This is a genomic window from Phyllobacterium myrsinacearum, assembly GCF_002980555.1.
GTDB lineage: Bacteria > Pseudomonadota > Alphaproteobacteria > Rhizobiales > Rhizobiaceae > Phyllobacterium > Phyllobacterium myrsinacearum.
This window is the reverse complement of the sequence record NZ_PVBT01000001.1, coordinates 229,321-284,519: the sequence shown is the minus strand read 5'-3', so window position 1 is coordinate 284,519 and position 55,199 is coordinate 229,321. Positions and strand designations below refer to the sequence as shown.

The following is a 55,199-nucleotide window of genomic DNA, read 5'->3' as shown; positions in this document are numbered from 1 at the left end:
ACCGGCCTTATCTCAAACGCCCTTATTCGGCAGCCTGGCGCACCGGTTCCTGTGCCGCCAGCCAGCGTTCGGCCTCAAGGGCCGCCATGCAGCCCATTCCGGCCGCAGTCACCGCCTGACGATAGATATCGTCGGTGACATCGCCAGCTGCGAAAACACCGGGAACATCGGTCGCCGTCGAATCCGCTGCGGTCCACAGATAGCCATTCGGCTTATGCTTGAGTTTCCCCTTGAACAGTTCAACTGCCGGTGCATGGCCGATCGCCACAAAGACACCGTCCGTCGCAACATCCGTCGTCTCGCCCGTCTTGACATTCTTCAGGCGCACGCCGGAAACCGATGCGGCCATAGGCGGCTTTGCCTCTGTGCCCGTGATTTCGTCGATGACGTTGTCCCAGACGACTTTGACATTTTCGCGGGCAAACAGGCGGTCCTGCAGAATTTTTTCGGCACGGAAATGATCGCGGCGGTGCACAACCGTGACGGACTTGGCCAGGTTCGCAAGATAAAGCGCTTCCTCGACGGCCGTATTGCCGCCACCGACAACGACGACATCCTTGTTGCGGTAGAAGAAACCGTCGCAGGTGGCACAGGCGGAAACGCCGAAGCCCATGAAGGCCTGTTCGGTCGGAATTCCAAGCCATTTCGCCTGTGCGCCTGTCGCAATGATCAGCGCATCGCAGGTGTACTGCGTGCCGCCGTCGCCGACGAGACGGAACGGCCGGCTGGAAATGTCCACTTGCGTGATGATGTCGTGGATGATCTCGGCGCCGACATGTTCGGCCTGGATACGCATCTGGTCCATCATCCAGGGCCCCTGCACCGGATCGGCATAGCCTGGATAGTTCTCCACATCCGTGGTGATCATCAGCTGGCCGCCCTGCTGCAATCCGGCGACAATCACTGGTTTCAGGTTGGCGCGGGCCGCATAGATGGCTGCGGTATAACCGGCAGGACCGGAACCGATAATGAGGACGGGCACGTGGCGCTGTGACATATCAAGACCTATAAGAACAGATGTTCAGCCAGAACGGGTTGGGAGCAGACTTGTGATCATTTCCAATGCCATAAGGTAGTGGGTCAGCCCCCTCCGTTGCAAGGTCTGCGCGTGATATAGCCCGGTTAGCCACAGCTTGTACGCGGTGTTTTGCCGTTTGGCGTGCATTGTGGCGCGGGGTGGAACCGGTTATGAAACATTCTCATGTCCCTGCTGCCAGTCTGAGGTCCGCTCATTTTTCGCACCATCATCAATATTTGCGCGCGATTTGGTCTGATCATGGCGGCGGCCATGCTGATTCCCGCCGCTGTTGATCTGCACATCGGCAACCGGGACTGGATCACTTTCGTGGAATCGGCGATTTTCACCGGTGTTCTCTGCGGGCTTGTTGCCCTGGCCACCCACAATCCCGACATCCGGTTCACCCCGCGCCTCGGCTTTCTCCTGATCGTTTCCGTCTGGCTCACGGCGGCGCTGCTCGGTTCCCTTCCCCTCTATTTCTCGACGCTGCCGATCAGTTTTGCCAAGGCGCTGTTCGAATCCATGTCCGGCATCACGTCGACGGGCGCCACCGTGCTGACCGGGCTCGATGCCATGCCGCGCGGCATCCTGCTCTGGCGCTCGCTCCTGTGCTGGTTCGGCGGTTTCGGCTTCGTCGGCCTCGGCCTGTTGCTGCTGCCGTCGCTGCGGGTGGGCGGCATCCAGCTCCTGCACATGGAATCCTCCGACAAGTCGGAAAAGATCCTGCCGCGCATCCACCAGATCGCCACCGGCATCATCATCGCCTATGTCAGCCTGACGGTGCTGTGCACCCTGTCTTATTTCGCCGCCGGCATGGGCATGTTCGATGCGGTCAATCACGGCATGACGACCGTCGCCACCGCCGGCTTTTCCACCCACGATTCATCCCTGGGCTTTTATGCCCACAACCGGGCCATTCTCGTCATCGCCACCATCTTCATGATGCTCGGCGCCCTGCCCTTCGTGCTCTACATCAAGGCGGTCATGCCGCAGCGCCTGACCTCGCTCGCCGACCCGCAGGTGACTTTGTTCTTCGTCATCGTCATCGGCCTCAGCTTTTTCCTGGCGGTGGGGCTCACGCTGGAAACCGGCATCGGCTTCGGCGATGCCCTGATTGCCGCCGCATTCAACCTCGTATCGATTATCTCAACCACAGGTTTTGCAACCGAAGATTATACGCGCTGGGGGCCGGAAGCCCTTGGCATTTTCTTCATCGTGACATTCATCGGCGGCTGTGCCGGGTCGACCTCCGGCGGTATCAAGCTCAATCGCCTGATCATCCTCTGGCAATTGGCATCCGCCAGCCTGACCCGGCTGATCATGCCGAATGCCGTTATCAAAATGCGCTATGGCCGCGCCGAAATCAGCCCGCAGGTCGCGCAATCCGCCCTGCTCTTCATCTTTCTCTACATGTCGTCCCTGGTCGTCGGGGCCACGGCGCTGACGATCCTCGGCAACGATCTCGGCACGTCCATCACCGGCGCCCTCACGGCGCTTTCCAATGTCGGGCCGGGCTTTGGCGATACGATCGGGCCGGTCGGCAACTTTTCAACGCTCAGCGACCCATCGCTTCTGCTCCTGAGCTATCTCATGCTGGCGGGCCGGCTGGAAATCATCACGGTCGTCATTCTGTTTACGCGCAGCTTCTGGAGCCGTTAGGTCCATGCTATGAACCTGTTTGCAACCGGATGCGAATGCATTACACAGCGGCAGGAATCGCCTATGGTGCTCGCCGTAAGCGCCTTTTTGACAGGGATATAATCAGACCATGCCTTTGAAGGCGGACTTGGACGAGATCGACTGGAAAATCCTGAAACAGCTTCAGGATAATGGCCGCATCACCAATGTGGAGCTTGCCGAGCGCGTCGGCATATCGGCGCCGCCCTGCCTGCGCCGGGTGCGCAAGCTGGAGGAAAGCGGCATCATCCAGGGCTACAGGGCCATCCTGAACGGCTCGATCCTCGGCCAGGATATCGTTGCCTTCTGCATGATCAGGCTGCACCGGCAATCGGACGCCGACCTGAAGAGCTTTGCCGAAAAGACCAACAGCTGGACCATCGTGCGCCGGGCATGGATGGTGTCGGGCGAATCCGACTTCCTCCTGCATTGCGTGGCCAGCGACATCAGCATTTTCCAGAATTTCGTCATTGAAGACCTGACATCGACGCCGAATGTCGATTCCGTCCGCACCTCGCTGACCATTCGTTCGGTCAAGAACGAACCGTTGATGGTGCTCTAACCGCGTATTTTCGAATAGAAAAACAGGAGAAACCGGTAAGCTGGCCGCAGCACTTCGCGCTTCAGCTTGTCCGAAAGCGTTTTCTTGCCCTGAACCACCGTGCCGCCCAGGTTGAAATCGATCTCGCGGATGGTGATCGGCCGAGCTGACAGCATGCGCACGGGATGCAGCCAGCGCATCTGCAGCGTGGTGTCCACCGGCCGGTCGAACCGCGTCGTTGCTGCAAGCAGCGCAATGGCGGCATCACGGCCGATGAGCTGCATCTGCATGCCCAGACCGGGCAATGCGGGCTGCATGATGGCGTTGCCATCCTGGCGGGCGACATCACCGCCTTTTTCGCCCCGCGTCCAGCGCGGGAAGCGGATGTAGTCGCCGGGCTTCACCGTCTCCATCGCCAGTTTCAGCTGATCGGCAAAGCCCGGATCGATATCGACATCGTCCTCAATGACCAGCCCCGCATCGAGATTGCCATCGACAATCGCCTGCCATGCTTTTCGATGCGAGAGAAAGCAGGCGATTTCCGTGGTGCGCAACAGGAAGGGATAGGGCGGGAAATGCCGGGATGTCCGGCTATAGACCGCTGCGATTTCGCTCTCAACGAGCTGCTGCGCGTCGATGGCATCGATAATCTGCGCTGCAACAGGCAGCCGCTGCATCAAAGCCCTGACATGCGCGCCGCGTTTTTCAGCGCGTTTGAGGTGAATGATGAACGCGGAAACCTTCATGTTCCGGCCCGGATGCTGCTCGCGAACAGGCGCTCATAGACGGTGAGGATTTTCGCTGCTTCATTCTGCAGCGGGAAATGTTCCCGCACATGCTCGAGCCCGGCCTTTCCGGCTTCCTCGCATTTTGCCGGATCGGCGAGATAGCGCTCGATGGCCTCTTCCAGCGCCGGCCGGTCACCCGCCGGAACGACGGTGCCCGTGGCGCGTTCGACCATCTCCGCATAGGCGCCGGCATCGCTGGTCACAACGGCAGTCTGCGACGCCATGGCTTCCAGCGGCGTCAGGCCGAAACCTTCATTGCGCGACGGCGCGACATAAAGGGTCATGCGGCGGTACCAGAGTTTTACGTCGGGCACTTCGCCCAGGAAGACCAGGCGGTCCTGCAATCCGGCCCTGGCAATCCTGTCGCGCAGCGCCTGCTCGAACCCCTTGTGCTCGGCGGTTGTCCGGCCGGTCATGACGGCCGTCCATTCGGGATAGCGCGGCAGGAGATTGATCATGGCATCGACGAAAAGATCCGTGCCCTTCGAATGGCGAATACGCCCGGAACAGCCGACGAGATATTTTCCCGGTAGGCCGGAGGCGGTAAAGGCATCCTCGGGTGTTGCCGGCGGATGGAACGTCTCCGTGTCCACCCCGTGCATGATGACGGTGTGCGGCACCTGCAGATAGCTGCCGGATTTGGCGCTGGTGGCAATCACGGCGTTCATCCGCCGGATCAGCCATTTGGTGAAGGGCTTGTGGTCGCGCTGCGCCGCCGAGGTGAAAAGCAGCGACAGCTTCATGCGCAGGACATGGCGCATCAGAATGCCCGCAAGCATTTCATTGTTGCGGCGGGCATGCCAGATGCGGAAGGGCCTGGTCTTGGGCCTGAACCAGAAACCGGGCAGCGAACGCCACCCGATTTTCGGCAGGTTGCCGGGAAGACCCGGCCCCATGGCCACGATTTTGAGGCCGTTGGCCCGCTGCAGCGGAATAAGCTGCACGATAGTCGAGGTGACCCCGGAAAGCTTGCGCTTGAAATTCGGAGCGATCACCTCGACGTTGCTTACCGGTTCCGGCACGGTATCAGGCGAACTTGAACCCGACGATTTCATACGAACGGGCGCCGCCCGGTGCATTGACCTCGATCGTGTCGCCCTCGCTCTTGCCGATGAGGGCACGCGCGATGGGTGAGGAAATGGAAATGCGGCCGGCCTTCGGATCAGCTTCCTGATCGCCGACGATCTGGTAGATCTTCTTGTCTTCCGTATCTTCGTCGATCAGCTGGACGGTGGCGCCAAACTTGATCTTGTCGCCGGACAATTTCGAGATATCGATGATCTCGGCATGCCCGATATAGCCTTCCAGCTCGCTGACGCGGCCTTCATTGTGGCTCTGGGCTTCCTTGGCGGCATGATACTCGGCATTTTCCGAGAGGTCGCCATGGGCGCGCGCTTCCGAAATTGCCTGGATGATGCGGGGCCGCTCTTCCTGCTGGCGCCAGCGCAATTCTTCCTTGAGCTTGTCAAATCCGCCTTGAGTCATCGGGACCTTTTCCATGCCCTCTCCTTTCGCAGTCAAGTGTCAAATGCGCCCCGCCAGGGCCGCGCGACACAAAAAGAAAACGGTCACCGAAGCTCAAGACTTCGGAACCGTTCAGTCATTCGTCGTTTAATATAGCACTCTTTCCGGCGATTTCACGAAGAAAGTAGAAAATGTCGCGGATCAGCCGGTTTTGCCTGTGCCGCCGGGGAGCAATGCTGCCTTCGGGGCTCTTGCAGTCCATCGCGGCAACCGATAGAGCGGGTTGCGGCCAAGGGACGACCGCGGATATTCTGTGGATCCACCATGACGCAAGGCCGTGCCAATCTGTTGCTGCTTGTCGCAGGCGCCATCTGGGGCCTCGGTTTTGTTGCGCAGGCGAGCGCCGTCGGCAATGTCGGCGCCTTTCTGTTCATCGGACTGCGCTTCGCCCTGGCAAGCCTCACCGTTGCGCCGCTGGCATGGCGCGAAGCACGGCTGGCCAGGCATCGGCTCACCCGCCGGGATTACGGCAGCTTCATCTTCATCGGCCTGTTCCTGTCGGTCGGCTCGGTTCTCCAGCAAATGGGCCTTGCCACGACAACGGTCACCAATTCCGGCTTTCTCACCGGCCTCTATGTGGTCATGGTGCCGATCCTCGGCGTCCTCATGTTCTGGAGCTGGCCGAGCCCCATTGTCTGGCCCTGTGCCCTGACGGCGCTGGGCGGCATCTATCTCCTGTCGGGCGGACAGCTCAACAATCTGACGACCGGCGACTGGCTGACCATCCTGTGCGCCGTCTTCTGGGCGCTGCAGATCATCTTCATCAACCGTCTCGCCCATGAAAACGGCCGGCCCTTCATGCTTTCCTTCGTGCAGTTCCTGACCTGCGCCATCTTCGGCTTTACCCTCGCCGCCTTCATGGAACCGTTCAACTGGCCGTCGGTCATGCTGTCCTGGCCGGCCATTCTCTTCGGCGGGGTGTTCTCCTGCGGCATTGCCTTTACCCTGCAGGCAGTCGGCCAGCGCTATACCAGCGCGCCGCAGGCGGCGATCATGCTGTCCTCCGAAGCCCTGTTCGCGGCGCTCTTCGGCGCCATCCTTCTCGGCGAGCGCATGACGGTCCACGGCATGATCGGCTGTGCGCTGATCTTCACCGCCATGATTACCGTTGAAATCGTCCCGGCCCTGCGCAACCGGGCGGACGCATAGGGCGCCGCCGCTGCCTTGTTGCCGACATAGGCATTACCGCCGCCGCTGACCTTTCCTTTACACTTTAGTCTTATTTTATCGCCTGTCTGCGCTTGGTTTCAGGCGAAAAGGATGTGGTGACATGAGTTTTGCGTTGTCGTCCGCCGTGCCCTTGAGGCGCCTTACGACCGTCTTTATCCTATGCACGGCGACCGCGCTCAGCGCTTGCGGCATGGGTGATGTGCGCCGCCCGCAGGCCAATGTCGGCCACAGCTCGAGTCCTGCGGAGTCCGGCGACTATATCGCGGTTGCACCCGCCGCTGACATGACGCCCGTCACGCCCCCCGCTCCCGACAATTCCCTTGCTGACAACTCTTTGGCCGGTGAAGAAAACCGCATTGCCAACAACGAGGCCGACCAGCCGGTGGCGCAGGCGCAGAACCTAGCCGCCGCGCAGCCCGTCATGACCGAAGAAAACCACGCGCTGGCGAGCCGCGAACAGAATTACGGCTATGCCGGCGGCGGTCTGCGCGATCCCATGGCGCGTAGCGAAAGCCGCTACACCATGCCCGCCGGTGAAATCGCCTGCCGGACCCAGCTCAAGCAGCTTGGTGTCGTCTTTCAGGAACGCGCGCCCATCAATGATGGCGGCGTGTGCCGTATCGACAATCCGCTGACGGTCAGCGGTTTCGCCAGCGGCCAGATCCGCCTGAAACCCAGTGCGACGCTGAACTGCCAGATGACACTGGCCTTTGCCCGCTGGGTCAAGGGCGACCTGCAGCCATCGACGCGGCTGCGCTATCTCTCCGGCGTCAACACCATTCATCAGGCATCGAGCTATTCCTGCCGCACCATGAGCAACCGGCCGGGCGCCAATATGTCCGAACATTCCAAGGGCAATGCGCTGGATATCGCCAAGATCACCCTGAACAACGGCACCGACATCAAGGTGCAGAAGCCGGGATTCTTCGCCTTCCGGCAGCGCGGCCTGCTCAACAATGTCCGCTCCGATGCCTGCGACTACTTCACCACGGTGCTCGGCCCCGGCTACGATATTTTCCACCGCGACCATTTCCACTTCGATCTGATGCAGCGGCGCAACGGCCATCGCGCCTGCCGTTAGGGTCAGAACCCCAGCGCTTTCAGTGGTGGCTGGGTTCCCTGATCCGCCCGGCATATTCCCAGACCGTCACCACGATCAGGATCAGGCTGGTTGCCGCCCCGAGCACCAGCGGCGACAGCGCGCCGCCCGCGAAGGCCAGAACGGCGCACAGGACCAGTCCCACCATGTGCGACAGCGGCGGCCTGCCCTCCACATAGCCCTTGAACAGCAGGTTGCCGATGAGATAGAGCGCCGTTCCGCCGATCGAGGTCCAGAGAACCGAGGGCGCGGAATGACCGAGCGGATGCGCCAGCACCAGCTCATCGGAAACGGCCACCACGATGATGCCGGCCACCAGCAGCACATGGATATAGGTGTAGGCGACGCGGGCGATGCGGCCGGGATCGTCGGTCGAGGCGATCTTGTGATGCGCGCGCAGCTGCCCGACGTTGAAATAGATCAGCCACATGGCGACCGAAGCCACGAAGGTCGTCAGGAAGGCCGAGAATGAAATGAAGGTCCATTCCTGCTCGGCGAATGTCGCCCCGGACACGAGAATGGATTCACCGAGCGCAATGATGATGAACAGCGCGGCGCGCTCGGCCATGTGGTCGCCGTTCACATCCCAGTCCGCCGTGCTGGACGCACCGAGGCCAGGGGTGCGAAAGCCCAGCGCCGGACCCGCCAGTTCGATCAGCAGCGCAACCAGCCAGAAAAACACGCGGTTTTCCGGATCGGCCAGCCCACCGCTGATCCAGAACACGGCGGAGACGCCAAGCCAGCTCGAGATGCGCACGAAGTTGAGATAGTTGGAGCGGTTGTGGTGGCGCATCGCCCACACGACGAAGAGCGAGCGGCCCAGCTGCATGGTGGAGAATGCTAGGGCAAAAACCAGCCCGCGGCCGGCAAAGGCCGTGGGTATGGAGGTCGACAGCACCAGCCCCGCCAGCATAAGCACGAACAGCATCATCCGGACCGGCGGCGTCGTCGGATCAAGCCAGTTGGTCGCCCACGCGGTATAGACCCATACCCACCAGACCGCCGCGAGCAGCAGCGCGCTTTCGCCAAGCCCCTTGAGGCTGAGGTCATGCAGCAGGAAATGCGAAATCTGGGTGACGGCAAAGACGAAGACGAGATCGAAGAACAGCTCGACGAAATCGACTTTCGCGCTGTCGCTCCCGCCCCGTATGCGTGCGTAGTTCCGGATTGCGCCCGACAGTGCCATGCATCCCCCTCCAACATCTTGCCCTTGAAAAAGGCTGCCCGATTAATGCTGCCAATCCAAGCCTTTTACGATGTTAATCACAGGATGGTGCGCAAATCCCCCGCTTATGACGGATATGCCTCCAAGCGGGCGCCAAAAGACTACTGACAAACCCCCCTTGTCATCGCCGTGCCAGCTGCCTCTAATGCCGCAAATCACCATAGAGAAAGGCTCACCATGCGCTTTACGGATCGCTATCCGATCATTGTCACCGAGAAAAAAGAGGCTTGCCGCGATTTCTGGATACGGCATCTCGGTTTCACCAGCGGTTTTGACAGCACATGGTTCTGCTGGCTTTCGGGCGAGGATCACACGGCCTCCATCGCCTTCATGACGCCGGATCATCCGTCGGCGCCGCCCGGCCCGGACAGTTTCGGCGGCAAGGGCATGTGCTTTGAGCTGCAGGTCGAGGACGCGGCGGCGGCTTTCGAGAAGGTCACCGCAAGCGGACTTCAGGTGGAATATCCGCTGACGGACGAGCCTTTCGGCCAGCGCCGTTTCGGTTTCCACGATCCGTCGGGCCTGTGGATCGACATTGTCGAACAGAGCGAACCGCAGGCCGGTTTCTGGGACAAATATATGATCGGCGGCTAGGCTTTCGTTTCCGGCGGCACCGGCGTCGGCTTGCCTGACGTGTCGAGTGCCACCATGACGAAATCCGCATGGGTGACCCGCTCCATCAGGTCCGAGAGATAGCGCTGCGCCCAGGCTTCCACCTTCAGCGTGATGGAGGTGCGCCCGACATGCTCGATATGGGTGTAGACGCACAGCGTATCGCCGATCTTGACCGGCTTGGCGAAGGCCATTTCCTTCACCGCCGCCGTCACCACCCGGCCGCGCGCCCGTTCCGCCGCGCGGATACCGCAGGACAAGTCCATCTGTGCCATGACCCAGCCGCCAAAAATATCGCCGGCGGCATTGGCATCCGCAGGCATGGCCAGCGTGCGCAGGGTCAATTCGCCGATCGGCTTGGTTTCTTCAGTCACGTCCGGTCTCCATGGGTATTTGCGTGTGGGCTTATGATGCAGTGCAATAGAGGCAATGGAAAGACCTTCGCCGCAAGAACTGTCAGAAAGCCGACATGGCGGGTCGTTGCACGGTTTTTGACATATGCGCCCTCTCCCTTAGGGTCTGCCTGAGACTGAACCAGCGGAGCAGGCCATGAAAATCACCGATGTAAAAACCTTTGTCGTCGGCAACCCGCCGCCCTCCTTCGGCGGCACGTGGTTCATCTTCGTCAAGCTCACCACCGATTCGGGCGTCACCGGCTATGGCGAGGCCTATAATTCGACGGTCAGCCCGCAGGTGATGCGCCGGGTGATCGAGGATGTCGCCGAGCGCTGGCTTGTCGGCGAAGATCCGCACCACATCGAGCGGTTCTTCCGCCGCGCCTATTCCGGCGGCTTTACCCAGCGCCCCGATGTGACCATCATGGGCGCGGTGTCTGCGCTGGAGATGGCCTGCTGGGATATTATCGGCAAGGAAGCGGACAAGCCCGTCTATGAACTTCTCGGCGGCCGGGTGCATGAGCGGCTGCGCAGCTACACCTATCTCTATCCCAAACCCGAACTGGGCGAGACCTCGGCGATTTACTGGAATGCCGAGGCCTCGGCGGAGCGAGCCGCCGAATATGTCGCGCAGGGCTATACCGCCGTGAAATTCGATCCAGTTGCGCCCTACACCGCCTTCGACCCGCGCCAGCTCTCGCTCGAACAGCTCGATCTCGGCGAAAAATTCGTCCGCCTTGTGCGCGAAGCGGTTGGCTCGAAGGCCGACCTGCTCTTCGGCACCCATGGCCAGATGACGCCGACCGGCGCCGTGCGGCTGGCCAGACGGCTCGAACCCTACGACCCCCTGTGGTTCGAAGAGCCGGTTCCGCCTGACATGCCCGAGAATATGGCCTATGTGCAGCAGCACACGACGATCCCGGTGGCGACGGGCGAGCGTCTTGCCACGAAATACGAGTTTCAGCGGGTGCTGGTGAACCGCGCCGCCAATATCCTGCAAATGAATCTGGGGCGTGTCGGCGGCATTCTGGAAGCCAAGAAGATCGCCGGCATGGCTGAAACGTTTCACGCGCAGATCGCCCCGCATCTCTATTGCGGTCCGATCGTCGGCGCAGCCAATATCCAGCTTTCCACCTGCAGCCCGAATTTTCTCATCCTTGAATGCATCCAGGCTTTTGGCGGGTTCCATGCCGAACTGCTCAAGACACCGCTTCAATGGGAGAACGGCTACATCATCCCGCCGACGGCGCCGGGCCTCGGCGTCGAACTCGACGAAGCGGTGGCCGAAGCGCATGCCTATGACGGCCACGACCTGCATCTGAACATGGGCCGTGACCCGCTCATCGTCTGACCGGCTACGGCATCCGGTTGTTGGAAAATTGTCACGCTGGCGGGTGTTCAGCGTGCCTGCCTTCAGCCGATTCGTGGTTTTAAGTTGCAGTGCGGCCGAAATACTGGTTCTAACTTCCGCAGTGCTGTCCGGAGTGTGTTCATGACCGTTTCCCGTCTGTCGGCCTTTCTGCTTGTCATATTTGTGCTGACAGGGTGCGGCGGCCGTGCCGTCCTGGGGCTCACGTCCCAGCACGTCGTCAAGGCCAATGCAGCGGTGCCGGCCCCGGTGCTGAACGACAAGACCGGACCCAAAGCCGTCATTCCGATTTTCGTCGCCACCAGCCGCGAGCGGTCGGACAATCTCTCCCTGCCCTATTCGGCCAAGCGCTCCCCGACCCTCAATTTTGCCCGCGTCGACGTCGGCATTCCGCCCAGCCACAAGCGCGGCGAAGTGGAAAAGAGCAGCAACAAACCCAACCCTGCCCGGGATTTTGCCGCAACGGCGTTCCAGCCCTATGGCAACAAGCAGGTGTTCATCGACAAGATCAACGCGGAACTGGCGAAACGTCCCGCCAACCAGCGCGAGCTGTTTGTCTTCGTCCACGGCTATAACAACAATTTTGCCGACAGCGTCTTCCGGCAGGCGCAGTTCGCCTATGATTACGGCCTGCCTGCCGTCTCCGTCCACTATTCCTGGCCCTCGGCGGGCTCGCTCGGCCTTTACGTCTATGACCGCGACAGCGCCACCTATGGCCGCGACGGTCTTGCCGAACTTCTGCAACTGGCTGCAGCGACCAAGGCGACGAAAATCCTGCTGGTCGGCCATTCCATGGGCTCGTTCGTCGTCATGGAGGCCCTGAGCCAATTGGCGCAGACCGGCCACCGCGATGTTTTCCGCCGCCTGTCGGGTATCATGCTGGCGGCGCCTGATATCGATATCGACGTGTTCCAGGGACAGGTCAGGGATATCGGCGAACTGCCAAAACCCTTTACGGTGCTGGTTTCCCGCGCCGACAGTGCCCTGAGCGTGTCGGGACGCATTACCGGCGGCCACCCGCGCGTCGGTGATGGCACCAGCATCGCCGTGCTGCAGAAACTCGGCATCGTCGTTCTCGATGCGTCCGACCTCGACGGCGGGTCGCACGGGGTGTTCGCAAGCTCGCCGACCCTGATGAACATGGTGCGCAGCGGGCAATTGTCGCAGAAAGTGCTGTCCGGTGACGAAACGCCCGCCGGGCAGTCCGTTCTTGCCGATGGCACCTCCGTCATCACAGGCGCGGCGTCGCTTGTGATTTATCTTCCCGCCCGGCTTCTCGGCGCCGTTCAGTAGGGTCTTTTCGCAACACACGGCACCGTCAGTCCGCGACATAAATTTTTATCGCGGATTGACGGTTAAGTCATGATTCCGCTGTATTTTTTTGAAAAATTCGCTCATATATCAATTCTCTCGTTTTTTCTGAAAGATCAGTCCGTGCCTCTCCATATCGAGCTCGTTGGCAGTCTTGCTGCCTTGATCACCACCCTGTGCTGGGTTCCGCAGATCATCAAGATCGTCCGGCACCGCGAGACCGCCAGCATTTCGCTGATCACCAACGTCTCGCTGGCACTGGGTGTCCTGCTCTGGCTGTTCTATGGCATCATGATCAGCTCCTGGCCGGTCATCGCCGCCAACGGCATGACGCTTCTGCTGATCCTGACCATTCTCGGCCTCAAGCTGCGCTACGGCTGAGAGCCACCCTGACATTCCTCCTGACAACCTTATGTCAGGAGCCTGCTGCTTCCGGCGACTTTTGCAGACTTGGCTCTTTCCATTTTGCCGGACTCCCACCATATTCAACCCATGGTTAAATCTCCTGACAAATATAACGCGGATGGTTTCGGCGAGGCGCCGCAATCGGAACTGGAAGGCACACCGCTCTCCGGCTCGATCAGCGATTGGGCCAAGCAGATTTCCGAGGAAACCGCCAAAGCCAAGCCCAAGGCAGCCAAGCCGGGGAAGGCTGCGGCCAGGCAAACCAGCAGTTCGAGGACCTCGCGCGGCACATCCATCGGCGGATCGAGCGATCCGAAGACGCGGGCCGCTGCCGGGTTGAACCCCGTTGCCGGCCTGGATATCGCGCTTGAGGACACCGCCAATCTGCCGGCAGGCGGCGCCACCGCCACCGTTGCCGCGCTCTCCGCCCTGATCGAAAGCGGCAATCCGCTGTTCAAGAACGGCACGGCCTGGCAGCCGCACCGCCCTGCCCGTCCGTCGAAATCCGAAGGCGGCATCGCCATCCGGATGGAAACGGATTTCCAGCCCTCCGGCGATCAGCCGACGGCCATTCGCGATCTGGTCTCGGGCATTGCCGATGACGACAAGACGCAGGTGCTTCTGGGTGTCACGGGCTCGGGCAAGACCTTCACCATGGCCAAGGTCATCGAAGAGACCCAGCGCCCGGCCCTGATCCTCGCCCCCAACAAGACGCTGGCCGCGCAGCTCTACGGCGAGTTCAAATCCTTCTTCCCCAACAATGCGGTCGAATATTTCGTTTCCTATTACGATTACTACCAGCCGGAAGCCTATGTGCCGCGCTCGGACACCTTCATCGAGAAGGAATCGTCGATCAATGAGCAGATCGACCGGATGCGCCATTCCGCCACCCGCTCGCTGCTCGAGCGCGATGATGTGATCATCGTCGCTTCCGTCTCCTGCATCTACGGTATCGGGTCGGTCGAAACCTACACGGCCATGACGTTCGAGATGAAGATCGGCGACCGGCTCGACCAGCGGGCGCTGCTCGCCGATCTGGTGGCGCAGCAGTACAAGCGGCGCGAGATGGATTTCACCCGCGGCTCGTTCCGGGTGCGCGGCGACACGATCGAACTGTTCCCCGCCCACCTTGAAGACCGGGCCTGGCGCATTTCCATGTTCGGCGACGAGATCGAGTCGATCACCGAATTCGACCCGCTGACGGGCCAGAAAACCGGCGACCTCAGCCAGGTGAAGATTTACGCGAACTCGCACTATGTGACGCCGCGCCCGACACTCAATCAGGCGATCAAATCGATCAAGGAAGAACTGAAACACCGGCTGGTGGAACTCAACCAGGCGGGCCGCCTGCTGGAAGCGCAGCGGCTGGAGCAGCGCTGCACCTTCGATCTCGAAATGCTCGAGGCGACCGGCTCCTGCGCCGGTATCGAGAACTATTCGCGTTATCTCACTGGCCGCAAACCGGGCGAGCCGCCGCCCACGCTGTTCGAATATATCCCCGACAACGCGCTCGTCTTCATCGATGAAAGCCATGTGACCGTTCCGCAGATCGGCGCCATGTACAAGGGCGACTTCAGGCGCAAGGCAACGCTGGCCGAATACGGATTCCGCCTGCCCTCGTGCATGGACAACCGTCCGCTGCGCTTCGAGGAATGGGACGCGATGCGCCCGCAGACCGTCGCGGTTTCGGCAACCCCGAGCAATTGGGAAATGGAAGAAGCCGGCGGCGTGTTCGCCGAACAGGTCATCCGGCCGACCGGCCTGATCGATCCGCCGGTCGAGGTGCGTCCGGCCAAATCGCAGGTTGACGATGTCCTCGGCGAAATCCGCGAGACATCGGCAAAGGGCTATCGCACGCTGGTCACGGTGCTGACCAAGCGCATGGCCGAAGACCTGACGGAATATCTGCACGAGCAGGGCATCCGCGTGCGCTACATGCACTCGGACATCGATACGCTGGAGCGCATCGAAATCCTGCGTGATCTGCGGCTCGGCGCTTTCGACGTGCTCGTCGGCATCAACCTGCTGCGCGAGGGCCTCGACATTCCCGAATGCGGTTTCGTTGCCATTCTCGATGCCGACAAGGAAGGATTCCTGCGCTCGGAAACATCGCTGATCCAGACCATCGGCCGCGCCGCGCGCAACGTCGACGGCAAGGTCATCCTCTATGCGGACCATGTGACCGGATCGATGGAACGGGCCATGGCGGAAACCAGCCGCCGCCGCGAAAAACAGGAAGCCTACAACACGGCCAACGGCATTACGCCCGCCAGCATCAAGAAGAACATCGGCGATATTCTCAACAGCGTTTACGAACGCGATCACGTTCGTGCCGATATTTCCGGCTTTGCCGAGTCCGGCGCGATGATGGGCAACAACCTCAAATCGCATCTCGAACATCTGGAAAAGCAGATGCGCGAAGCCGCCGACGATCTCGACTTCGAAGTCGCGGCACGGCTGCGCGACGAAATCAAGCGGCTGCGCGAGACGGAACTGGCCATATCGGACGATCCGATGGCACGCGAAGTGGAACTGGAAAGCCCGGTCAGCGGCCGCACCAAGGGCCGGCACAATGCCGGACGCGCCATGCACCGTGTGGTGACCGACGAGAACAGCGATCCGAATTCGCCGCTGTTCCGCAAGCCGCATCTCGATGAGATGGGCGGTGATACCACCCGGCCGCTTGGCGGCGGCCAATTCCGCAAGAACACGCTGGACGAGATGACCGTCGGCCGGACGGAGAAGCCTGTGCGTGGCGCAGTGCCGGAAAAACCCGCGCTTCCCGGCGGCACCAACCGGAACGACGACACCATCATCCGCCGCGAGCGCAGCGGCATTGGTTCCTATGAAGATACCAATGATGCGCGCAAGAAGCGCCGGCCGGGAAAGACGGGACGTCCGGGGCGGTAGAGCGGAATGCTCACCGCCCTACTCCGCGTCCCGCCCAAATGCGGCCTCGCCCACCCGCTTGATCTCCCTGGCAAAATCGGGATCGTCAACCGCGCGCGCCAGCACCACGGTGCCCACCAGCCCCGCCATGATGGCGATGGCCTTTTCGCGTTGCCGGGCTTTGCTGCGGCCGGTCACGGCATTGATGAGGATATCAAGAAGCGCCTTGGTGCCCTCGGTGAAGCGCGAACGGACAGGACCGCCGCGCCGGGCGATATCCGGCGCCAGCGCCGCCATCATGCAGCCGCTCATCTGCCCCTCGCCATGGGCATCGCCCGCCAGATAGGATTGGGTGATGGCGCCGAGCGCATCGCCGGGTGACGCCTCGGACAGGCTGGTCCACCGCCGCACCGACAGGGCCATGGCTGCAGCGCAGGCCTCGGCGATCAGATCGTCCTTCGAATTGAAATGCCCATAGAAGCCGCCATGGGTCAGACCCGCGCTTTTCATCACATCGGCAACGCCGATGCCGTCAAAACCCTTTTCGCGGAACTGCTGTCCGGCGATCTCGATGATGCGGGCGCGGTTCTGTGCTGCCTGGTCCCTGCTGACGCGCATGAAACATTCCTTCAAAAAAACTGCATTGACAATTTATATGATGACCGTCATCAATAGTCAAATATGATGATCGTCATTTAAAATCCAAAAGCCGATGGCCCTCCAGGGAACACGAACATGATTTCATCGCCTCTCGCAGCCGCGCTCGCCCGGCGCAATGTCCACTATGGCTGGGTCGTCGTCTCCGTCACCTTCCTCACCATGCTTGTCACGGCGGCGGCCGTCGGCGCTCCCGGCGTGCTCATCGTGCCGCTGGAAAAGGAATTCGGCTGGACGACGGAACAGATCGCCACCGCCTTCTCCATCCGGCTGCTGCTGTTCGGGCTGATGGGCCCGTTCGCCGCGGCCTTCATGAACTATTTCGGCGTGCGGAAAGTCGTGTGCGTGGCGCTGGCGCTCATTGCCGGCGGTTCCTTCCTCTCCCTCGGCATGACGCAGATCTGGCAGCTCATCCTGCTGTGGGGCGTGGTGATCGGCTTCGGCACCGGCCTGACCGCCATGGTGCTCGGCGCGACCGTCGCCACCCGCTGGTTCACCGACCGGCGCGGGCTGGTGCTGGGCATGCTCACGGCAAGCTCGGCCACCGGACAGCTGGCCTTCATGCCGCTCATGGCTTCGATCAGCGAGAATTACGGCTGGCGCGCGGCGACCATGATGGTCTGCGCCCTGCTCGCCGTCGCAGCGGCCGCCGTCTTCCTCCTGATGCGGGACCGCCCGTCCGATGTCGGCCTACCCGCCTATGGCGAGAAGGACGTGGCCAAGACCGCACCGATTACCGGCGGCCTGCTGTCGCTCATCATCCTGCCGCTGGCCACCCTCAAGGAAATATCGCGCAGCAGCACGTTCTGGGTGCTGTTCGCCACCTTCTACATCTGCGGCGCCAGCACCAACGGCCTCATCCAGACCCACTTCGTGGCCCTCTGCGGTGACTACGGGCTTGCGGCCGTCACCGCCGCCAGCGTGCTGGCCATGATGGGCTTTTTCGATTTCTTCGGCACGATCGGCTCCGGCTGGCTGTCCGACCGGGTCGACAACCGCTGGCTGCTGTTCTGGTATTACGGCCTGCGCGGCGCCTCGCTGCTGTTCCTGCCCTACAGCAATTTCTCGATCTACGGCCTGTCGCTGTTTGCCATGTTCTATGGTCTTGACTGGATCGCCACCGTACCGCCGACGGTCAAGCTGGCAACGGACCGGTTTGGCCGGGAAAAGGCCGGCATGGTGTTCGGCTGGGTCTTTGCCGGTCACCAGCTCGGCGCTGCATCGGCCGCCTATGGCGGCGGTTTTGCCCGCACGGAATATGCAAGCTACCTCCCGGCCTTCTTCACCGCCGGTATCCTGTGCCTGATCGCCGCGCTGCTGGCGCTGACTATCCGCAAGAGCAGCAAGGACGACCGCGTCGGCGAACCTGCCATCGCACACTGACCCGAAGATGTAACCATATAAATATGTCTTTATGTGTTGTTGACAGTCTTCGGCGACGCGCCTACCATGCCCCGCATCGTGGTTCTCTGCGCCTATGGGCGCAGAGCTAAGAGGGAATACGGTGCGATCGCTGCCAGCGGTTCAATCCGGAGCTGCCCCCGCAACTGTAAGCGGCGAGTTCTCGTCAATTTCGTGTCACTGATCCCAGGACGGATCGGGAAGGCCTGACGAGAGCGCCGACCCGCAAGCCAGGAGACCTGCCGCGATAGATAACGTCCACGGGCGGGGTGTCCGGTGTCGCTTGCAAGCGGGCGTCATGAGCGCCCGTATGTCCTGCACGCGTGCGCCTGGCCTTTGCCCTCAACCATCGGGGTAAGGAACTATGACTATCACCACAAGCAATCTGGGTTTTCCGCGGATCGGCAAGCGGCGCGAGCTGAAATTCGCGCTGGAAAAATTCTGGTCGGGCCAATCGCATATCGTCACCCTGCAGGATATCGCGGCAGAACTGCGCCGGGAGAACTGGACCCTGCAGCAGGCGCATGGGCTTAGCCACATGCCGAGCAATGATTTTTCGCTCTATGACCACGTGCTGGACACCAGCGTCATGCTTGGCGCGGTGCCGCAGAGCTATGCATGGAAGGGCGGGCCGGTTTCGCCCGAGACCTATTTCGCCATGGCGCGCGGCAGCCAGGGCGGCCATGATCATGGCGCCTGCGCCCACCATGGGGTGGCCGCTCAGGAGATGACGAAGTGGTTCGATACCAACTATCATTTCATGGTGCCGGAACTGACAAAGGGGCAGGAATTCACCCTCGGTTCCAACAAGCCGGTCGACGAATACCGCGAAGCGAAGGAGCAGGGCTTTGACACGCGTCCCGTGATTCTCGGGCCGGTCACTTTCCTCAAGCTGGCCAAGAGCAAGGATGCGCAGACCGATCCGCTGTCGCTGCTGCCGGGCCTTCTGCCGGTCTATACGGAAATCCTCCGCCGCCTCTCCGCCAACGGCGCCGAATGGGTGCAGATCGACGAGCCCGCACTGGTGCTCGATCTCGACGAAACCACAAAAACCGCGTTCAAGATGGCCTATGCGTTTTTCGCCCGTGCCCTTCCCCGCCTGAAATTGTTGCTGACGCCCTATTTCGGCGCGCTTGGCGACAATCTCGACCTGGCGCTCGGGCTGCCCGTTGCCGGCCTGCATCTCGATCTTTGCCGTGCACCCGAACAACTCGATACTGTCGTGGCTGAGGCACCCGCCGGCCTCGTCCTGTCGCTCGGCGTCATCGACGGCCGCAATGTCTGGCGCGCCGATCTCGAGGCAATCCTGCGGCGTATCGAACCGGTGATCAGCCAGCGGGGGACCGATCACCTCATTCTTGCGCCGTCCTGCTCGCTGCTGCACACGCCTGTCGATCTCGAACTTGAAACGGACATCGACCCTGACTTCAAGAGCTGGCTGGCCTTTGCCACGCAGAAGCTGGAGGAACTGTCGATCCTTGGCAGGGCGATCAACACCGGCCGCGATAGCGTCCGCAACGAACTGGCAGCCGCCAGTGCGGCCGTGGAAACCCGCAGGACATCGGCCAAAATTCACGATGCGGCGGTCAGGCAGCGCCTGCAGGCCGTGACCGCGGAGCAGTCGCAGCGGCAAAGCCCCTATCCCGTTCGCCGTAAAAAGCAGAAATCCTTGGGGCTGCCGGATTTTCCGACCACCACCATCGGTTCCTTTCCGCAGACGGAAGGGGTGCGCAAGGCGCGGGCGGAGCATGGCAAGGGGGCGCTGACCGCCAATGCCTATGCGGCGCTGCTGCGCAAGGAAACGGAAAACTCCATCCGCTGGCAGGAAGAAATCGGCATCGACGTGCTGGTGCACGGCGAATTCGAGCGCAATGACATGGTGCAGTATTTCGGCGAGCAATTATCCGGCTTTGCCTTCACCCGGCATGGCTGGGTGCAGAGCTACGGTTCGCGCTGCGTCCGCCCGCCGGTCATTTTCGGCGATGTCAGCCGCCCGCAGGCCATGACGGTCGACTGGGCTGCCTATGCGCAGTCGCTGACCGACAGGCCGATGAAGGGCATGCTGTCGGGGCCGGTGACCATGATGCAATGGTCGTTCGTGCGCGACGACCTTCCGCGCGATCAGGTCTGCCGCCAGATCGGGCTGGCACTGCGCGACGAGGTGAGCGACCTCGAAAAGGTTGGAATCCGCATCATCCAGATCGACGAACCCGCCATCCGCGAGGGCCTGCCGGTCCGCCGGGCCGATTGGGCCGCCTATCTCGGCTGGGCCACCGAATGTTTCCGCCTGTCCGCCTCGGGCGTTCAGGACGAAACGCAGATCCATACGCATATGTGCTATTCGGAGTTCAACGACATCATCGACTCCATCGCGGCCATGGATGCGGATGTGATCTCCATCGAAACATCGCGGTCGAAAATGGAACTGCTCGACGCGTTCGTGACCTACCACTACCCCAACGAGATCGGACCGGGTGTCTATGACATCCACTCCCCGCGCATCCCGCCGGTGGACGAAATGGCCGGCCTCTTGCGCAAGGCGAAAACCCATCTCGCCCCGGACCAGATCTGGGTCAATCCCGATTGCGGCCTGAAAACGCGCAAATGGGAAGAGGTCAAGCCGGCCCTCGTCAACATGGTCGAGGCGGCAAAACGCCTGCGGCTGGAACAGCAGACCTAGCGGGCAATGCGCGCGCGGCGGCCGGCCGCTTTGGCCCGGTTGCCGCATGTCTCCATGCTGCACCAGCGCCGCGTGTGATTCTTGCTGGTATCGTAGAAGACGATGCAGCAGCGCTCATTGCTGCAGTGGCGGACATTCGTCGCTTCGTCGGTGACAAACCGGGCAAAGTCAGAGGCGATTTCAGCCAATACGCTTTGCGGCCCGCTGGTGACGGGCTTTGCGCTGGTCACCCACCCGTTCCCTGATGTCTCCAGAACCGTTGCAACCGGATGTTCCGCCATCCGCCGGTTGATATCGGTGATAAAGGCAGGATTGAGCGCCGTCCCGGCCGCCAGACCATCCGCCGCCGCGCGCAACTGTGCACGGAACGCCTGCGCTTCCGTCAAGGCGGCGTTGAAGGTGGCCGCATCAGCCGCATCATCCTGAAGATCGGCCGTCTTCGCCCATTGCAGAAACGCACCGTCCTTGCCGATGAGATCGATGAACTCGCCATCGATGATCTGCGTGTTGACGAAATCCAGCCAGAGGGCATTGCCCAGAAAAATGAACGGCATCGCTTTTCCTTTCGTCTCCAGAAGTAACCATCAAAATTCAATTTGACAAGTTACTCCACTTGAGTAACCATCAAAATGTAATTTAGACGGTGCAACCACCCATCCAACAGGAGCAGGAACGATGTCACAATCGAACGAACACGCACGCCCGCTGATCAGCTACCGGACCGAAGAGGTCGATGGCCTGAATATCTTTTACCGGGAAGCCGGGCCGAAGGACGCGCCGACGCTGCTCCTGCTGCACGGCTTTCCCACCTCGTCGCATATGTTCCGCGACCTCATCCCGCTGCTGGCCGACCGTTACCATGTTGTCGCGCCGGATTATCCCGGCTCCGGTTACAGCGATGCCCCGTCCCACACGGCGTTCCGCTATACATTCGATCATCTCGCCGACATCATCGACGCATTCACCCGGAAGCTCGGCCTCAAGCGCTATGCGCTTTACGCGCAGGATTTCGGCGGTCCCGTCGGCTTCCGCCTCGCTTCCCGCCACCCGGAACGGGTGACGGCGATTTTCGTGCAGAACGCCGTGGCGCATGAAGAAGGCCTGTCGGACGGTTTCGATACGGCCCGGCGCCTGTGGGCGGATCGCAATGCACAGACGGAGGCCGCCATGCGCCGCCACCTCTCGATCGAGGACACAAGGGGCCAATACCTGTTCGGTGCGAAAGATCCGGCCCGCATCAGCCCCGATGCCTGGACCCATGCGCAGAACGGCCTCGACCGTCCCGGCATTGCCGAGGCCCAGATCGACCTGCTGCATGATTATCAGTCAAACCTCAAGCAGTACCCGCATTTCCAGGCCTATTTCCGCGAGCACCAGCCGCCGATGCTGATCACCTGGGGCCAGCATGATCCCTTCTTCACCCTTGCCGGCGCCAGGGCCTATGCCGGACAGCTACCCAAGGCAGAGCTGCACATTTTCGATGGCGGGCATTTTCTTCTGGAAGACCATGCCGAAGAAGTCGCTGCACTGATGCGGGAGTTTCTTGGGCGGACAATAAACATCTAAAGCAAAAACTGTAGTGCGTGGTTCAACAAGTTCACCATGATGCAAATCCGGTATCAGTTGGCCACCCACTGCAGGATCAGCGATCCCAGGGTGGCCGCTGCGGTGGCTTCATCCACGCAGCCGCAGGTCATTTCCCGCGAAATGGCCTCGGCTGCGCCGATGATACCGGCGCAGCGCAGGCGCAGCTCATCGGCAGAAAGCGCCGAATAGGGTGCCAGCGCGGTGCAGTAGAGATCGACATAGCCGTCGATCAACGCCTTCTGAAATGTCTCCATTTCCTCATCGCCCTTGAGCGCGGCCGAGATGGCATGCCACTCCGGGCCTATGGAGCGGTAGCAGGCCATGTAGGCCTCGCTCATCAGCCGGGCGACGCTGCCCAGTTGTTTCGGCGCCTGCTCCAGAGCTGCCAGCAAATCATCGACCTGCTGCTGGTCCAGCTGCTGATACAACGCAATCAGCAGGCCAGCGCGCGTGCCGAAATGTTCATAGGCAATCGGCTTGCTCACCCCCGCACGCTCCGCCAGATAGCCAAGCGTCAGCGCATCGGTTCCCTGCGTGCGGATGATCCCCAGCGCCGTCTCCATGAGCTGCTCCCGCCGCTGGGCTTTCGGCATTTTCTTGGCGGCTGCGGTCTTGCTCATGCGGATATCCTTTTTTCCAGAATAGCAACGTCACCCCTTGACTTGCAATCGCGCACCTACATATTACTAAAAGTAACTTACCTATAGTAATATAAAGGAACATCCCATGTCCACGACCACTGCAGCCCCTGTCCTCATCATTGGCGGATCCGGCATCGTCGGCGCACAAGCGGCACAAACCCTGCGCAAGCTCCACCCGGATCTGCCGATTGCCATCGGCGGGCGCGATCTGGCCAAGGCGGAACTCGTTGCCAGATCTCTCGGCAGCGCCGAGGCGGTGGCCATCGACCTTGACCGGGCCGATCTTGGTCAGCCCGGCGGCAAGGCATTCAGCGCCATCGTGCTGTTCGTCAAGGACGAGACGCTCAACAGCCTGAAATATGCGCAGGCGCACCGTCTGCCCTATCTGAGCGTCTCCAGCGGCGTGTTCGAAGTCGGACCGGAAATGGCGCATTACATCCATAAACCGAACAGTTCGGCGATCCTCATGGCCAGTACCTGGCTGGCAGGGTCGGCCACCTTCCCCGCGCTCCAGGCGGCCAGGGACTTCAGCCGGATTGACGACATTACCATTGCGGCCGTGCTGGACGAGCAGGACATGGGCGGACCGGCCGCCTTTGCCGATTTTGAGCGGCTGACCCAGTCCGCGCCCAATCCGCTAGCGCTCAAAAGCGGCAAATGGCGCTGGGTCACGGGCGAGAACGCCACCCGCCAGTTCACGGATATCGACGGTATGAAGGTCGAGGCAAGCGCCTACGCGCCCCTCGATGTTCTCAGCCTCGGTGTTACCACCGGCGCGCACTCCATCCGGTTTGACATGGCATACGGCCAATCGGCGAGCCGCCGCCGCGGCGAAGCCTTCTCCACCGAGATCGTCATCGAGATCAGCGGCCAGCTCAAAACCGGCGAGGAAACCACCGCGCGCCTCGATATTGTCCATCCGCAGGGCCAGGCACCCCTGACCGCTCTGCATGTCGCCCTGGCCGTGGAGCGCCTGCTCGGTCTTGCCGGCGGGGAAAAGGTGGCGCCAGGCCTGTATTTCCCGGACGGGCTGATGGAGCCGGACTACGTGGTTGCGCGGATGCAGGAGTTCGGTGCGGTGCTGCGCCGCACCGATGCGGAAAACCATCTGTGGGTTTCCGGTGAGAAGCGGCATATCGCTCGCGCATGAGCGGAAAAGGGATGCTAAGGAGGTCCGCGCACGTTTGACCGTGCGCGGAATCACCACCGGTCTGGAGAAGCAATGAAGGTCGACATCGACATGGGAGCGGCGCCCGCAGGCGCAAAAGCCATGCTCGACCTGGAAGAGCTTCTGGCAACGCGCCTGCTGGTCCAGGGCAATTCCGGTTCGGGCAAATCCCATCTCCTGCGCCGCCTGCTCGAACAGAGCGCCCAATGGGTGCAGCAATGCGTCATCGATCCGGAAGGCGACTTCGTCACCCTTGCCGACAAATACGGCCATGTGGTCGTCGATGGTGCACGCACCGAGAATGAACTGACCCGCATTGCCGCGCGCATCCGCCAGCACCGGGTATCCGTGGTGCTCGATCTTGAAGGCCTCGATGTCGAACAGCAGATGCGCTGCGCCGCGGCGTTTCTCGGCGGCCTGTTCGATGCGGAGCGCGACTACTGGTATCCGATGCTTGTCGTGGTCGACGAGGCGCAGCTGTTTGCCCCGGCAGTTGCCGGTGAAGTCTCCGACGAAGCGCGCAAACTGTCGCTCGGGGCCATGACCAATCTGATGTGCCGCGGCCGCAAACGCGGTCTTGCCGGGGTCATCGCCACGCAGCGCCTGGCCAAGCTGGCCAAGAACGTCGCCGCCGAAGCCTCCAACTTCCTGATGGGCCGCACCTTCCTCGATATCGACATGGCCCGCGCATCCGATCTGCTCGGCATGGAACGCCGGCAGGCGGAACAGTTCCGCGATCTGGCACGCGGACACTTCGTCGCCCTGGGGCCCGCGCTTTCGCGCCGCCCGCTGCCGGTCACCATCGGCCCGGTCGAAACCTCCGCCCGCTCGTCCAGCCCGAAGCTGACCCCGCTGCCGCAGCAGGCCGATGACGCGCATGAGCTGATCTTCACACCGGCGCCCGAAGAGCGGCGCCCGGTGGTGCGGCGCACGCCCGCGCCGCCGCCGCCCACCCCGACCGCCGACATTCTGGCGCAGTTGACCCAAGCCAAGGCAATGGCCGAAGCGGAAGCGCCCGCCATGACACTGTTCCCGGAAATCGACGAAGCCGAACGCAGTGCGCTGATTGATGCGGTCATGCAGGAAATGCTGGGCGACCCGGATGCCGGTTTCCGCACCGATGCGGTGCTCTATCAGGATTTTCTGGTACGCTGCCGCATCCGCCGCGTCCCCGGCGACGCGCTGTCCCTGCCCGCCTTCCGCCGCAAGCTGGCGGTTGCGCGCGCCGGTATCGATGGCGAAACCGCGCAGAGCGAGCCATGGCAGCAGGCGCTGGAACTGTCCAAGAGCCTGCCCGATGACGTGCAGGGTGTGTTCTTCATTGTCGCGCAGGCGGCGGTCACCGGCAATCCCTGTCCGTCCGACGCAACGCTCGCCCGCGCCTATGGCACCCATTCCGCCCGGCGCGCCCGGCGGCTCCTGACCTATTTCGAGGAACAGGGACTGGTGGTGGTCCGCACCGATTTTGCCGGAAACCGCGTCGTCGCCTTCCCCGATCTCGGCTGCGAGACAATGGCAGGCGATCCCAACGGCCCCGATGACGGCGCGCAGGACCAGCACGCCGCCGAATAAGAGGCCTGCTCCGTCTCCGCTCAATCGCCGGCGGGTGCCAGCAGAACTTTCCGCTGCAGATCCTGGCGCACCTTGCCCACAGCCTCCGCCATCTGTTCCACATCTTTCGGCGTGCAATACCCCCGGTCGATGGGCATGACGTAGTGACGTCTTGCGTGGATTTTCTGTCCCTCCGCCGCATAGGCCGCGTCGTACCGGATGGGCCCTTCGGCCAGCGACACGGATTTTGGCAGGGACCGGACGCCAACGCCTTCCGGAATGGTTCCGTCATAGGTGTCGTCAAGCTCAACGGCCGCACAGGCTGTTGCATAGAGCGGTTCGGGGCGCTCCATGGCAAAGCTGGTCATGTCCGGTATGGAATAGCCCAACGCCAAGGGGGGCGTGATGGCGAACGCCTCGGGACCGGACAGATCAAGGCCGGTCTGATTGATGGTGAAATCGATATCGATCCTGTAGTCCCGCTCATCGCTTTTCGGATCGTCCGCCGTGTAGCTGCCCCTGCCCTTCAAGCCGTTACGGGCAAGAAGCTGCTGCACGAGACCGGCGCGCTGCAGCGGATCGATGCCCGCGACGGCGCGGCGCCGGTCAATCGATATGCCACCCCGCGAAATTTCCACGATCCTGCCGTGCAGCGACCCATCCATGTCGAGTGACCAGGTCGTGCTGGTGGACAATGAATTCTCTTGCGCCGTCATGGCGGGCGTCGTGCGGATGCCCGTCAGGCCATCCACATGCAAGACAGCTTTCGACGACAGCCAATAGCCTTTCAAACCGAATGGCAGATATTCGGCCGTGGAATCGAGATAAAGATCAAATTCCGGCACATAGCTGATGATGTGATCGAAATAGCCCGGCAGCGCTTCAGAGGGCAGACTGAACAGATCGCCCGAAGCAATGAGGGCGCCATGGCTTTCAATCCCCCTGGCACGCAGAAGCGCTTCGAGCAGGACAACGTGGTCCTTGCAGTCGCCATAGCGGTTTCGCAGGATGTCCCCGGCCGAATGCGGCACATAGCCCCCTTGTGCCAGATACAGGGCGACATACCTGATATTGCCGCGCACCCAGTTGTAGATCCGCTGCACTTGTTCGCGCCGGCCGGGAACATCTTTCGTCAGCTCGTCGGCAAGCGCCTGAATCTCCGGCGTTACCGCAAGCTTGTCGTCGGCGCGCGCCCGGTAGGCCTGGGCAATGGCATTCCAATCGGCAAAACTCGTAACGATGATGTGCGGACTGTTCATGAAGACATCCGCCTTGCCGTGGTCAAGCGGCCTGGTGTCGGGCTGGGCAAAGCTCCAGCTCCAAACGTCGTCACCCTTTTCATCCGTCGCCCGCACCTCGTTCATCGCCAAGGCTTCACTGCGCAGACCGAGGGATTTCGGAGCCTTCAACACCAGCGTATAGGCAAGCACCCGTTCGTCCGGAGCAAATGAATCGGCATAGGCAAAATGTCCGGGAAAATCCGGTTCCCTCTGGATTTTCCGCGCCCGGTAGCGAACGCTGTCGCCAACCTCGATGTCGGGGAAAATAATGGTCTTCTGCTTGCTCGTGCTGAACACCGGCAGCCCCGTCGCCGCCGGGTCCTCCTGCAGCCGGATCTGATCCGGCTGCACCTGGATGCGCCGCCCGTCCGCCTTGATGGTTTCCGCCTCGATGATGTCAAGGCTTGCCAGCTGGTCATTGAAGCTGAACGTCTTCGTTGCAAAGCTGTCACGGCCGCTGGCATCAAGCAGCCGGCGCGTTGTCTGCCACTCCACGCTGTAGCTGCCGTCCTTCTCAACCGTGATAACATCCGACGCGGAGATGTATTCTTCCTTCACCACAGGCACTGCATCCTGGGGGTGGGCCTGCTGCTGCAATGCAAACAGCCATAAAATGAGGAGGCCCAACCGTAAAGTTTCAAAGGGAGACTTCATAAAAATAAACGACATTATGACTCCTGAAAATTAATGTTATTACGTAACCAATATTGAATATTCTCAAAAAATATATGGATGTCCGCGCGGGACGCCCCTCAAGGCAAATTCCAAGGGGAAACACACCATACCCCAAGCCTGATAAGCTTGGAAAGACGCCGCTTGGATTAGCCCAGTTCAGCCAGCAGCGGTGCGAGATCGCCGAGATGCTCGATCTGGCGGAAGCGCGGCTCCGCCACCGGCGCGTCCACATGTTCGAGCACCCAGGTCAGCGCATGCGGGACATAAATGCCCCAGCCGCCAGCCTGAATGGCCGGAACCACGTCCGATTTCAGCGAATTGCCGATCATCATGCTGCGCTCCGGGCCATCGCCATGGCGGCTGAAAATCCGCTGATAGGTAGCCCGGTCCTTGCTGCTGACGATCTCAACCGCATCGAAGAAATCGCCAAGGCCCGATTGCGCCAGCTTGCGCTCCTGATCGAAAAGGTCGCCCTTGGTGATCAGGACCAGCCGGTAGCGCCCGGCCAATTGCTCCAGCGTGTCCTGCACATGCGGCAGGGTTTCGATGGGATGGCGCAGCATGTCCCGCCCCGCCGCCAGGATTTCGCCGAGAACGGATGACGGTATCCTGCCATCCGTCACCTCCAGCGCCGTCTCGATCAGCGACAGGGTGAACCCCTTGATGCCGAAACCATAGAGATCGAGATTGCGCCGCTCCACCTCCAGAAGCCGGTCAGACAGGTCAGGGACATCCGTATGCGGGGCAAGCAGTGCCTCGAAGTGCTTTTCCGACAGGCGGAAGAACTGCTCGTTCTCCCAGAGCGTATCGTCTGCGTCAAAACCGATGGTGGTGAGGGAGGACATTCTCGAACTCTCATGCATTGCCGAAAGGATGATCCCAACTGTGTAGCGCTTGCCACCGGCAAAATCCACCGGGCTGCGGCATGGCATTGCCTTGTTTCGCCACAAATCAAACCCCACCTGCGGCGGACTGCAAACCGGAGCACCAGCCTGTTGACCCCAGCCAAACCGCCACGACGCGCCCTGTTCATCGTCAATCCCAATGCGCGCAGCGGCCGCAAGCCGATTGATCCCATCCGCAAGGCATTGGAAACCGGCGGGCTGACACTGGTCGATGCGGCGCCGGATAAGGACGAATCCATTTCCGATGTCATCAGGCGCATGCGGGATGCATGCGATCTGGTGATCATCGGCGGCGGTGACGGCACGCTGAACGCGGCCGCTGCCGGTCTTGTCGAGACCGGCCTGCCGCTGGGTGTCCTGCCATTGGGCACGGCCAATGATTTCGCCCGGACAATCGGCCTGCCGCCCGTCCCGCTCAAGGCGGCGGAACTGATCCTTTCCAGCGAACCGCGCCCTATTGATCTGGGCGAAGTCAACGGCAACCTGTTCTTCAATGTCGCCAGCATCGGCTTCAGTGCTGAACTCGCCGCAGAATTGACGGAAAAGGCCAAGAAGCGCTGGGGCAAACTCGGCTATGCCATTGTTGCCGCCCGCCTCCTCGCCCGCTCCCGGCTGTTCACCGCCTATGTCGAGCATGACGGCTCGGTCGAGACGATCCGGACAATGCAGGTTTCCGTCGGCAATGGCCGCCATTATGGCGGCGGCATGACCGTGGAGGAAACCGCGACCGCCGATGACGGACGGCTGGATTTCTACAGCCTGGAGGTGGATCACTGGTGGCGGCTGCTCGGCCTCCTGCCCAGCCTGCGCAAGGGAACCCATGGCCGCTGGAACGATGTGCGGGCCTTCCAGACCACGCAAGTCACCATCAAAACCAGCAAGCCGCGCGCCGTGAACACCGACGGCGACCTCACCACCTGGACACCGGCGCATTTCCGCATCCGGGAGAAGGCCATCCGGGTCTTTGCCCCGGCAACACCGGCCAGGGCAGCTTCCGTCTAAACCGGCGGCCTGTCCGGACTTTCCTCTGCAATGTCTCTGTGCTTTATGCTTGAACAGCAGGATGAATGGGAAATGAGGGCTGGGTGAACTGGTTATACAACATAGCTCTGGTCGCATCGTTCACGATCCTCGGCGCATCGATTGTGCTTGCGGCCGATAACCCGTCCGCACCGGCGCCCGTGCAGCCGCCCGCCCCCACCGTCAGCCAGATATGCGCTGCCATCGCCACCCAGGCCGATGGCCACGGCGTGCCGCGCGACTTCTTTGCCCGGCTGATCTGGAAGGAAAGCCGTTTCGACGATCAGGCGCAAAGCCCGGTCGGCGCGCAGGGCATCGCCCAGTTCATGCCAGGCACAGCGAGGGAGCGGCAGCTGGCCAACCCCTTTGATTTCGCCCAGGCACTCCCGGCTTCGGCGGCGCTGCTCAAGGATTTGCGCGCCACCTTCGGCAATTGGGGACTGGCGGCCGCTGCCTACAATGCCGGACCGACACGCGTGTCGAAATGGCTGTCGAGCGGCGGCTTTCTGCCGCTCGAAACCGAAGACTATGTCCTTGATATTACAGGGCGCCCGGCGGATGATTTCGCCGCCGGCGCCGAGATCGGCGCTGCACCGCTCAACGCCAGGCTGGATTTCGATGCCGCCTGCCGCCAATTGCCGGTTGTCCGCTCGGCGACGATCTCCATGGCCCAGATCAAGCCGAAACCCTGGGGCATCCAGATTGCCGGTAACTTCCGCCGGTCAGCCGCCGTGAACCAGATGGAACGGCTGCGCCGCGCCTTTCCGGCCATCTTGAACCAGCACGAGCCGGTCATCAGCCGCTACCGCACGCCGATGGGCCGCCGCGGCATCTATGCCGTGCGCATCGGCGCCGACACGCGCGGCGAAGCCAATGCGATCTGCGCCAAGCTCCATGGCGCGGGCGGCGCATGTATTGTTCTGCGCAACCGCTAGGGCAACACGTCAATATTTGACCATTTGGACAGTTTTATGCGGGGTCGCGACCGCGTACAACCTCGAATTGCGGCTCTCGGCGCGCTTAATACATGGGTTGCAGGCAACGATTTTGCGCGGCCAAGTATGTCAGCTGCACAGCTGTTCGATATAGTCGCCTAAATGACGGAAAAACTTTTGCTTGCCAAAAAACACTTATTCTAGCAGTCTCAAAGCGTTCGGGCATCTGCGAACACTGGAAGACTGGAAGAACGGCGCGCCGGAACCGCAAGAATACCGGGTCGGGAGAAATCCCGGCAATGATCGGCTCCTTTCCTGAATTCGAGAACTGCCTGCATGATTTACGCCGGATGTATCTTACAAAAGGCGGCACTACCAATCCCGCTAGCCCGGAGGGGAACGCGGTAAGTAAGGAAAAGGAACGGAGCATGGCACAGACCGGTACGGTCAAATTCTTCAACAGTGAAAAAGGCTTTGGCTTTATCAAACCGGATGATGGCGCAGCGGACATTTTTGTCCATATCTCCGCCGTTCAGGCATCCGGCCTCACAGGTCTCGCAGACAATCAGAAGGTTTCCTTCGATACCGAGCCTGACCGTCGTGGCAAGGGCCCCAAGGCCGTCAACATCACGGTTACGGAATAATTCAGGCGGCGCAAGCCGCTTCGGGACCCCCGCCACAATCGGGGGTTTTCCCTGACAGTCCACATTCTCGGTCGCGGCGATGGCTGCGTGTCCGCAAAGCGGATGCTTTGCGAAGAAATTCTCCCGAAATCAACCATTTCCAGCTTCCTGCGCCCGTTCCTTGCCATGGATTTGCTGATATTATGCTGTCGATGTGCCCGTCCCGCATGGATGCAGGGAACGAAAGCGCCCGCTTTCCGTTCAGCTTGCATTCATTCTGGAACGTTTAAAACACACATCACGGCTGGCGCCCCCACTGAAAGTCCAGCCCAACACGATCAGGCGGTTCCAAAAGTTTCGCCAAGGATGCTTCAAAGGAGGCACAGATGTTTAAAGGTATGAAAATTGCCATTCTTGCAACGGCAGCTTTTGCAACGATTGCCGTTCCACTTGCGTCGTCAGCGTCGGCTGATGACTGGGGCTGGCGCCGCCATCACCATCGCGGCGGCGGTGATGCCCTTGCTGCCGGCGCCATTGGCCTTGCCGCAGGTGCGCTCATCGGCGGCGCGCTCGCGCAGCCGCGCGAACCCGACGTGATCTACCGCGACTACGATGATCGTCCGATCTATCGCGCCGCACCGGTCCGCGTCTATCGCGAAGTGCGCCCCGCCTATTATGGCAGCGCCCAGCCGTGGTCACGGGCCTGGTACCGCTACTGCGCCGACCGTTACCGCTCGTTCAATCCTGAAACCGGTACGTTCCGCGGCTATGATGGACGCGATTATTTCTGCAACGCCAACTGATCACCGATCAGCCGGATTGAAAAAGGCCGCCGGAGCGATCCGGCGGCCTTTTTGTCACGTCAGGAACGGATTGGTGCGGCGCTCCTCGCCGAAACGGCCGCCAGGACCATGCCCGCAGATGAAGCCGATATCGTCGCCAAGCGGAAACAGCTTGTTCTTGATGGAGCTGATCAGCGTATCGTGGTCGCCCCCCGGCAAATCCGTCCGCCCGACCGAGCCGTTGAACAGCACGTCGCCGACATGGGCAAACTTGGCGGCACGGTTGTAGTAGACCACGTGCCCCGGCGCGTGGCCCGGGCAGTGCAGCACCTCGAACACATGCGACCCGAACGACACCGTATCGCCATCCGCAAGCCAGCGGTCCGGTGTGCAGTTGCGCACGCCGCTGCCCTGAATGCCGTACTGGACCGCCTTCTCCTCCATTGAATCCAGAAGAAATTTATCCGCCTGGTGCGGTCCGATGATATCGACGCCGAGCGCTTCCTTCATGTCCATGGCGCCGGCTGCATGGTCAATATGGCCATGGGTGATCCAGATGGCATCGATGGTAATGCCGTTGGAGCGGATCGCATGGAGCACCTGATCATTGTCGCCGCCGGGATCGATCAGGACGCCATGCTTGTCATCGCTGTCGAAGAGGATCGTGCAATTCTGCTGAAAGGCCGTCACGGGGATAATACCGGCCTGCAATTGTCCCATTTGTTCAAACCCTATGCTTATCTCAAATCGTCTACGTTAGGCTCTAACCCAAATAAAAAGGGCGGCCAATGGGACCGCCCTTGAAAATCGTTTGCGTCCCGTCCTGATCAGGATTTGGCCAGCGCGTTCTTGATCGCACCAACGATTGCTGTGAGGATAAGACCGCCAACACCACCACCGGCAACGTTGCCGATGATCGAGCCGAGATCAAGTCCCGACGATGCTGCTGCGTTTGCCACGAGCTGGGCACCACCGGCGCCAAGGTATTGCGTCAAGTAGCCACCCACTAGTCCACCAACGCCGCCGGCAATCGTGTTGCCAGTCGGGCCAAGAGTCAGGTTTTTGAGAATACCGCCGACAATATTGCCGCCGACAGCCCCTGAGATCAGTTGGATGATGAGAGGAAGAAGTGCACCCATAATTGACACCCCGTCAACGTTTCGCGCCAGACTCATGCCTGACACTGGCATGTTGACTAAGTTTTGGGCAATGTCAAACCGGATGACGCCTCAATAAAGAGGTATCAACCGGTTGTTTTCGTTAGCAAGCTTGCAGTATCGGGCCGGGAGCGCCCTATTTGCGCTCCGATGCTCCGAGTTATTCCGCTGCCGCTTTCTTGGGTGTTACTTCGGCAGCGTAGTCGTTCATCAGGTTGACCGCGATCTCGCCAACGGTGAAGCGGTATGGCCCGACCTCAGAAACCGGGGTCACTTCCGCAGCCGTCCCGGTCAGGAAGCACTGTTCGAAACCTTCCAGCTCTTCCGGCATGATGGCCCGTTCGACAACCTCATAACCGCGGCGCTTGGCAAGCTCGATGACGGTGCGGCGGGTGATGCCATCGAGGAAGCAATCGGGCTTCGGCGTATGGATGACACCGTCCTTGACGAAGAACACGTTGGCGCCGGTGGCTTCAGCCACCTGGCCGCGCCAGTCCAGCATCAGCGCATCCGCATAGCCCTTGGCCTCGGCGGCATGCTTGGAGATGGTGCAGATCATGTACAGGCCCGCGGCCTTGGACTTGGAGGGAGCCGTCTTCGGATCCGGGCGGCGATACTCCGCCATATCCAGGCGAATACCCTTAAGCTTCTGCGCCGGGTCGAAATAGCTCGGCCACTGCCAGATGGCGATGGCCACGTTGATTCTGTTGTTCTGGGCGGAAACGCCCATCGACTCGCTGCCGCGCCAGGCTATCGGACGCACATAGGCATCCTGGAAACCCTGCTTGGCAAGAAGCTTGCGGCAGGCATCATTCAGCTCTTCAACCGAATAGGGAATGGTGAAGCCAAGAATACGTGCCGATTCGTGCAGACGCTCCGTGTGTTCGTTGAGCTTGAAGATTTCACCGCCATAGGCGCGCTCACCTTCAAAGACCGAGCTTGCATAATGCAGGCCATGAGTCAGCACGTGAACCTTAGCATCTGCCCAGCGAACGAATTCGCCGTTCATCCAGATGTAACCTTCAAGCTGATCAAATGGTACGGATGCCATGTTTTCCTCCAGGCGTTTGATTCCTGATCATTGTACGGGTCTGAGACGACGCCAATTGTTCCCGTTTCACAATTGGTGAACCTTGGCTCGCGACAGCGCCGCGCGTTCTTCTTGAACGCGCAAAGGACGCTGTCCATTTTGAATTCACGCCCGCCCCGGTGAAAATCGAGCCGATTTTCGGGGTCATGCGTGGCAGTCATAGGCGTTTCGATGAGGAAAAATGTCCCGGAAACACGTATTGGCTTTTCGTTTCATTCAAAATGCGGCCAACAGCTTGCCAAAAATTATCAGCAGTCTAAAATTAAGTCAACAAGACTGACATATTATTCGGCGACACATGAATGAGAGCGGGAGCCCTGCATGAAACCTTATACACCGGATCGGCATATTGAGACAGCCCTGACCAAGGCGGATGCGAGCGAACTCGACCTCATTGAGCTGTTTTTCTTTGCCTACCGTGATTTCACCGCCGACCCGGATCTGATTCTGGAAAAGCTGACCTTTGGCCGCGCCCACCACCGGGTTCTCTATTTCATCAACCGTAAGCCGGGCATGACGGTTGCGGAATTGCTCGATGTGCTGCAAATCACCAAGCAGAGCCTCGCCCGTGTCCTCAAGCAGCTGATCGACACGGACCATGTCGTACAGATACCCGGCCCGCGCGACCGGCGGCAGCGGGAACTCTACCCCACGATGAAGGGCCGGGAACTCGCGCTTGAGCTTGCGGCACCGCAATCACGCCGCATTGGCAGTGCATTGGAGCAAATCGGTCTGGCTGACCGGGCAGTGATCGAACATTTCCTCAAAGCGATGGTCAATCCCGGCCAAAGGCAACAGATCGACAGTCTGCCGCAGGCAGGTTAGTTTATGCCGGATAGGGACGTCCGGGGACCAAGGGCGGGCGTCAATGCCCGGAGAGAGAAGGAATGATTTTGGTGAGTGAAGAACTTCCGCTTTCAGACGATGCGCCGCACCTGCTCATTGTCGACGACGACACCCGGATTCGAAACTTGCTGTCGCAATATCTGACCGGCAGCGGCTTTCGCATTACGGTGGCTGCCAATGCGGACGAGGCCAGGCGCAAGCTGGCCGGCATTGACTACGACCTGCTGATCCTCGACGTCATGATGCCGGGCGAAAGCGGGGTGGCGCTCACCCAGTCCCTGCGCCAGGAAAAGAATGTTCCCATCCTGATGCTGACGGCGCTTTCGGAGACGGACAGCCGCATCAGCGGTCTCGAAGCGGGTGCGGATGATTATCTGCCGAAACCCTTCGACCCGCGCGAACTGATCCTGCGCATCAACAACATCCTGCGCCGCGGCGCTCCGGCATCGCAAGCCAAGATCGAACAGATCGTTTTCGGCCCCTATACCTTCGTCATCGCCAAGCGCGAGTTGAAGCGTTCGGGCGAGCTGATCCGCCTGACGGACCGCGAGCAGGATATCATGGCGATCTTTGCCGCCCGCGCCGGTGAAACCGTGCCCCGGCACGAACTGACCGGCCAGGAAGGCGATGTCGGCGAACGGACGATCGACGTGCAGATCAACCGGTTGCGCCGCAAGATAGAAAATGATCCGGCCAATCCGGTTTGGTTGCAGACAGTGCGCGGCGTCGGCTATAAATTGAGCGTGGAGTGAACGTCCCGATCCGCAGGATCAGGACGCAGTAACCAATGCGCGAGTGGGCACCGATCATATGGCACAAACGGACAGTGCAAAACGCGCATTGGCAGTCAGGCAGCGGCATTGGCGCCGTCGCCGCAGCACGCTGCTCGGCCCGTGGCGGAAGTTTTCCCGCTGGCTGGCGCAGTGGATGCCGAAGCGGCTCTATGCCCGCTCGCTGATCATCATCATCGCACCCATGGTGCTGCTGCAATCGGTCATCGCCTTCGTGTTCATGGAGCGCTACTGGCAGACCGTCACCCAGCGCCTGTCGACGGCCGTGGTGCGCGACATCTCCGGCATCATCGACCTGATGGACACCTATCCGCAGGACCCCGGCTATGAAAACCTCATCCGCATCGCGCGCGAAAGACTGTCGCTCACCATCTCCATCCTGCCGCCCGATCCCCTGCCGGCGCCCGGTCCAAAACCGTTCTTTTCCATTCTTGACGAACCGCTGAGCGCCGAGATCACCAAGCAGATCAACCGCCCGTTCTGGATCGACACAATAGGCGATTCCGATCTCGTCGAAATCCGCATCCAGCTGGAAGGCAAGGTCCTGCGGGTCTTTGCCCGCCGCAGCCAGGCCTATGCCTCGAACACCCTGATCCTGCTTGTCTGGATGTCCGGTTCCGCGCTGGTGCTGCTGGCCATCGCCATTCTGTTCCTGCGCAACCAGATCAAGCCGATCCAGCAGCTGGCAGCGGCCGCCGACAGTTTTGGCAAAGGCCGGGCGACGCCGCCCGATTTCAAGCCGCGCGGCGCTGAGGAAGTCCGGCGGGCGGGCGCGGCCTTCATCGTCATGCGCGAGCGCATCGAACGCCAGATCGAGCAGCGCACCACCATGCTGAGCGGTGTCAGCCACGACCTGCGGACGATCCTCACCCGCTTCAAGCTGCAGCTTGCGCTGGTCGGCCACAAGGTCGATACGGAAGCCATGGAGCAGGACATCGAGGATATGCAGTCCATGCTGGAAGGCTATCTCGCCTTTGCCCGCAGCGAGGCGGAGGAAGAAACCGGCACCTTCAACCTGGAGCGCCTCTTCGCCAAGCTGAAAGAGGAAGGCACGCTCCTGGAGCGCGGCTTCAAATCCAGCATTCGCGGCGAGCCGGAGATTCAGGTCCGGCCCAATGCCTTCTCGCGGCTGATCTCCAACCTGGTATCGAACTCGTTCCGCTATGCCAGGAATGTCGTCGTTACCGCAGATCACCGCGACGGCTGGCTGAGCATCACCATCGACGATGACGGTTCCGGCATCCCCAAGGAGATGCGCGACGAGGTGTTCAAGCCATTCTTCCGGCTCGATGAGGCGCGCAATCAGGATGCCAGCGGCACCGGGCTTGGGCTTGCCATCGCGCTTGACATTGCCCGCAGCCATGGCGGCGATATCACTCTGGACGAGAGCCCCATGGGCGGCCTGCGCGCCGTCGTGCGCATCCCCGCATGATCGTCAGCCCAGCTATCCCGCGGGCAGAGACGGCGCCGGGGAAATGGCGGAATTCCCCTTGAAATATTACGCCATTGGCGTAATATTGATCATGAAAATTGTCCGCACCAAACGCTATCTCAAAGATTTGAAACGGCTTGGCGTCTCTCATACTCTTCGCCTACCGAAAATCAGAACAGGCGGACCTCACGCCAGATCAGCGCAAGGCCGCACTGACAATGCTCAGGGAGCTCAAGGATGACCAGTAAAAAAAGCGAATTTGGCGACAGCCTCCTTGAAGGGCTGCAAGAGGCTCTCGCGTGGAAGCGCGGTGAAATCGCGCTTGAGACCATCAATATCGATCCCATGCCGCCTGAACGGATCAAGGAGATTCGCAAGCGCTATGCCAGATCGACCAAGGATTTTGAGCGTCGTTTTGGTATTCCGGCTGCAACCATGAACAACTGGGAGCAAGGGCGCCGCAAGCCCGATCCGGCCGGGCGCCTGCTTTTGAGGGTCATCGAGGAGTCGCCTGACGCGGTGGAGAAAGCGCTTCGCGCAGCCTAGGCTCCAAACTTAGAACAGCTTGCCGCCGTTCGGTACCGGCTTGCTGATGGCAGCCAGAACAACGCCGCCCTCCGCGTCCGGAAAACCCAGGGTCAGCACTTCCGACATGAACGGGCCGATCTGGCGCGGCGGAAAATTGACCACTGCCATCACCTGGCGGCCTTTCAGCTCGTCCAGCGTATGGTGCTTGGTGATCTGCGCGGAGGATTTCTTCACCCCGATTTCCGGGCCGAAATCGATCTTGAGTTTGAATGCCGGCTTGCGCGCTTCCGGAAAAGTTTCCGCCTCGACGATGGTGCCGACGCGGATATCCACTTTCTCAAAATCATCGAAACTGATGGTCATCACATTCAACTCAAACAATATCGCTATGCTTCAGATCAGGCCGAACCGACCGTCTCGAACAGAATGCTATCGAGCGATTCCCGCGCTGTCGAGCCCGACCACACAACAAACTGGAACGCCTGGAAATAGGTCTCGCAGGCATCCAGCGCACTGGACAGGAGCACTTCCACCTGCTTGCTCGTCGGTTCGGCACCGCCCGACAGAAGCAGCGACTGGCGGTACATCACCGCGCCCTCCTGGCGCCACAGATCGAAATGCCCCATCAGCAGCTGCTCGTTGATCAGCGACAGCAATCGCATCACTTCGTTGACGCGCGGTTCGCTGACCGCAATGTCAAAGGCGCAGGCCAGATGCAGCGCCTCGAAATCTTCCATCCACGAGAAGGAAATCTGGTAATCGGTCCAGTTGCCCTCGACCGTAATGGCAATCTCGTCGTCCCCGGTGCGCTCGAAAGCCCATTCATTGGCATGGGCCACATGTTCAATCACATCGACCGGATGCAAATCACGCGCAATCTCTATTTCCAGAAGGCTCATCGCCATTACCTGCTCAATCGAATCTCATCTGACGCTGCGGGAGCACAGCGCACCCACCCAAAGGACACTTAACGCTTGAAAACTCACCGGCAGGCAGTACGCACCAGCCGGACCACGGATATGAACTTGTTACCCGCTGCATGACCATCGAAACGAATCATGCTGTAATTTCAGTGTATTGATGCTGAGTCCGAGCGCCAGTCCCCTTTTGGCCAAATGGCGCGAATGGGTGTGGACAGATGTTATGAAAATGATTCACGACCAGCCTTTAACTGACTCTAAGAAAACGATTTTCGGCGATTTCCACCTGTTGATAATTTCTTAAGATTTATTTTGGGGACAGCGCGAATATGCCGGATAAAACACCGCAAAACGGCGCCTGGGCGCGCCGCCGAAAGCATCCGCGATTCCCGAGCGGTCAAAAATGCAAAAGGCCCACTGCCCGGACGGGGGCAATGGGCCTGCAAAACTGCGATTCGTTTGACGGTCAGTCCTTCTTGGCGCGCGTGCCGGACGCTGCCGTCTTTGCCGGTTTGGCCGCATCGGCAGCGGGCTTTTCCCTGTGGCCGACGAGCGCTTCCAGCGCTTCGATACGGGCAAGCAGCGCCGTGTTTTCGGCACGGGCCCGGATGGCCATTTCGCGCACCGCTTCGAAGTCCTCGCGCTGCACCACGTCCATGGTGTTGAGCAGCCGCTCAGCCTGCCCACGGAAAGCGGTTTCGACTTCGCGGCGCACGCCCTGCGCTGCACCGGCAGCGTCGGTCACGAGCTTGGCCAGTTCATCAAGAACGCGGTTTGATCCATTGGTCATGGCAGATACCTCTGTTGCTTTCCCCATCAAATAATCGCCGCGGCAGGCGATTGCAAGCGAAGGTCATCATTGCGCAAATGTTACCGGACAGGCGGCTTGACGCTGTTCCTGCCCTCGCGCATGGTCCGCGCCGATGAACCTGATGATGACGGAGTGCCTATTGTGAGCGAAATACTTGTCCCGACGATGGCCGCGATCGCATTTCCCAATATCGATCCGGTGATCTTTTCCATCGGGCCGTTCTCCGTTCACTGGTATGGCCTTGGCTATGTCGTCGGCATTCTCTTCGCCTGGTGGTACGGCAAGAGACTCATCAGCAAGCCGCGCCTGTGGGCCAACAACACGCCGCCGATGAAGCCCAACGATCTCGACGACTTCGTGCTGTGGGCGGCGCTCGGCGTGGTTCTGGGCGGACGCATCGGCTATATCCTGTTCTACGATCTGGCCCGCTACATCAGCCACCCCTTCGACATCTTCAAGGTCTGGGAAGGCGGCATGTCCTTCCATGGCGGGTTGGTCGGCACCACGCTGGCGATGATTCTCTTCGCCCGCTCGCGCAAGATCAACGTGTTCAGCATGATCGACACCATCGCTGCGGGCGTTCCCGTCGGGCTTGGACTGGTGCGTGTCGCCAATTTCATCAATGGCGAACTCTGGGGCCGCATCACCGATGTGCCCTGGGGCATGATCTTCCCGACCGGCGGCCCGTTCGTCCGCCATCCGAGCCAGCTGTACGAGGCGGCGCTGGAAGGCATCGTCCTGTTCACCACCCTGGCACTGCTGATCTTCTACGGCCGCAAGCTGAAGAGCCCGCGCTTCATCGGCGGCGCCTTCATCACCGGCTATGGCCTGTCACGCATCTTTGTCGAGTTCTTCCGCGAGCCGGATGCCCAGCTCGGTTATCTCTATGGCGGCTGGCTGACGATGGGCATGATCCTGTCGGTTCCCATGGTGCTCGTCGGCCTGTGGGCACTGCTGACCGCCCGCAACCCGGAAGTCTCCACCGGACGATGACACTGAAACAACGCATCATCCGGCAGATCGGGCTGAGCGGCCCGATCAGCGTTGCCGACTATATGGCGATGTGCCTGTTCGATCCGGATGCGGGCTATTACACGACGCGCGAACCGTTCGGCCGCGAGGGTGATTTCATCACCGCACCGGAAGTCAGCCAGATGTTCGGCGAGCTTGCCGGCGTCTGGTGTGTCAGCGCCTGGCAGGCGTTGGGATCGCCTGCCGCATTCGTCCTGTGCGAGATGGGGCCCGGACGCGGCACGCTGATGCAGGACGTGCTGCGCACGGCATTAAAACTTGCCCCGGATTTCATCGCGGCGGCACAGATCCGCATGGTCGAGATCAGCCCGCGCCTCGTGCAGATCCAGAAAGAGACACTCGCGCCGTCGGGCCTGGAAATCCAGTGGCATGCGCAGTTCGGCGATTTGCCCTCCGGTCCGCTGGTTCTGCTGGCCAACGAGCTGTTCGACGCCATTCCCACCCGCCAATACGTCAAATCCGGCAGGCGTTTCGTCGACCGCGTCGTGACGGCTGACGACAGCGGCAACCTGGCATTTGCGGCGGGGAGCGGATCGATCGATACCGCGCTTTTGCCCGCAGGACACGACGCGGCGCCCGACGGCAGCATTGTCGAGATTGCACCGGCACGCAGCACGCTGATGCAGCATATCGCCGAACGCCTGCACCGCGAGCGCGGTGCGGCGCTGCTCTTCGACTACGGCCATCTGCAGCAGGGTTTCGGCGATACGCTGCAGGCGCTCGCCCGCCATCGATCCGTGGATGTGCTTGATGCACCGGGCGAAGCCGACCTGACCAGCCATGTGGACTTTGCCATGCTGGCACAATCCGCCCGCGCCGAAGGCTGCACGGCCAATGCCATGACGCAGGGAGATTTTCTCATCGCCATGGGCTTGCTCGACCGCGCCGGCGCCCTTGGCCGCGGCAAGCCGGCGGCGTTCCAGGAGCAGATCCGCGCCGATGTCGAGCGGTTGGCGGGCCCCGATCAAATGGGCACGCTGTTCAAGGTGCTTTGCGTCGCGGACCCCGCCACACATTTGTTTCCATTCGAATCCATATGACGGAAGCAATTGACTTCGCGTCGATGCTCCACCACCATCCGCAGCCTTGAGAAAGAGCAATCCGGCATGATCACGTCTGAAAAACCAGTAGCGCTGCACGCTTCCCTGCTGGGGTCTCCCGAGAAAGATCGAATCGCTCACGGGTTCTTCACCCGTATCGGCGGTGTTTCCACAGGTATCTACGCCGGATTGAATGTCGGCAGCGGCTCCAACGACAATCAGGACCATGTCAGGGAAAACCGCAGGCGCGTGGCCAGCGCGCTGGGAGCCGACCTTTCCCATCTCGTCACCGTGCATCAGGTGCATTCGCCCGATGTCATCACGGTCACGGCGCCTCTCACCGGCGAGCGGCCCAAGGCCGACGCCATGGTGACGGCGACACCCGGCATTGTCATCGGCGCGCTGTCGGCCGATTGCGGCCCGATCCTGTTTGCCGACCGCGATGCGAAAATCATCGGCGCGGCCCATGCGGGCTGGCGCGGCGCCCTTGGCGGCGTGCTGGAGAACACCATCGATGCAATGATTGCGCTCGGTGCGAAACGCGACGGCATCCAGGCGGTGCTGGGACCAACGATCGGCCCCGACAACTACGAGGTCGGCGCCGAATTCTATGATCAGTTCACCGGAACCGACCCGTCCTACACCCGTTTTTTCCGCGACTCCGTCAAGGAAAACCACAAGATGTTCGATCTGTGGGCTTTCATCACCATGCGGCTGCGCAATGCCGGGGTGAATGCCACGGCACTTGAGAAATGCACCTATGCCGAGGAGGAGCAGTTTTTCTCCTACCGGCGCACCACCCATCGCAAGGAACCGGACTATGGTCGCCAGATCTCGGCGATCACCATTCTAGAGGAACAATGATGGCCCTTCATTTCGAGCCCGAGGAATTTGCGGCACGCCGCGACCGCCTGATGATGGTGATGGCCGAGCAGAAGCTGGATGCCATTCTGCTCTTCGCACAGGAAAGCATGTACTGGCTGACCGGCTATGACACGTTCGGCTTCTGCTTCTTCCAGTGTCTCGTCGTCAAGTCCGATGGCAGCCAGGTGCTGATGACCCGTTCGGCGGATTTGCGCCAGGCGCGCCAGACGTCGAACATCGACAACATCGTGATCTGGGCCGACCGCGACAATGCCAATCCGGCAGCGGATCTGCGCGAACTCCTCAACGATCTCGACCTGCTCGGCAAACGCATCGGCGTGGAATACCAGACCCACGGCCTGACCGCCGCCAATGGCCGCAAGCTCGATGAGCAACTCGCTGCCTTTGGCCAGATCGTCGACGCATCCGGTCTTGTCGACAGGCTGCGCGTGCTGAAAAGCCCGGCCGAGATCGCCTATAGCCGCAAGGCGGCCGAACTTGGCGACGAGGCGCTGGATGCGGCGCTCAAGCTCATCAAGGCGGGAGCTGACGAAGGCGCCATCCTCGCGGCGATGCAGGGCGCCATCTTTGCCGGCGGCGGCGACTATCCGGCCAATGAATTCATCATCGGTTCGGGTGAAGATGCCCTGCTGTGCCGGTACAAGGCCGGGCGGCGCAAGCTGACCAAGAACGACCAGCTCACACTGGAATGGGCCGGCGTCTATCGCCACTACCACGCGGCAATGATGCGCACCGTTCTGACCGGCAAGGCGTCGAAACGCCATCTGGAGCTTTATGACGCCGCCCGCGAGGCGCTTGAGGCAGTTGAAGAAGCGATGACTCCGGCATCAACTTTCGGTGATGTCTTTGACGCCCATTCCCGGGTGATGGAGGCCCATGACCTGACGCGGCACCGGCTCAATGCCTGCGGTTACTCCCAGGGCGCACGCTTTACACCCTCGTGGATGGATATGCCGATGTTCTATGCGGGCAACCCGGAGCGGATACAGCCAGACATGACGCTTTTTGCCCATATGATCATCATGGATTCCGACAGCGGTACGGCCATGACATTGGGCCGGACCTATCTCACGACCAACGGTGCTGCCGAGCCACTTTCGCGCCAACCTCTTGACTTGATCGTGAAATAAAACTTTTGTCAGCTTTCGTTTTTTCGAGATGGCACAACTGTGGCTCATGATGGGGTTAGACCAAAGATGATGTCTCGCAAATCACTGACCTATACCTGCGCGGTGCTGGCGGCTCTTGGCCTCAGCGCCTGCAACAGTGCTGAATCGCCGATGGGCGTAACAAAGAAAGACCTTCCGGCAGCGCAGGGTACGGCCGCCGCGCCGGGGGCACCCGCGCCAGCGGCTCAGCCGGGAACCACGGCGCCCGCAGGCACCGCCGTGGCATCGGGCGCAGCGCAGCCGGGCGTGTCCCGCACGGCAAAACTGCGCTTCGCCCCGATCGTCGGCGCCCCGATTGCCGCCGCCACACCTTTGTCGCAACGTCTTTCGGCGCTGGCCAAGGCCAAGGGCATTGTGCTCGGCACCGCCGCCGATACCGACAACACGCATATCATGAAGGGCTATTTCTCCGCCCTGCCCGACGGCAACCAGACGACGATCATCTATGTCTGGGACGTGCTCGATCCCGCGGGAACCCGGCTTCACCGCATCCAGGGACAGGAAATCGTCCCCGGCAACGGCACCGATCCCTGGAGCACCGTACCGCCGAAGGTGATGGAATCAATCGCCGACAAGGCCATCGACGGCTATCTGAAATGGGTATCCGGCGCCAAGACGTGACATATTTACGCGTTTGACGGGATAATTGCGAGGAACTGTGCATGAATCTGCCTTGCCCGCTTGCAATGTGCGTCAGGCACAGTAAAAGGCCCGGCATATCCTTCACTTGGCTGGCACCGGGGAAAATACGGGCATGAAACTATTCGCGGGCAATTCCAATCGCGTTCTCGCTGAATCTGTCGCCAAATATCTCAATATTCCGCTTGGAAAGGCCAGCGTCCGGCGCTTCGCCGATCAGGAGATATTTGTCGAGATCCAGGAAAATGTGCGCGGCGAAGACGTCTTCGTCATGCAGTCGACATCCTTCCCGGCAAATGATCACCTGATGGAACTGCTCATCATGATCGATGCTTTCCGCCGCTCCTCGGCGAAGCGCATCACCGCAGTCCTTCCCTATTTCGGTTATGCCCGCCAGGACCGCAAGGCCGGTCCGCGTACGCCGATCTCCGCCAAGCTGGTGGCCAATCTGATCACCGAAGCCGGTGCAAACCGCGTGCTGACACTTGATCTGCACGCCGGCCAGATTCAGGGTTTCTTCGATATCCCGACCGACAATCTCTATGCGGTTCCCGTTATCGCCAGTGATGTCCGCACCCATTACGGCACGTCGAATGTCATGGTCGTATCACCAGACGTCGGCGGTGTGGTCCGCGCCCGCTCACTGGCCAAGCGCATCGACGCGCAGCTCGCCATCGTCGACAAGCGCCGCGACCGTCCCGGCGAGTCGGAAGTCATGAACGTCATTGGTGAAGTCAGCGGCAAGGATTGTCTGCTGTTCGACGACATCGTCGATTCCGGTGGCACATTGTGCAATGCGGCCGAGGCCCTCCTCGCCAAGGGGGCCACCAGCGTCACCGCCTACATCACCCACGGTGTACTCTCCGGCGGCGCGGTTGCCCGCATCACCAGCTCGAAGCTGAAGGAACTGGTGATCACCGACTCCATCCAGCCGACACCGGCCATCGAAGCGGCGCACAACATTCGCGTCCTGTCGATTTCCGACCTGATCGGCGAAGCGGTTTCGCGCACGGCAGCGGAAGAGTCTGTTTCCAGCCTGTTCGATTAGAGCCGGAGCAGGATACCGGCCAGCGCCGCCAGTCCCAGCACAACAAGCATGTTCAGGCGCAGCGCAATCAGTGCGACTGCCGCCCCCGATGCTATGGCCGCCGCCGCCCAGTCAAAGGCGGCGAGGTCCAGCAGCGGCAGATGCAGCGGCCCAACCAGCCTTTCCTGAAAAGCGCCAAACAGCACATGCAGGCCGAACCACACGGCAAGATTGGCGATGACACCGACGACGGCGGCGGTAATTGCCGCCAGCGAGGCCTTCAGCCAGCCGACATGGCGCAGCCGCTCGACAAAGGGTGCACCGGCAAAAATCCAGAGAAAACACGGCGCAAAGGTGAACCACAGTGCCGTCAGCCCGCCGAGCAGCCCGCCGGTGAGCGGATCGAAGCCGGACAGGCGCGCACCGCCGACGAAACCGACAAAGGCCAGCACCAGGATCAGCGGTCCGGGCGTGGTTTCCGCAAGACCGAGACCGGTGAGCATTTCGTCGGGCTTCAGCCAGCCGTAATAGTCCACGGCCTGCTGCGCCACATAGGCAAGAACCGCATAGGCGCCGCCGAAGGTGACCACCGCCATCTTGGAGAAGAACGCTGCTTCGGCGGCAAAGACATTGCTTTGCCCCGGCCCCGCCACCAGGAGCACAAGCGGTCCCAGCCAGAGCATGGTCCACACCATGGCGGACTGGAAAGCGCCGCGCGCCGCAGGTTCAGCAAGGCTTGCCTCCGGCAATGACGGGGGTAATCTGTTGGTCAGGCGATAGCGCGCGAAACCGAAAAGCCCGGCGATCAGGATGACCAGCGGGAACGGCATCTTGATAAGGGCAATGGCGACAAACGCGCAAACAGCGATACCATAGGCGGGATAGTCGGTCAGGGCGCGCTTGCCGACCTTGATCAGGGCTTCGAGCACGATTGCCAGCACCGCCGCTTTCAGACCGAACAGCAGCCCCTCGACAACAGGCACCTGCCCGAAACTGACATAGAGCGCCGACAGCGCCAGCATCACGCACGCGCCCGGCAGGATAAACAGAAGCCCGGCGACAACGCCGCCCCTCACCCCGTGAAACAGCCAGCCGAGATAGGTGGCAAGCTGCATTGCTTCGGGTCCGGGCAGCAGCATGCAGAAATTCAGCGCATGCAGGAAGCGTTCCTCGCTGATCCACTTTCTTTCATCGACCAGCATCCGGTGCATCATCGCGATCTGCCCGGCGGGACCGCCAAAGGACAGGAGGCCGATCTTGCCGAAGGTATAAAACGCGTCGCGCGCCTCGATTTTTTGCTGTTCCAGCGCTATTGTCCCGGCCATTGTTCGCCCTTGTTTTGTTTTCCCGCCCTAAACAGCGCCTGTAACGGTGGAATGACAGACTTTCCCGCCATGCCGGTCAAGCAACAAACTTGCACATGGCGTCTCTTTCCGTTATAGAGCCGCCATCCGCGTAGACACCCTTGGAGGCAACGCGGAATGGGGCGGTCATTTCATCCGGTTCCGGATGGCCATGCGACCGCTTCATGTTTTTTGGGCTATCCTTGCAGACAACCCGGAAAACACTCCAGATTTGAACCTCGAAAGGAAATGCCATGAGCGAAGCATACGAGCTCAAGGCCGAGGCGCGCGAACGGGTTGGTAAGGGGTCCTCCCGGGAACTTCGCCGCAACGGTAAAGTGCCAGCAGTCATCTATGGTGACAAGCAGGCACCAATCTCGATTACCCTCGACTACAAGACACTCTACTACAAGATTCACGGCGGCGGCTTCAAGACGACGATCGCGAACATCCAGCTGGATGGCAAATCTATTCAGGTCCTTCCCAAGGACTTCCAGCTTGATCCGGTCAGCGACAAGCCAGTGCATGTTGACTTCCTGCGTGTGTCGGCAAAGTCGGTTGTGAACGTGAACGTCCCTGTTCACTTCCTCAACGAAGAACTGTCCCCAGGCATCAAGCGCGGCGGCGTTCTCAACATCGTTCGTCACGATGTCGAACTGCATGCCCCGGCAAATGCAATTCCGGATGCGATCGAAATCGATCTGACCGGCCTGCAGATCGGTGACTCGATCCACATTTCCGCTGTTGCACTGCCGAAGGGCGTAACATCGGTTATCCACGATCGTGACTTCACCATTGCCACGATTGCCGCTCCGGCTGTTCTCGCTGCAGAAGACGAGACCGTTGAGGCAGCAGCCGAGACCACTGAAACGGCAGAAAAAGACGGCGAGTAATCGTCTCTATTGGGAGCTATGGCACCGTGCTGCTCATCGCAGGTCTTGGCAATCCCGGCTCCCAATATGCTGCAAACCGGCATAATATCGGTTTCATGGCGGCGGATGAAATACACCGTCGCCATCGTTTTTCTCCCTGGACCAAGAAGTTCCAGGCCCTGATCGCCGATGGCACGATCGACGGCGAAAAGGTCATTCTGATCAAGCCACAGACCTTCATGAATCTGTCCGGCCAGTCCGTTGGCGAGGCCATGCGCTTCTACAAGCTGGCGCTGGACGATCTCGTCGTCATCTATGACGAACTGGATTTGCCGCCGGGCAAGCTGCGCGTGAAAACGGGCGGCGGTTCGGGCGGGCACAACGGCATCAAGTCCATCGATGCGCATTGCGGCAAGGATTACCGGCGCATTCGTGTCGGGATCGGTCATCCCGGCGTCAAGGAGATGGTGACGCACCATGTCCTCGGCAATTTTTCCAAGGCGGACGGTGAATGGGTCGAGCCCATTCTCGGGGCCATCGCCGACAATACGGGTTTGCTCGTCAAGAAGGACGATGCCGGGTTCATGAACCGCGTGGCGCTCGCCACCGGCAGCGGCCACAGGAGCGAACCGAAACCCGTTGCAAAACCGGCGGGTCAAAGCCATATCCGGCAGGCGCGTCCGGCCAAGCCGACCGTCACCATTCCAAAAACCGGCCCGATGGCCGACATGCTGAACAAGCTCTTCGGCAAGAAAGAATAAGGATCGCAGATTATGGGTTTCAAATGCGGCATCGTTGGCTTGCCCAATGTCGGCAAATCGACGCTTTTCAACGCCTTGACCAAGACAGCTGCCGCGCAGGCTGCGAACTATCCGTTCTGCACCATCGAGCCGAACACCGGCGAAGTTGCCGTGCCCGACCCGCGCCTGCAGGCCATCGCCAAGATCGGCAAATCCGCCAACATCGTCCCGACCCGCATCAGCTTTGTCGATATCGCCGGCCTTGTGCGCGGTGCATCCAAGGGTGAAGGCCTCGGCAACCAGTTCCTCGCCAATATCCGCGAAGTCGACGCCGTGGTGCACGTCCTGCGCTGCTTTGAAGATGACGACATCACCCATGTGGAAGGCCGGATCGATCCCGTCTCCGACGCTGAAACCGTCGAGACGGAACTGATGCTTTCCGACCTTGACAGTCTTGAACGCCGCATCGTTCAGTTTCGCAAGCGCGCTGGCGTCAAGGACAAGGAAGCCCTTACCGTTCTTCCCGTCATGGAACAGGCACTCTCCCTGCTGCAGGGCGGCAAGCCGGTCCGCTTCATGCTGAACGGCATCGCACCTGAAGACCTCCTCATTCTGCAGGGCCTCAATCTCCTGACTTCAAAGCCGGTGCTTTACGTCTGCAATGTCGCGGAAAGCGATGCGGCAACCGGCAACGAACACACGGAAGCCGTCGAGGAAATGGCAACGGCCCAGGGCGCCGAGACGGTCACCATCTCCGCTGCCATCGAAGCCGAGGTTGCACAGCTGCCGGATGAAGAAGCCAAGGAATATCTCGACGCGATGAACCTGGACGAGCCGGGTCTCGATCGCCTGATCCGCGCGGGTTACAAGCTTCTGCACCTGATCACCTATTTCACCGTGGGGCCGAAGGAAGCCCGCGCCTGGACCGTTGAACGCGGTTCTAAGGCACCGCAGGCCGCCGGCGTCATCCACACGGATTTCGAGCGCGGCTTCATCCGCGCGCAGACCATCGCCTACAATGACTATGTCACCCTCGGCGGCGAAGTGGCCGCCAAGGAAGCGGGCAAGGCGCGCGACGAAGGCAAGGAATATGTGGTGCAGGACGGCGATATCATGCTGTTCCGTTTCAACACATAAGACGCGCTTCTGCCTCTTGAACCAAATGCGCTCATGCCTATTATGATGGCATGAGCAACGATACCCCCCGATATGCCTATGAGGATTTCACGGTTGGCAGCGAATGGCCGCTGCCCGCGAAATCCGTCGAAGCCAGCGAGATCATCGATTTCGCCACGCAGTTCGACCCCCAGCCCTTCCATCTGGACGAGGCTGCGGGCAAGGCCAGCATTCTTGGCGGCCTTGCCGCCTCCGGCTGGCACACAGTCTGCATGTTCATGCGCATGATGTGCGATGCCTATCTTCTCGATTCCACGTCGCAGGGTGCGCCGGGCATCGACTACGCCAAGTGGAAAAAGCCGGTTCTTGCCGGAGACACGCTGACCGGCAAGAGCACGGTCATCGAACGGCGGGTGTCCAAATCCAAGCCGGACCTCGGCTTCATCGTGCTGCACCACGCCATCTCCAACCAGCATGGCGAGGTGGTCTGCGAACTGCAGAACACCGGCATGTTCACATTGCGGGAGCCCGCCGCAGCATGAGCGCAGCCCTCAACGCCCTTATCGGGATCGAACGCGATCTCGGCTCGCACACATTCACCGCGGAAGAGATCGTCACCTTTGCCAGGAAATACGATCCGCAGCGTTTTCACGTCGATCCCGAAGCGGCCAGGCACAGCAATTTCGGGGCGCTGTGCGCCTCCGGCTGGCACACGACGGCCATCTGGATGCGGCTGAATGTCGAGGACATGAAACGCCAGGTCAAGGCGGCCATGCAGCGGGGCGAAACGCCGCCGCAATTCGGCCCCTCGCCCGGCTTTGAAGACCTGAAATGGCTGAAGCCGGTCTATGCCGGCGATACGATCCGCTTCACCCGGACATTGAACGGGTTTCGCGCGCTGCAATCGCGCCCAGGCTGGGCGATGATGCAGATGTCATCAGCGGCCTATAACCAGAACGAACAGAAGGTCCTGGAGTTCAACAGCGCCGCGTTGATAGGATTAGCCTAGTAACGGCCCGCAGAAGGCCCTCAGTGGCCTTCATAGGCGACGAGCGTGCGCACGTTGACGCCAAGCGCTTCGAGCTTCCTGCGCCCGCCCAGGTCAGGCAGATCGATGATGAAGCAGGCGCTCACAATATCGGCGCCCATCTGCTGCAGCAGTTTCACTGCAGCTTCGGCCGTACCGCCCGTCGCGATCAGGTCATCGACGAGAATGACCTTCTCACCCGGCACGATGGCATCCCGGTGCATCTCCATTTCATCGACGCCATATTCCAGGCTGTAGGCAATGCGCACCGTATCATGCGGCAGCTTGCCCTTCTTGCGGATCGGCACGAAACCGGAGGACAGCTGGTGCGCCATGGCGCCGCCGATGATGAAGCCGCGCGCTTCCACACCGGCAACCTTGTCGACCTTGCCGCCCGCATAGGGATGGACCAGTTCATCGACGGCCCGGCGAAAGGCGCGTGCATTGCCAAGCAGGGTCGTGATGTCGCGAAACATGACGCCGGGTTTGGGATAGTCGGGGATATTCCGAATGGCATCCACCAGCGTCTGCTTCAGCGTCGAATCCATGTCGTCACTCCTTTGTGCCTGCAAGGCGCACAGCGGCGCAGTTTAATAGACCACCACCGCAAAAGAAAAGGGCGCAAGGCGCCCTTTCCGGATCAGATATTGTCAGAGCCGATCAATGTTCGATGTCGGCCCAAATACGGCGCTTGGCGACGTAGAGGAGACCCGCAAACAGAACAAGGAAGATCATGACGCGGAAGCCGGTCTTCTTGCGGTCTTCCAGGTGCGGTTCAGCGGCCCACATCAGGAATGCCGATACGTCCTTCGAATACTGCGCCAGCGTCTGCGGCGAACCGTCATCATAGGTCACCTGGCCATCCTGCAACGGCTGGGCCATGGCCAATGACTTTGCGGCGATGAAGTAAGGGTTGTAGTGCGTTCCCTCGGGAATCTTCATGCCTTCCGGCGGTGTCTCGCCGAAGCCGGTCAGCAGCGCGTGAATATAGTCCGGTCCGCCTTCCTGATACTGTCCCCAGAAGATATCGATCAGGAACTGCGGGAAGCCGCGCTCGACGGCACGGGCCTTGGCGATCAGCGAGAAGTCGGGCGGAGCGGCACCATTGTTGGCGGCAGCCGCTGCCTGTTCATTGGCGAACGGCGCCGGGAAATGATCGGCCGGGATAGCCTTGCGGGTGAACATCTCACCTTCCGCATTGGGGCCGTCCTTCACCTCATATTCCGCGGCGAATGCCTTGACCTGCGCTTCGCTGTAGCCGAGTTCCGAAAGCGAACGGAAAGCCACCAGCTTCATCGAATGGCAGGCCGAGCAGACTTCCTTGTAGATCTTCAGACCGCGCTGCAACTGCTGCTTGTCATAGGTGCCGAAGGGTCCGGCGAAGGACCACTTCATCTGTTCCGGATGCTTGATCGGGAAATGCGTCGGCTCAGCCGCATTGTGGGCTGCTTCTTCCGCAAACGCACCGCCGCCGAAAGCCAGCATGGTACCGAGACCGGCAGCTGCGAGACCGAGGAGGATTTTTTTCATCGGAGAGTCCTTCACGTTTCTCAGCCTTTGGTTTCCGGAGCCGCCGCAACACCCGCGGGCTGACCGCCGCTCTTGGTCTTGGCAAGCACAGCTTCCGTAATCGAGTTTGGTATGCGGCGCGGCGTTTCGATCAGGCCGAGCAACGGCATGATGATAATGAAGAAGCCGAAGTAGAAGGCTGTGCCGAGCTGCGAAAGGATCGTGTAGATGCCTTCGGCAGGACGCGAACCGAGCCAGCCGAGCATGATGGCATTGGCAACGAAGATCCAGAAGAACAGCTTGTACCAAGGACGATAGACGGCCGAACGTACCTTCGATGTATCGAGCCAGGGCACGATGAACAGGATCGCGATCGAGCCGAACATGGTCAGAACGCCGCCGAGCTTCGAGTTGATCGGTCCGATGTTGAAGGTGATGGCGCGCAGCATCGCGTAGAACGGCAGGAAGTACCATTCAGGAACGATGTGGGCTGGCGTCTTCAGCGAGTCGGCCGGGATGTAGTTGTCCGGATGACCCATGTAGTTCGGCATGTAGAAGACGAAATAGGCAAAGAGGATCAGGAAGAGCGACAGCGCAAATGCATCCTTGATGGTTGCATAGGGTGTGAACGCCACCGTGTCCGTCTTCGACTTGACTTCAATACCGGTCGGGTTGGTCTGGCCGGTCACGTGCAGGGCCCAGACGTGCAGGATGACAACACCGGCAATCATGAAGGGCAGCAGGTAATGCAGCGAGAAGAAGCGGTTGAGGGTCGGATTATCCACGGCAAAACCGCCGAGCAACAGCTGCTGGATCGGGTCGCCGATGATCGGAAACGCCGTAAAGAAGCCGGTGATGACGGTTGCACCCCAGAACGACATCTGGCCCCAGGGCAGGACGTAGCCCATGAAGGCGGTTGCCATCATCAGGAGAAGGATGATCACGCCGAGGATCCACAGCAGCTCGCGCGGCGCCTTGTAGGAACCGTAGTAGAGCCCGCGGAAAATATGCACCCAGACCGCAAGGAAGAACATCGATGCGCCGTTGGAATGCAGGTAGCGCAACAGCCAGCCCGAATTCACATCGCGCATGATCTTTTCAACGGAGTTGAAGGCCAGTCCCGTATCGGCCGCATAGTGCATGGCCAGAACGACACCGGTGATGATCTGCGAAACCAGCATGATCGCCAGGATGCCACCGAAGGCATAGGCGTAGTTGAGATTGCGCGGAACAGGATAGGCGACGAATGAATCATAGATCAGACGCGGCAACGGAAGTCGCGCATCGACCCATTTTTCGATACCTGTGTTCGGCGTATAGGATGAATGTCCACCGCTCATGTCGTGTCTCCCCCTGGAACCTTAGCCGATCTTGATGACGGTGTCGGAAATGAATGAAAGTGGCGGGACGGGCAGGTTTTCCGGTGCGGGACCGGAACGGATGCGCCCGGCAGTATCGTATTGCGAGCCGTGGCACGGGCAGAACCAGCCGCCGAAATCCCCCTGCTGCCCGAGCGGAATGCAACCCAGATGGGTGCACACGCCGATCATGACCAGCCAGTTTTCCTTGCCTTTGCCTGCACCGCGATCCGCATCGGTCGCCTGGGCATCGCTCGGCAGATTGGCATTGCGCGCAATCGGATCCTTGAGCTGGCTCAGCTGGACGTTTTTGGCATCCTCGATTTCCTTCGGCGTACGGTTGCGAATGAAAACGGGTTTGCCGCGCCATTTGACTGTCAGGGACATGCCCGGCGTCAGCGCTGAAACATCAACTTCGATGGACGAGACTGCCAGCGTGGATGCGTCCGGTCTCATCTGGTCGATGAAGGGCCATGCAAAGGCTCCCGCTCCGACCACACCGGCCATGCCTGTCGCAATATAGAGGAAGTCACGCCGTGTCGGCTCGGTCGTATCGTGTGCGCTCACGGGGCCTGTTCCTTTCCGAATAACAACGCAGCAGGAGAGTCCACTTTGTCACCACAATACACGACTGGCCCATAGAATGAGCCTCGCGGATTCCCCAGCATATTGCGTGGTTTCTAAGCATGTCGCAGGAGCTTGTCCAGCCTGACAGAGCCACAAGGGCAGGATGTCGCAGGGATAAGTCGCCACACCTTTTCCACTCTTTGGCCATGAATCTGTTTGCATTTTCGCAGCGGCCTCACGAGCGCCCGATAAAGCCGCCGGATTGGCGCGCCCAAAGTCCGGCGTAGAGCCCGTTGGCAGCGATCAGCGCATCGTGGCTGCCGCTCTCGACAATGCGTCCGCCATCCATGACCACAAGCCGGTCGAGGGCAGCGATGGTCGACAGGCGGTGCGCGATGGCGATGACGGTTTTGCCGCGCATCAGCCGGTAGAGATTGTCCTGGATGGCGGCTTCCACCTCCGAATCGAGCGCCGACGTCGCCTCGTCGAGAATGAGAATCGGTGCGTCCTTCAACATGACCCGCGCAATGGCAATCCGCTGCCGCTGGCCGCCGGACAGCTTGACGCCGCGCTCGCCCACATGGGCGTCGAAGCCCTGCCTGCCCTTGGGATCGGTCAGGGCGGCAATGAAGGTTTCGGCCTGTGCATTCTCCACCGCCTGCCGCATCAGTTCGTCGGATGCGTCGGGACGGCCATACAGAATGTTGTCACGCACGGAGCGATGCAGCAGCGACGTGTCTTGCGTTACCATTCCGATATGCGCACGCAGCGAGTCCTGCGTGACATGCGCAATGTCCTGCCCGTCGATCAGGATGCGCCCGGCCTGGACGTCGTAGAAGCGCAGGAGCAGATTGACCAGGGTGGACTTGCCCGCACCGGAGCGTCCGACAAGCCCGACCTTTTCGCCGGGAAGCACGCTCAGCGACAGATTGTCGAAGACCGGCTTCGAACGGTCGTAGTGAAACTGCACATTGTCGAAATGGATGGCGCCTGCAGGTACCGCAAGGCGCGCTGCACCGGGCTTGTCGACCACGGTGACCGGCCGCGCCAGCAGCTCCATCGAATTCTGGATGGTGCCGTAATTGCGCAGGAGACCGTTGAGGTTGGCCATGGTCCGTCCCAAAAGCATGCTCAGCCGCAGGACAAGGCCGAGCGTGAAGGCGATGGCGCCGGGCGATATTTCCGACTTCAACCACAAATCGATGGAAACAATCGCCACGGCGCAGATCATGACACCGCTGGTTGCGCCGAGCGCAATGCGGATGCCGCTCAGGCCGCGCGTCAAAGGAATGATGGCATCGAGCCAGCGCTGCATGCCCTGCCGCATATAGGCGTCATCGCGCTCGGCGCTGCCGAACAGTTTCAGCGTCTG

At 60.8% G+C, this 55,199-nt stretch carries 56 protein-coding genes and 1 riboswitch (1 of these 57 running past the window's edge); of the genes, 33 read left to right on the top strand and 23 right to left on the bottom strand.

All coding sequences use genetic code 11. The annotated features are described in order from the left end of the window. Positions 1-22: 22 nt before the first annotated feature. Positions 23-997 carry a thioredoxin-disulfide reductase gene (gene trxB, locus C5750_RS01370; protein ID WP_105732077.1) on the bottom strand — a complete coding sequence of 325 codons (975 nt, stop codon included), beginning with the start codon at positions 995-997 and terminating at the stop codon, positions 23-25. 279 nt (positions 998-1,276) lie between these two features. Here trxB and C5750_RS01365 point away from each other — a divergent pair, with 279 nt between their 5' ends. Then, positions 1,277-2,677, top strand: coding sequence for a TrkH family potassium uptake protein (locus C5750_RS01365; RefSeq protein ID WP_105732076.1), 1,401 nt, complete (start codon positions 1,277-1,279; stop codon positions 2,675-2,677). Between the two features lie 109 nt (positions 2,678-2,786). Then, on the top strand, positions 2,787-3,257 hold the full coding sequence (locus C5750_RS01360; protein WP_105732075.1) for an Lrp/AsnC family transcriptional regulator: 471 nt from the start codon (positions 2,787-2,789) through the stop codon (positions 3,255-3,257). On the opposite strand, the gene C5750_RS01355 is transcribed toward C5750_RS01360, so the two are convergent. From C5750_RS01355 to greA, 3 genes are read right to left on the bottom strand one after another with little or no spacing between them, the layout of a single operon-like run. Further along, complete coding sequence (locus C5750_RS01355) at positions 3,254-3,982, bottom strand: glycosyltransferase family 25 protein (protein ID WP_105732074.1); 729 nt, start codon at positions 3,980-3,982, stop codon at positions 3,254-3,256. The two genes, C5750_RS01360 and C5750_RS01355, sit on opposite strands and share 4 nt — an antisense overlap. Continuing rightward, the gene (locus C5750_RS01350; protein ID WP_105732073.1) at positions 3,979-5,079 is read right to left on the bottom strand and encodes a glycosyltransferase family 4 protein; all 1,101 of its coding nucleotides are present in this window, start codon (positions 5,077-5,079) and stop codon (positions 3,979-3,981) included. The genes C5750_RS01355 and C5750_RS01350 overlap by 4 nt, the downstream gene beginning before the upstream one ends. Beyond that, complete coding sequence (gene greA, locus C5750_RS01345) at positions 5,051-5,524, bottom strand: transcription elongation factor GreA (protein WP_105732072.1); 474 nt, start codon at positions 5,522-5,524, stop codon at positions 5,051-5,053. The genes C5750_RS01350 and greA overlap by 29 nt, the downstream gene beginning before the upstream one ends. 288 nt (positions 5,525-5,812) lie before the next feature. On the opposite strand from greA, the gene C5750_RS01340 reads away from it, so the two are divergent. Both C5750_RS01340 and C5750_RS01335 read left to right on the top strand, forming a co-directional pair. Further along, positions 5,813-6,697 (top strand): DMT family transporter, encoded by an 885-nt coding sequence (locus tag C5750_RS01340; RefSeq protein WP_105732071.1) that lies wholly within the window; start codon positions 5,813-5,815, stop codon positions 6,695-6,697. Positions 6,698-6,818: 121 nt separating this feature from the next. Next, positions 6,819-7,799, top strand: coding sequence for an extensin-like domain-containing protein (locus tag C5750_RS01335; protein ID WP_105732070.1), 981 nt, complete (start codon positions 6,819-6,821; stop codon positions 7,797-7,799). A 19-nt stretch (positions 7,800-7,818) separates the two neighbouring features. Here C5750_RS01335 and C5750_RS01330 read toward each other — a convergent pair whose 3' ends face one another. Continuing rightward, positions 7,819-9,003, bottom strand: a complete 1,185-nt coding sequence (locus C5750_RS01330; RefSeq protein WP_105732069.1) for a low temperature requirement protein A — start codon at positions 9,001-9,003, stop codon at positions 7,819-7,821. 216 nt (positions 9,004-9,219) lie between these two features. Between C5750_RS01330 and C5750_RS01325 the strand changes: the two genes are divergently transcribed. Further along, positions 9,220-9,636, top strand: a complete 417-nt coding sequence (locus C5750_RS01325) for a VOC family protein (protein WP_105732068.1) — start codon at positions 9,220-9,222, stop codon at positions 9,634-9,636. Here C5750_RS01325 and C5750_RS01320 read toward each other — a convergent pair. Further along, entirely contained in the window at positions 9,633-9,977 is a 345-nt protein-coding gene (locus C5750_RS01320) for an acyl-CoA thioesterase (RefSeq protein ID WP_105733051.1), read from the bottom strand. The genes C5750_RS01325 and C5750_RS01320 overlap by 4 nt on opposite strands. Positions 9,978-10,203: 226 nt before the next feature. Between C5750_RS01320 and C5750_RS01315 the strand changes: the two genes are divergently transcribed. The 4 genes from C5750_RS01315 to uvrB all read left to right on the top strand — a co-directional run bounded on the left by C5750_RS01315 (position 10,204) and on the right by uvrB (position 16,044). Next, the gene (locus C5750_RS01315; protein WP_105732067.1) at positions 10,204-11,400 is read left to right on the top strand and encodes a mandelate racemase/muconate lactonizing enzyme family protein; all 1,197 of its coding nucleotides are present in this window, start codon (positions 10,204-10,206) and stop codon (positions 11,398-11,400) included. A gap of 141 nt (positions 11,401-11,541) precedes the next feature. Further along, a complete protein-coding gene (locus C5750_RS01310; protein WP_105732066.1) occupies positions 11,542-12,711 on the top strand; it encodes an alpha/beta hydrolase in 1,170 nt (389 codons plus the stop codon). Positions 12,712-12,852: 141 nt separating this feature from the next. Further along, on the top strand, positions 12,853-13,110 hold the full coding sequence (locus tag C5750_RS01305) for a SemiSWEET family sugar transporter (RefSeq protein ID WP_245420952.1): 258 nt from the start codon (positions 12,853-12,855) through the stop codon (positions 13,108-13,110). 111 nt (positions 13,111-13,221) lie between these two features. Next, the gene (gene uvrB / locus C5750_RS01300) at positions 13,222-16,044 is read left to right on the top strand and encodes an excinuclease ABC subunit UvrB (RefSeq protein ID WP_105732064.1); all 2,823 of its coding nucleotides are present in this window, start codon (positions 13,222-13,224) and stop codon (positions 16,042-16,044) included. Between the two features lie 18 nt (positions 16,045-16,062). Here the strand turns inward: uvrB and C5750_RS01295 are convergent, their stop codons facing one another. Continuing rightward, a complete protein-coding gene (locus C5750_RS01295; RefSeq protein ID WP_105732063.1) occupies positions 16,063-16,641 on the bottom strand; it encodes a TetR/AcrR family transcriptional regulator in 579 nt (192 codons plus the stop codon). Between the two features lie 117 nt (positions 16,642-16,758). Here C5750_RS01295 and C5750_RS01290 point away from each other — a divergent pair, with 117 nt between their 5' ends. Both C5750_RS01290 and metE read left to right on the top strand, forming a co-directional pair. After that, a complete protein-coding gene (locus C5750_RS01290) occupies positions 16,759-18,063 on the top strand; it encodes an MFS transporter (RefSeq protein ID WP_105732062.1) in 1,305 nt (434 codons plus the stop codon). 62 nt (positions 18,064-18,125) lie between these two features. Then, positions 18,126-18,342, top strand: a riboswitch (cobalamin riboswitch). A 103-nt stretch (positions 18,343-18,445) separates the two neighbouring features. Next, on the top strand, positions 18,446-20,761 hold the full coding sequence (metE, locus tag C5750_RS01285) for a 5-methyltetrahydropteroyltriglutamate--homocysteine S-methyltransferase (RefSeq protein ID WP_105732061.1): 2,316 nt from the start codon (positions 18,446-18,448) through the stop codon (positions 20,759-20,761). Here the strand turns inward: metE and C5750_RS01280 are convergent. After that, positions 20,758-21,315 carry a CGNR zinc finger domain-containing protein gene (locus tag C5750_RS01280; RefSeq protein WP_105732060.1) on the bottom strand — a complete coding sequence of 186 codons (558 nt, stop codon included), beginning with the start codon at positions 21,313-21,315 and terminating at the stop codon, positions 20,758-20,760. The two genes, metE and C5750_RS01280, sit on opposite strands and share 4 nt — an antisense overlap. A 121-nt stretch (positions 21,316-21,436) precedes the next feature. Here C5750_RS01280 and C5750_RS01275 point away from each other — a divergent pair, with 121 nt between their 5' ends. Further along, positions 21,437-22,327: an alpha/beta fold hydrolase gene (locus C5750_RS01275; protein ID WP_105732059.1), complete on the top strand. Its 891-nt coding sequence runs from the start codon at positions 21,437-21,439 to the stop codon at positions 22,325-22,327. A gap of 53 nt (positions 22,328-22,380) precedes the next feature. Here C5750_RS01275 and C5750_RS01270 read toward each other — a convergent pair whose 3' ends face one another. Next, entirely contained in the window at positions 22,381-22,968 is a 588-nt protein-coding gene (locus C5750_RS01270) for a TetR/AcrR family transcriptional regulator (RefSeq protein ID WP_105732058.1), read from the bottom strand. 106 nt (positions 22,969-23,074) lie between these two features. On the opposite strand from C5750_RS01270, the gene C5750_RS01265 reads away from it, so the two are divergent. After that, complete coding sequence (locus C5750_RS01265; RefSeq protein WP_105732057.1) at positions 23,075-24,139, top strand: saccharopine dehydrogenase; 1,065 nt, start codon at positions 23,075-23,077, stop codon at positions 24,137-24,139. A gap of 72 nt (positions 24,140-24,211) precedes the next feature. Further along, positions 24,212-25,729, top strand: coding sequence for a helicase HerA domain-containing protein (locus C5750_RS01260; protein ID WP_105732056.1), 1,518 nt, complete (start codon positions 24,212-24,214; stop codon positions 25,727-25,729). Positions 25,730-25,749: 20 nt separating this feature from the next. Here C5750_RS01260 and C5750_RS01255 read toward each other — a convergent pair whose 3' ends face one another. Both C5750_RS01255 and C5750_RS01250 read right to left on the bottom strand, forming a co-directional pair. Then, complete coding sequence (locus C5750_RS01255; RefSeq protein WP_105732055.1) at positions 25,750-27,657, bottom strand: DUF3857 domain-containing transglutaminase family protein; 1,908 nt, start codon at positions 27,655-27,657, stop codon at positions 25,750-25,752. Between the two features lie 152 nt (positions 27,658-27,809). After that, a complete protein-coding gene (locus C5750_RS01250) occupies positions 27,810-28,508 on the bottom strand; it encodes an HAD family hydrolase (protein WP_105732054.1) in 699 nt (232 codons plus the stop codon). A gap of 150 nt (positions 28,509-28,658) precedes the next feature. Here C5750_RS01250 and C5750_RS01245 point away from each other — a divergent pair, with 150 nt between their 5' ends. From C5750_RS01245 to C5750_RS01230, 4 genes are all read left to right on the top strand, one after another. Beyond that, entirely contained in the window at positions 28,659-29,570 is a 912-nt protein-coding gene (locus C5750_RS01245) for a lipid kinase (RefSeq protein ID WP_210203312.1), read from the top strand. A gap of 65 nt (positions 29,571-29,635) precedes the next feature. Beyond that, the gene (locus C5750_RS01240; protein WP_105732052.1) at positions 29,636-30,523 is read left to right on the top strand and encodes a lytic transglycosylase domain-containing protein; all 888 of its coding nucleotides are present in this window, start codon (positions 29,636-29,638) and stop codon (positions 30,521-30,523) included. A gap of 428 nt (positions 30,524-30,951) precedes the next feature. After that, complete coding sequence (locus tag C5750_RS01235; protein ID WP_105732051.1) at positions 30,952-31,167, top strand: cold-shock protein; 216 nt, start codon at positions 30,952-30,954, stop codon at positions 31,165-31,167. A gap of 365 nt (positions 31,168-31,532) precedes the next feature. Then, complete coding sequence (locus tag C5750_RS01230; RefSeq protein WP_105732050.1) at positions 31,533-31,949, top strand: BA14K family protein; 417 nt, start codon at positions 31,533-31,535, stop codon at positions 31,947-31,949. 54 nt (positions 31,950-32,003) lie between these two features. On the opposite strand, the gene C5750_RS01225 is transcribed toward C5750_RS01230, so the two are convergent. The 3 genes from C5750_RS01225 to C5750_RS01215 all read right to left on the bottom strand — a co-directional run bounded on the left by C5750_RS01225 (position 32,004) and on the right by C5750_RS01215 (position 34,136). Next, the gene (locus tag C5750_RS01225; protein WP_105732049.1) at positions 32,004-32,648 is read right to left on the bottom strand and encodes an MBL fold metallo-hydrolase; all 645 of its coding nucleotides are present in this window, start codon (positions 32,646-32,648) and stop codon (positions 32,004-32,006) included. A 107-nt stretch (positions 32,649-32,755) separates the two neighbouring features. Continuing rightward, complete coding sequence (locus C5750_RS01220; RefSeq protein ID WP_105732048.1) at positions 32,756-33,067, bottom strand: hypothetical protein; 312 nt, start codon at positions 33,065-33,067, stop codon at positions 32,756-32,758. 178 nt (positions 33,068-33,245) lie between these two features. Further along, entirely contained in the window at positions 33,246-34,136 is an 891-nt protein-coding gene (locus tag C5750_RS01215; protein WP_105732047.1) for a branched-chain amino acid aminotransferase, read from the bottom strand. 360 nt (positions 34,137-34,496) lie between these two features. On the opposite strand from C5750_RS01215, the gene C5750_RS01210 reads away from it, so the two are divergent. The 4 genes from C5750_RS01210 (at position 34,497) to C5750_RS01195 (ending at position 37,790) form a co-directional block, all read left to right on the top strand. After that, entirely contained in the window at positions 34,497-35,000 is a 504-nt protein-coding gene (locus tag C5750_RS01210; RefSeq protein WP_105732046.1) for a MarR family winged helix-turn-helix transcriptional regulator, read from the top strand. Positions 35,001-35,062: 62 nt separating this feature from the next. Next, positions 35,063-35,773 (top strand): response regulator, encoded by a 711-nt coding sequence (locus C5750_RS01205; RefSeq protein ID WP_105732045.1) that lies wholly within the window; start codon positions 35,063-35,065, stop codon positions 35,771-35,773. Positions 35,774-35,948: 175 nt separating this feature from the next. Continuing rightward, positions 35,949-37,244: a sensor histidine kinase gene (locus C5750_RS01200; protein ID WP_425350417.1), complete on the top strand. Its 1,296-nt coding sequence runs from the start codon at positions 35,949-35,951 to the stop codon at positions 37,242-37,244. A 237-nt stretch (positions 37,245-37,481) separates the two neighbouring features. Next, positions 37,482-37,790, top strand: coding sequence for a helix-turn-helix domain-containing protein (locus C5750_RS01195; protein ID WP_105732044.1), 309 nt, complete (start codon positions 37,482-37,484; stop codon positions 37,788-37,790). Positions 37,791-37,799: 9 nt separating this feature from the next. On the opposite strand, the gene C5750_RS01190 is transcribed toward C5750_RS01195, so the two are convergent. From C5750_RS01190 to C5750_RS01180, 3 genes are all read right to left on the bottom strand, one after another. Further along, a complete protein-coding gene (locus C5750_RS01190) occupies positions 37,800-38,135 on the bottom strand; it encodes a tRNA-binding protein (protein ID WP_105732043.1) in 336 nt (111 codons plus the stop codon). Between the two features lie 35 nt (positions 38,136-38,170). Continuing rightward, positions 38,171-38,671: a type III secretion system chaperone family protein gene (locus C5750_RS01185; RefSeq protein ID WP_091877999.1), complete on the bottom strand. Its 501-nt coding sequence runs from the start codon at positions 38,669-38,671 to the stop codon at positions 38,171-38,173. Positions 38,672-39,158: 487 nt separating this feature from the next. After that, on the bottom strand, positions 39,159-39,482 hold the full coding sequence (locus C5750_RS01180; RefSeq protein WP_105732042.1) for an accessory factor UbiK family protein: 324 nt from the start codon (positions 39,480-39,482) through the stop codon (positions 39,159-39,161). 162 nt (positions 39,483-39,644) lie between these two features. On the opposite strand from C5750_RS01180, the gene lgt reads away from it, so the two are divergent. The 6 genes from lgt (at position 39,645) to C5750_RS01150 (ending at position 45,316) form a co-directional block, all read left to right on the top strand. Next, entirely contained in the window at positions 39,645-40,496 is an 852-nt protein-coding gene (gene lgt / locus C5750_RS01175; protein WP_105733049.1) for a prolipoprotein diacylglyceryl transferase, read from the top strand. Then, on the top strand, positions 40,493-41,575 hold the full coding sequence (locus tag C5750_RS01170; RefSeq protein WP_105732041.1) for a class I SAM-dependent methyltransferase: 1,083 nt from the start codon (positions 40,493-40,495) through the stop codon (positions 41,573-41,575). The genes lgt and C5750_RS01170 overlap by 4 nt, the downstream gene beginning before the upstream one ends. A gap of 66 nt (positions 41,576-41,641) precedes the next feature. Beyond that, positions 41,642-42,439 (top strand): peptidoglycan editing factor PgeF, encoded by a 798-nt coding sequence (gene pgeF, locus C5750_RS01165; protein ID WP_105732040.1) that lies wholly within the window; start codon positions 41,642-41,644, stop codon positions 42,437-42,439. Next, the gene (locus C5750_RS01160; protein ID WP_105732039.1) at positions 42,439-43,590 is read left to right on the top strand and encodes a M24 family metallopeptidase; all 1,152 of its coding nucleotides are present in this window, start codon (positions 42,439-42,441) and stop codon (positions 43,588-43,590) included. Before pgeF ends, C5750_RS01160 begins: the two co-directional genes overlap by 1 nt. 69 nt (positions 43,591-43,659) lie before the next feature. Continuing rightward, positions 43,660-44,250 carry a hypothetical protein gene (locus tag C5750_RS01155; RefSeq protein WP_245420951.1) on the top strand — a complete coding sequence of 197 codons (591 nt, stop codon included), beginning with the start codon at positions 43,660-43,662 and terminating at the stop codon, positions 44,248-44,250. A 133-nt stretch (positions 44,251-44,383) separates the two neighbouring features. After that, positions 44,384-45,316 carry a ribose-phosphate pyrophosphokinase gene (locus tag C5750_RS01150; protein ID WP_105732037.1) on the top strand — a complete coding sequence of 311 codons (933 nt, stop codon included), beginning with the start codon at positions 44,384-44,386 and terminating at the stop codon, positions 45,314-45,316. Here the strand turns inward: C5750_RS01150 and chrA are convergent. After that, positions 45,313-46,620, bottom strand: a complete 1,308-nt coding sequence (gene chrA, locus C5750_RS01145) for a chromate efflux transporter (RefSeq protein WP_105732036.1) — start codon at positions 46,618-46,620, stop codon at positions 45,313-45,315. The two genes, C5750_RS01150 and chrA, sit on opposite strands and share 4 nt — an antisense overlap. Before the next feature lie 272 nt (positions 46,621-46,892). Between chrA and C5750_RS01135 the strand changes: the two genes are divergently transcribed. Genes C5750_RS01135 through C5750_RS01115 form a run of 5 tightly spaced genes read left to right on the top strand, consistent with a single transcriptional unit; the run spans position 46,893 to position 50,375 of the window. After that, entirely contained in the window at positions 46,893-47,531 is a 639-nt protein-coding gene (locus C5750_RS01135) for a 50S ribosomal protein L25/general stress protein Ctc (RefSeq protein WP_105732034.1), read from the top strand. Between the two features lie 26 nt (positions 47,532-47,557). Continuing rightward, complete coding sequence (gene pth / locus C5750_RS01130) at positions 47,558-48,271, top strand: aminoacyl-tRNA hydrolase (RefSeq protein ID WP_105732033.1); 714 nt, start codon at positions 47,558-47,560, stop codon at positions 48,269-48,271. A 12-nt stretch (positions 48,272-48,283) separates the two neighbouring features. Next, complete coding sequence (gene ychF / locus C5750_RS01125) at positions 48,284-49,387, top strand: redox-regulated ATPase YchF (protein WP_105732032.1); 1,104 nt, start codon at positions 48,284-48,286, stop codon at positions 49,385-49,387. A gap of 50 nt (positions 49,388-49,437) precedes the next feature. Further along, positions 49,438-49,908 (top strand): MaoC family dehydratase, encoded by a 471-nt coding sequence (locus tag C5750_RS01120; RefSeq protein WP_105732031.1) that lies wholly within the window; start codon positions 49,438-49,440, stop codon positions 49,906-49,908. Further along, on the top strand, positions 49,905-50,375 hold the full coding sequence (locus C5750_RS01115; RefSeq protein ID WP_105732030.1) for a MaoC family dehydratase: 471 nt from the start codon (positions 49,905-49,907) through the stop codon (positions 50,373-50,375). The genes C5750_RS01120 and C5750_RS01115 overlap by 4 nt, the downstream gene beginning before the upstream one ends. Before the next feature lie 20 nt (positions 50,376-50,395). On the opposite strand, the gene C5750_RS01110 is transcribed toward C5750_RS01115, so the two are convergent. From C5750_RS01110 to C5750_RS01090, 5 genes are all read right to left on the bottom strand, one after another. Then, the gene (locus C5750_RS01110) at positions 50,396-50,941 is read right to left on the bottom strand and encodes an adenine phosphoribosyltransferase (protein ID WP_105732029.1); all 546 of its coding nucleotides are present in this window, start codon (positions 50,939-50,941) and stop codon (positions 50,396-50,398) included. Between the two features lie 112 nt (positions 50,942-51,053). Continuing rightward, positions 51,054-51,923, bottom strand: coding sequence for a cytochrome c1 (locus tag C5750_RS01105; RefSeq protein WP_105732028.1), 870 nt, complete (start codon positions 51,921-51,923; stop codon positions 51,054-51,056). A gap of 20 nt (positions 51,924-51,943) precedes the next feature. Then, positions 51,944-53,242, bottom strand: a complete 1,299-nt coding sequence (locus C5750_RS01100) for a cytochrome b (protein WP_105732027.1) — start codon at positions 53,240-53,242, stop codon at positions 51,944-51,946. 21 nt (positions 53,243-53,263) lie between these two features. Continuing rightward, positions 53,264-53,827 carry a ubiquinol-cytochrome c reductase iron-sulfur subunit gene (petA, locus tag C5750_RS01095; RefSeq protein WP_105732026.1) on the bottom strand — a complete coding sequence of 188 codons (564 nt, stop codon included), beginning with the start codon at positions 53,825-53,827 and terminating at the stop codon, positions 53,264-53,266. Between the two features lie 235 nt (positions 53,828-54,062). Beyond that, positions 54,063-55,199, bottom strand: partial view of an ABC transporter ATP-binding protein gene (locus C5750_RS01090; RefSeq protein WP_105732025.1) — the 3' portion only. The gene runs 714 nt beyond the window's last position; only the last 1,137 of its 1,851 coding nucleotides appear in the window; the start codon falls outside the window, past its right edge; its stop codon occupies positions 54,063-54,065.

What these genes read in the sequence shown, in the direction of transcription:
- C5750_RS01160 (WP_105732039.1), top strand. Translation starts at nt 42,439, where the DNA reads ATGGCCCTTCATTTCGAGCCCGAGGAATTTGCGGCACGCCGCGACCGC.
- C5750_RS01195 (WP_105732044.1), top strand. Translation starts at nt 37,482, where the DNA reads ATGACCAGTAAAAAAAGCGAATTTGGCGACAGCCTCCTTGAAGGGCTG.
- C5750_RS01250 (WP_105732054.1), bottom strand. Translation starts at nt 28,508, where the DNA reads ATGTCCTCCCTCACCACCATCGGTTTTGACGCAGACGATACGCTCTGG.
- C5750_RS01200 (WP_425350417.1), top strand. Translation starts at nt 35,949, where the DNA reads ATGCCGAAGCGGCTCTATGCCCGCTCGCTGATCATCATCATCGCACCC.
- C5750_RS01150 (WP_105732037.1), top strand. Translation starts at nt 44,384, where the DNA reads ATGAAACTATTCGCGGGCAATTCCAATCGCGTTCTCGCTGAATCTGTC.
- C5750_RS01180 (WP_105732042.1), bottom strand. Translation starts at nt 39,482, where the DNA reads ATGACCAATGGATCAAACCGCGTTCTTGATGAACTGGCCAAGCTCGTG.
- uvrB (WP_105732064.1), top strand. Translation starts at nt 13,222, where the DNA reads ATGGTTAAATCTCCTGACAAATATAACGCGGATGGTTTCGGCGAGGCG.
- C5750_RS01355 (WP_105732074.1), bottom strand. Translation starts at nt 3,982, where the DNA reads ATGAAGGTTTCCGCGTTCATCATTCACCTCAAACGCGCTGAAAAACGC.
- C5750_RS01215 (WP_105732047.1), bottom strand. Translation starts at nt 34,136, where the DNA reads ATGGCATCCGTACCATTTGATCAGCTTGAAGGTTACATCTGGATGAAC.
- C5750_RS01220 (WP_105732048.1), bottom strand. Translation starts at nt 33,067, where the DNA reads ATGGGTGCACTTCTTCCTCTCATCATCCAACTGATCTCAGGGGCTGTC.
- pgeF (WP_105732040.1), top strand. Translation starts at nt 41,642, where the DNA reads ATGATCACGTCTGAAAAACCAGTAGCGCTGCACGCTTCCCTGCTGGGG.
- C5750_RS01350 (WP_105732073.1), bottom strand. Translation starts at nt 5,079, where the DNA reads ATGAAATCGTCGGGTTCAAGTTCGCCTGATACCGTGCCGGAACCGGTA.
- C5750_RS01280 (WP_105732060.1), bottom strand. Translation starts at nt 21,315, where the DNA reads ATGCCGTTCATTTTTCTGGGCAATGCCCTCTGGCTGGATTTCGTCAAC.
- C5750_RS01225 (WP_105732049.1), bottom strand. Translation starts at nt 32,648, where the DNA reads ATGGGACAATTGCAGGCCGGTATTATCCCCGTGACGGCCTTTCAGCAG.
- C5750_RS01100 (WP_105732027.1), bottom strand. Translation starts at nt 53,242, where the DNA reads ATGAGCGGTGGACATTCATCCTATACGCCGAACACAGGTATCGAAAAA.
- chrA (WP_105732036.1), bottom strand. Translation starts at nt 46,620, where the DNA reads ATGGCCGGGACAATAGCGCTGGAACAGCAAAAAATCGAGGCGCGCGAC.
- C5750_RS01240 (WP_105732052.1), top strand. Translation starts at nt 29,636, where the DNA reads ATGGGAAATGAGGGCTGGGTGAACTGGTTATACAACATAGCTCTGGTC.
- C5750_RS01235 (WP_105732051.1), top strand. Translation starts at nt 30,952, where the DNA reads ATGGCACAGACCGGTACGGTCAAATTCTTCAACAGTGAAAAAGGCTTT.
- C5750_RS01265 (WP_105732057.1), top strand. Translation starts at nt 23,075, where the DNA reads ATGTCCACGACCACTGCAGCCCCTGTCCTCATCATTGGCGGATCCGGC.
- C5750_RS01170 (WP_105732041.1), top strand. Translation starts at nt 40,493, where the DNA reads ATGACACTGAAACAACGCATCATCCGGCAGATCGGGCTGAGCGGCCCG.
- C5750_RS01210 (WP_105732046.1), top strand. Translation starts at nt 34,497, where the DNA reads ATGAAACCTTATACACCGGATCGGCATATTGAGACAGCCCTGACCAAG.
- C5750_RS01360 (WP_105732075.1), top strand. Translation starts at nt 2,787, where the DNA reads ATGCCTTTGAAGGCGGACTTGGACGAGATCGACTGGAAAATCCTGAAA.
- C5750_RS01290 (WP_105732062.1), top strand. Translation starts at nt 16,759, where the DNA reads ATGATTTCATCGCCTCTCGCAGCCGCGCTCGCCCGGCGCAATGTCCAC.
- C5750_RS01260 (WP_105732056.1), top strand. Translation starts at nt 24,212, where the DNA reads ATGAAGGTCGACATCGACATGGGAGCGGCGCCCGCAGGCGCAAAAGCC.
- C5750_RS01185 (WP_091877999.1), bottom strand. Translation starts at nt 38,671, where the DNA reads ATGAGCCTTCTGGAAATAGAGATTGCGCGTGATTTGCATCCGGTCGAT.
- C5750_RS01135 (WP_105732034.1), top strand. Translation starts at nt 46,893, where the DNA reads ATGAGCGAAGCATACGAGCTCAAGGCCGAGGCGCGCGAACGGGTTGGT.
- C5750_RS01120 (WP_105732031.1), top strand. Translation starts at nt 49,438, where the DNA reads ATGAGCAACGATACCCCCCGATATGCCTATGAGGATTTCACGGTTGGC.
- C5750_RS01255 (WP_105732055.1), bottom strand. Translation starts at nt 27,657, where the DNA reads ATGTCGTTTATTTTTATGAAGTCTCCCTTTGAAACTTTACGGTTGGGC.
- C5750_RS01335 (WP_105732070.1), top strand. Translation starts at nt 6,819, where the DNA reads ATGAGTTTTGCGTTGTCGTCCGCCGTGCCCTTGAGGCGCCTTACGACC.
- greA (WP_105732072.1), bottom strand. Translation starts at nt 5,524, where the DNA reads ATGGAAAAGGTCCCGATGACTCAAGGCGGATTTGACAAGCTCAAGGAA.
- C5750_RS01115 (WP_105732030.1), top strand. Translation starts at nt 49,905, where the DNA reads ATGAGCGCAGCCCTCAACGCCCTTATCGGGATCGAACGCGATCTCGGC.
- C5750_RS01310 (WP_105732066.1), top strand. Translation starts at nt 11,542, where the DNA reads ATGACCGTTTCCCGTCTGTCGGCCTTTCTGCTTGTCATATTTGTGCTG.
- C5750_RS01190 (WP_105732043.1), bottom strand. Translation starts at nt 38,135, where the DNA reads ATGACCATCAGTTTCGATGATTTTGAGAAAGTGGATATCCGCGTCGGC.
- C5750_RS01340 (WP_105732071.1), top strand. Translation starts at nt 5,813, where the DNA reads ATGACGCAAGGCCGTGCCAATCTGTTGCTGCTTGTCGCAGGCGCCATC.
- C5750_RS01270 (WP_105732058.1), bottom strand. Translation starts at nt 22,968, where the DNA reads ATGAGCAAGACCGCAGCCGCCAAGAAAATGCCGAAAGCCCAGCGGCGG.
- C5750_RS01205 (WP_105732045.1), top strand. Translation starts at nt 35,063, where the DNA reads ATGATTTTGGTGAGTGAAGAACTTCCGCTTTCAGACGATGCGCCGCAC.
- C5750_RS01275 (WP_105732059.1), top strand. Translation starts at nt 21,437, where the DNA reads ATGTCACAATCGAACGAACACGCACGCCCGCTGATCAGCTACCGGACC.
- C5750_RS01315 (WP_105732067.1), top strand. Translation starts at nt 10,204, where the DNA reads ATGAAAATCACCGATGTAAAAACCTTTGTCGTCGGCAACCCGCCGCCC.
- trxB (WP_105732077.1), bottom strand. Translation starts at nt 997, where the DNA reads ATGTCACAGCGCCACGTGCCCGTCCTCATTATCGGTTCCGGTCCTGCC.
- C5750_RS01110 (WP_105732029.1), bottom strand. Translation starts at nt 50,941, where the DNA reads ATGGATTCGACGCTGAAGCAGACGCTGGTGGATGCCATTCGGAATATC.
- C5750_RS01105 (WP_105732028.1), bottom strand. Translation starts at nt 51,923, where the DNA reads ATGAAAAAAATCCTCCTCGGTCTCGCAGCTGCCGGTCTCGGTACCATG.
- ychF (WP_105732032.1), top strand. Translation starts at nt 48,284, where the DNA reads ATGGGTTTCAAATGCGGCATCGTTGGCTTGCCCAATGTCGGCAAATCG.
- C5750_RS01330 (WP_105732069.1), bottom strand. Translation starts at nt 9,003, where the DNA reads ATGGCACTGTCGGGCGCAATCCGGAACTACGCACGCATACGGGGCGGG.
- C5750_RS01325 (WP_105732068.1), top strand. Translation starts at nt 9,220, where the DNA reads ATGCGCTTTACGGATCGCTATCCGATCATTGTCACCGAGAAAAAAGAG.
- C5750_RS01320 (WP_105733051.1), bottom strand. Translation starts at nt 9,977, where the DNA reads ATGCCTGCGGATGCCAATGCCGCCGGCGATATTTTTGGCGGCTGGGTC.
- C5750_RS01155 (WP_245420951.1), top strand. Translation starts at nt 43,660, where the DNA reads ATGTCTCGCAAATCACTGACCTATACCTGCGCGGTGCTGGCGGCTCTT.
- C5750_RS01295 (WP_105732063.1), bottom strand. Translation starts at nt 16,641, where the DNA reads ATGCGCGTCAGCAGGGACCAGGCAGCACAGAACCGCGCCCGCATCATC.
- metE (WP_105732061.1), top strand. Translation starts at nt 18,446, where the DNA reads ATGACTATCACCACAAGCAATCTGGGTTTTCCGCGGATCGGCAAGCGG.
- C5750_RS01365 (WP_105732076.1), top strand. Translation starts at nt 1,277, where the DNA reads ATGGCGGCGGCCATGCTGATTCCCGCCGCTGTTGATCTGCACATCGGC.
- C5750_RS01230 (WP_105732050.1), top strand. Translation starts at nt 31,533, where the DNA reads ATGTTTAAAGGTATGAAAATTGCCATTCTTGCAACGGCAGCTTTTGCA.